Source organism: Anaerocolumna sp., from assembly GCF_032079385.1.
Lineage (GTDB): Bacteria > Bacillota > Clostridia > Lachnospirales > Lachnospiraceae > Anaerocolumna.
In genome coordinates, this window is record NZ_DAMAUC010000006.1 from 1 (window position 1) to 57,671 (window position 57,671).

The window sequence follows — 57,671 nt, forward strand, 5'->3', positions numbered from 1 at the left end:
TGCAAAGCATCTGCGGTAGCAAAATTTATCCTATACACCACGTTATCCTTACAAATCATAAATTAAGTCATTATGAAAGCCCCAGTAACACTTTCTGAGTTCTCTACAACTTCCTCAGGCAAAGCGTACTTCTGCTAAAAAGCTAAATTTTTATATATCCGATTGATTTGAGTTCTTGGTTATGGTAGTATCAATTTGCAAATTAGCAATTTGGTTTTCATGTGAGGAAGGTAATGATATGGAGAATAATATTGCATGGTATAGAGAAAAACAGGTTGAAAGAACAATAAAGAATCTAAATAAGCGTAATATGGAAGGGTATTATATTAAAGATAAGGAACAGTTGTTGATAAAACTGGAAGAATTAATAGGGGAACATACAACTGTGGGGGTAGGTGACTCAATTACCCTTTTTGAAACAGGAGTGATTGAATTCTTAAGGAGTGGAAAATTTGAATTTTTGGACAAATTTGAAGACGGGTTAAGCGGTGAAGATAAAAAAGAAATTTATATTAAAAATTTTTCAGCTAATTCATTTCTGTGCAGTACCAATGCCATTACAGAAGAGGGTGAATTATATAATATAGATGGCAATGGAAGCAGGGTGGCACCCATGTTGTACGGACCTAAGCAGGTTATTATTGTTGCAGGAATTAATAAAATCGTGAAAAATTTAGATGAAGCACAAATAAGAGTAAGACAATATGCCGCACCACTTGATGCAAAAAGGCTAAATAAAGATACTCCTTGTACCAAGATTGGGTATTGTGTGAACTGCAGTAGTCCCAACCGGATATGCAATGACTTTGTCACAATAACAGGGCAGTTTATTAAGGGAAGGATAAAAGTATTAATTGTGGATGGGTGTTTTGGTTATTAAATGAGCCAAAGTCAATTTTAGAATGCTCTAAGAATCAATTCGGTATTATACTGCAAAACTATGTGAATTGATATAGTTGCCTGACCAGATTTTTTGAATAGAGAACTGTCGGATGGAAAAAATGAATATCGTCTAGTAAGAATAAATATCGGCTGTATTTAGAACAAAGCGCCTAAGTACTTTGTTCTAAATCACTGCCACTGGGTAGTTATTACTGTTATTACAAAAGCTGCATGAGACATTAAAATAACACTAAATTAACGACAATTACATTTCTCATCAATAAACTGCATTAATATTTGGTTAAATTTGTCTCGTTCTTCATAGAACAGTGCATGGCCGCTGTTATTAAAGGGAATGAGTTTAGAATTTCTAATTCCTACATTCTGGGCTTCTGCTAATGGAAAATAACAAACTGCATCGTGAATACCATGAAGTATTATTGTTGGTACGTTTATTTCTTTCATATCGAAAAATAATTGTTCCTCATCCAGCCATGCATTGGCAACCGCGGCTGTAGACCAACCGGCGGCTTCTAATCCCAATTGAAAAAACCAGTCTTTTAAAGGGTCGCTGACATTTTGAAAGAAAAAGATATCTCCAAAACCCCGAAGCATTTTTGGGCGGTCATTTAAGGTACCTTTAATAATGTCTTCAATGGCTTCCCTGGTCTGACCATAAGGAAAATAAGGGCGTTGTATTAAACTTGGTGCAGCTGCGGCACATAAGACTAATTTTGATACTCCAAGACCTTTATGCCTTGCCATATAACGTATTGCAATTGCTCCTCCTGTGGAATGTCCAACTAATGTAACATCATCTAAGCACAATTCTTCCAGTACATTTCTAACATCATCGGAAAGCCGGTCATAATTATAACCATTTAAGGGTTTATCTGATTTTCCAAAACCTCTCTGGTCTAATCCTATGCATCGATATCCATTCATAGCCAGTTGATTAAATTGGTATTCAAATAATTTGTGGCTTCCGGGCCATCCGTGTAAGAATACAAAGGTTTTTCTTCCTTTCGGATTCAAATCTTCAACATAGACTTTTACATCTTCTTCTACATTTATATAATAGCCCAAAGTAAACCTCCCGAACTTATCATCAATCTATTTTATTCTGCGTTACTAATTTTGTTAATCAATTAATAGAATAGCATGAAAATTATTTCAAATAGGAATAGGGCAATAAATTTGGGAAACGCTGTAATGAGTGTGCTGGAGGGTAAGACCATTATTGTAAGGCTCACTTCTTTCCATGTAATATGAAATATAACTAAGTAAAAATGGTAGATTTATGGATAAAAATGTATTATACTAACATGGGGTAACAATTTGCAATAGTTTGTTATTGCGTGCTATTGAAGTGAGGTATAATAAAAGGATATTGGTATACATATTATGTAAATAATGCGCATTATACTTGGTATCAAGGGATAATAAAAATAATAAGGAGTGAATAATTAAATGAGGACAAAAATTTTCGCATTACTGGTTGGTGTTGTAGTATTACTCTCTGTTACAGCATGCTCTGGCAATGAAGAAAATACCATAAGCAAGTCAACAAATCGGGAATGTGTATTACAAAATGATAATACAAATGAAGAGCGCAATCTTCTTATGACTGAGGATATTAGGTTTTTCAAGAAAGAGCTTCCCAAACGGCATAAAAATCCATTTAGTATAATTACCGAGAAAGAGTTTAATGATTTGACGGATCAATTGATTGGGAAAATAGACCAGATCGACAATAAGAAAGCTTTTGTTGAACTTAATAAGATTATTGCTTCTATTGGGGATGCGCATACATCAATAAATATCTGGGATGGGTATAATTATCCCCTTCAATTTTGGATATTTGACGGAAAAGTTTATGTTGTAAATGCTGATACAAGCCTTGAAGAGATGGTGTTTTCACAGATACTAAAAATAGATGGTGTTGATATTGATAGTGTGATTGAACAACTTACAACTTTAATATCTCATGAAAATGAAAGTTGGGTATTGGCTATGCTTCCAAACTATCTCCAGGCACCTGTTTATATGTATGGCCTGGGTATCGTTCAAAATGAGAATGAGGCTGTATTTACAGTACAAAAAGATGGGGAAGTGAAGGACTTCACCGTATCTGCACTTGAGTACGGTAATAATCCCAATTTTGTAAACAAAAATACAGAGGATATTTTTGTTGGAAAATATGATAAATACTATGATTATGAATACTTACCAGAACACAAGGCTTTCTGTTTTGAATATAACGTCTGTGCCGATATGGATAATCTAAAATTTGCAGATTTCAATAAGGAAATGTTTGATTCTATTGGGGAAAATGACATAGAAAAAATTATTATTGATTTGAGGAGTAATTCCGGTGGAAATTCCGAAATACTTAACCCGTTTACAAAGCGCCTTAAGAGCTATATTTCGAAAAATCCTAATGTTAAGGTTTACACACTGGTTGGGCGAAATACTTTTTCATCAGGTATGTTTGCAATATACAGAATAAAAGAGTCGGCTCCGGAAGCCATTTCCGTGGGAGAATCCACGGGTGGTGCCCTGGACTGTTACGGAGAAGTTAAAACTATCAATCTGCCTAATTCACAAATTCCAATAAGCTACAGCTCTAAGTATTTTGAATTTAGCAAGAACTTCAGTTATAAAAATGACGGAGTTGGAACATTCCTGCCTGATGTATCCATTCAGCCTACAATAAATAATTATAGGAATGGGGCTGATGTTGTACTTGATTATGTATTGGCGAATTGATTTTGTCAATTTTACTTAAGAATTATAATTCAGTACAGGCTAGTTGGATTTATCTTTAATATAGTACTTTGGAGCGCCCCCTGTTGGAAAGATTTATTATAGGCATTTTAAGAGTTTTTTGTATAATAAGATAAATGTTATTGATTGTGGTATTTTATATATTTTTAATGGAAATTACATGATTGAGGTAAGAGAATGAAGATAAAAAACAAAAAGAAGAAAATAACTTGGCAACAATACATTGTGGTTGTCTTTTCTGTGTTGCTGGGTTTAGTTTTCAGTATTTTAACAGACAACTATTTTGAGTCCTTCACTACAACAAATTTGTTGTTTGATGAATTCCTAATTAAGTTGGGTCTGTTATCAATTGGAATGTGTATTGCATTTTTTGTGCAGATTATAATCCACGAAGCAGGGCACCTTATATTTGGCTTGCTGACCGGTTATAGGTACATATCATTCCGAATCGGCAGTTTTATGTGGGTAAAGGAGAATGACAGGATTCATTTCAAGAGACTATCCCTTGCTGGTACTGGTGGTCAATGTCTGATGAGTCCTCCAGATATGATTGACGGAAAGATTCCGTATATTCTGTACAATCTTGGCGGCTCCTTTATGAATATTATTTTCGGATTAGTTTTCCTTGGTTTATATCAGTTTCTAAAAGATATACCATATTTATCTGTAACTCTTCTAATAGCAAGTATTGTGGGCTTTGCATCTGCGTTATTGAATGGTATACCAATGCGTCTTGGCATTATAGATAATGATGGATATAATGCACTTTCTCTAGGAAAAAGTCCGGAGGCTTTACGCTCATTCTGGATACAGATTAAGGTAAATGAGCAGATGACCAAAGGGGTCCGTTTAAAGGATATGCCGGAGGAATGGTTTATCGTTCCGTCTGAAGATGGAATGAAAAATAGTATGACCGCTGCAAGAGGTGTGTTTACTGCCAATCGTATGATAGATGAGCATGCTTTTGGTGAAGCCCAAGAACTTATGGAGAAACTTTTGAAAATGGACTCTGCAATTGTTGGTTTGCATCGTAACTTAATGCAATGTGATATAGTTTTCTGTGAACTAATCGATAAGAACCGTGAAGAATATTTGGACGCTATATTAGACAAGCAACAGAAGAAGTTCATAAAGCAGATGAAAAATTTTCCTTCCGTAATTCGAACGGAATTTGCCTATGCATTGCTTGCAGAAGATGACGATCTAAAAGCGGGAAAAATCAAAAAACGTTTTGAGAAGTGTGCTCTTTCTTATCCTTACCAAAGTGATATTGAAAGTGAACGAGAGTTAATCCAAATCGCAGAGGAGTGGATAATAGTAAAGGTGAAGCTGGCCCCGTAAGATACGCAATGGTCATAAGAAAGAATTATAATATGAAAGCAAATTATACATACACGGCTTTTAAAAATAAAAAAGGAATTGATTATGCATTTGTAAATGTAACAACGGCGCTTATGAGAGCTGCTGGGCTTCCATGCCATACAATCCTTCCTAAAGATACAAATCAATCATGGGGCACACATTTTCCATCCTATATGAATATTGTGTTTTATGATAACTCATGGCACTTGTTAAACACAGCGGATGGTTGTATAAATTACATAAATGACTTTGGTAAATATACAAGACATAGCCAAAATTTTGATTATTTTAATTATAGCTGGAGGGCCTGGGCTTTACAGGAATATAATATACCTGCTATTATTGATGAAATTATACCTATAAAATCTACAGAAGAATGGTTGTATTCAAGATAGTAATAGATGATCTGACAAATGATAAGAAATAAATGATGTAAATGAAAGAAGTTGTTTTGGTTTAGAAATAAAAAATGATTATCCGTTACTTTAAAATTAATTTAGGGAACGCGGGATAATCATTTTTTATGTTCTGTGATTATGATATTGCAAGTAATATTTGTAACAAATTAATTTGACACCTTATTCATATCCTTAAACAGATGATTAAAGATAACGATGATGAAGGCGGCAAGAAGTGAATTAAGAAAGCCACCCATGCTTATGTCTGTTACGAAATGATCTGCAATCATGATCGTCCAGGCATTTACAATAAAGCTGAATAACCCTAAGGTCAGCAGGCTCAACGGTAATGTAATCAAAAGCAGAATCGGCTTTAAAATAATATTTACTGCTAACAGCACCAAACCCATGATAAGAAGTGCCGGGATACTGTCGATTTCAATTGTGTCCAATACAAATGACAGTAGATATATGGTTAATATGATAGATGCATATTTCATGAACAGTTTCGTCATTTTTACCTCCAATAGATATTTTTTATCTGACCTTAATTAATACCTTGACTTTGTCAGTTGTAACATCCACAAGATCATAAGGCTCACCGTCGGTTAAAGAATCCAACAGTTTCATGACCATAATAACAAGTACTTTTGCTGAATAGATGGTGATCCGGGAGGATGAATCCGGATCAGACACTTTTGGTACAAAAAGACATGCGACGGTCAGTAAGTCCAGAAAACAGTCCAGTAATTCCTGAAAAACATACAAGGGGATTGGAAAGGGAATACGAATGAATCTTTTATCCTCAATCTGGAGTTTGATATACAAGAAACGAAAGCCCTTAATCGACATATACTTTCACCTTTACCATCGCATTATGACTTTCATCCCAAGCCTCCACATCAACAATATTCGGATCATCCAAAGTACCGTTTATGATTTCCTCGATTATTCTTGCAAAATCAATGCTGGAAATATCGATTCCTTTCGATTCCATTTCCCTTCTGGCATCCGCAGGAACCACATTAGTCATTTTGTCAGCAATTTCACCGATGGTGGTCAGCAGACGAATCGGGACATTTACGTTAACATTAACAGAATTGTTATCCGACGTAACGTTAACCTTAAGAAACTTATAGTTGCGTTTTGTGGTTGCTATGGTTTCAACCTCCTGAATTGTTTCTGACCCTTTAGTCACATTCAGAGCCTCCAAAAGCTCCATACCTTCGGCAGCAGTAATCTGCCCTTTTTCAATCATTTCTAATATTTTTTGTTGCTCACTCATTGACTGACCTCCTATTAATTATAGATTTTTAATTCGTTCTGTTGCTTCTTTCGGGGAGATTTCACCCTTTGATAACTGGTCAAGAATTTCATTCTTGGCGGCTGCTTTATCTTCATTTTCCTTAATCAATTCTTTGGATGATACCTCATATCCAAGACCTCTTATGACCGAATCCAGTTTACCGCGAACCGTGGGATAAGAGATGCCCAGTTCTTTCTCAACATCCTTGATATTACCGCGGCATTTTATAAATACCTTGACAAATTCGAGATCATCTTCTGGAAGACGGCAGAATTCACAAGGCTGGAAATCTCCTTCAATGGAGGTGGAGCACTTGGGACAGCCGAGCTTGGTTATAGAAAGTTTTTCACCGCATACGGGGCATTTACCTGGAGCTTTGTATTTCATTGTTTTCACCATCCTGATGTATTATTTGATTATTTGATTACAATATACAACTTTAAATTAAATATGTCAATATTAAAATTAATAATATTAATTTTAATATTAAAATAATTTATTTTGTAATTAAATATATTAAGGGAGTTTGAATTCGTCTTGTGTCTTATTTTGATATCTAAGTTGCGTATGGAAGTGTAGGAGGATTAATGTCATGTTCGATTGTAACTATAGGAATTATATGGTAAAATAAGTGTACGAACTATTGAGATAGGTTGTTACCAGATATATGAAAAAGGTATACAACTTAAAGCTTTACAAAAGGTTTTAGGATATAATACTCTAATTTGGATAATACAAGACTAAGGAGGAAGCTTATGCAATTATACCAAATCAAAAGAAGATTAAATATGGCCATTGATACTTTGCGATTTAATGATAATTATCTCCTCATTAATGATGTTAATGAAAGAAGCATAACTCACAAACTTGCTACATATATGGAACAAACTTTCGGAAAAATTTATGATATTGATTGCGAATATAATCGCGATATTGGAGATTTAAAAAAAATCTCCATCCTTAAGTCTAAATGGTATGAAGTAAATAACAACACAGTGATAGCTGAAGATGAACGATTTAGTGAAATATTAATTGAAAAAACCGTTTTTCCAGATATTATTGTTCATAAAAGAGGAGAACCTGATGAGAATTTACTTATTATTGAGGTTAAGAAGTCAACCAGTTCCGTTACTGCAGATTATGATATTGAAAAGCTTAAATGCTATACAGATCCTGATAATGGTTTAAATTATCAATATGGAGCTTTCATAAAGTTTTATACTTCTGAGAAGAAATACCAATCTCCTGACATAAGATATTTTAGTAAAGGGAAAGAAATTACTGAATGAATTTATTCTAAAAGGTAGAGTCTTGGGGAAAGTCAGGATAAATCGTATGTTGCAATACAAAAAGATATTATACTAATGAAAAATTAGAAATTGTTGTATACACTTGCGAATAACTATTTGGGTGCGGTAAAATAAATAGGGAATAGACAATTGGATTTTAACTATAATGTGAAATTGAAAAAGCGGCTCGTTTTACTTGTAAGTAATTGCCTGCAAATATTGCTATTAGCAAGATTCAAAAAGAAAAAGCAGTTTAGTTAAATAATTATACTGAAGATGTAAGTAAATATCGGGGACGAATGTATTAAATTAGTAACTAAAAGTGATGAAAGGAAGGATTCAAATTATGGCTAAATACGAACGAAGATTGAAAGGGAACTTCAATGAGTTATTGAATTGGATACATGAAGATATTACCAATGGTAGTTCTTCAGTAAGTTATGAGGACGGTAGCGATATTGAGTTGGTGAATTCACGCGTAGCTGTACGGGTTTATGAACGGTATAGTATGAGTGGAGGTAACCGGGTAAGTATGAATGTAACGATAGCGGGAACAGGCGAGGAACTATTTGTAAGTGCGATTACCTCAGGAGGCAGCCAGGCAGTATTCTTTAAATTAAATACTATTGGGGAAGAAACATTTCTGGAATTATGCAGGGAATCAGTGGAGAACTATATTCAAAATTAGTTAGATATATAAAAACTGGTAGCATTTTTGGTGATTTTATCTGGTAGAAAACTTTCCGTTATGTTTAAACTGCTGCTATGATCTCTAATCATAAATGCTAATTGAGAAAGGATGAATGAAGAGAATGGTGAATATGTTGAATAAAGCTATTGAAATTGCCACCAAGGCACACGCTGGTCAGGTTGACAAAGGCGGCGCTCCTTATATCTTGCATCCACTTCGTGTTATGCTGAATTGCGAAAGCGAAGCTGCAAAAGTTTGTGCGGCTCTACACGATGTTATTGAAGATACCAATATCACATTGGACGATTTGAAAGCCGAAGGATTTACTGATGAAATCATAACCGTTCTTGACTGTTTAACCAAACGAACTGGTGAAAGCTATGATGAATTTATCAACCGTGTTTTAACGAATGAAATCGCTTGCCAGGTCAAACTTGCTGATCTTGCAGATAATATGAATTTAACACGAATTCAGAATCCAACCGTAAAAGATGAAGAGTGCATAAAAAAATATAATCAAGCCGCAGACCGCATTTTAGAGGCATTGCCCTACGCTGATGAAATTCCTGATTGCCGCTTAATAGAAATCAATGGCGTGGCAGAAATCCATCCGAATATATCAAGTGATCAGTTCACGGATATGTTTATCAGTTTCATTGAAGCTCATGGCTGGTTTTATGGTGGTGGATTTAAGGATATAACACGGGAAGAAGAGTAATCAGAGGAATGGGCCTCGTGCTGTATCTCAATGCATCAGTATTTAGAGGAACTAAGAAACATATAGTTAAGAAATTTGTAAGAATAATGTTGACTTTAATGAAATTGTTCTAATTTATAATAAAGCCAGCTTAAAAAATATTAATTTGAGCTGTAAATACACCGGTGATTAATAAATGGAAGGAATGGCGTAAAGAATGTAATGGATAAACAGAAAATACTTTTAGTAGATGATAACAAGGAGATAATTTATACATTATCAAAATTATTGGAATTTGAGGGTTATGAGGTTGAAAAAGCTTATGATGGTATGGAAGCGTTGGAAATCATAAAGGATAATTCCATTGATTTGATCCTTCTTGATGTTATGATGCCAAGGATGAATGGTTTAACAGCAATGATGAAAATTCGTGAACATGAAAAAATACCAATTATTATTTTATCAGCAAAGACCGAGGAAAGTGATAAGGTGTCCGGCTTGATTATGGGGGCGGATGATTATATTACAAAACCATTCAATACAGCGGAATTGATGGCAAGAGTACAAGCACAATTACGGCGCTATCTGGTCTGGAATGAAGGAAGACCTCAAAATACTGAGAATAAAATCATCAATGGTGATTTGGTGCTGGATATATCTTCGAAAACGATTATTGTAAATGGAACAGAGGTAAGGCTTACAGCAAAGGAATACCATATTATGGAGCTTCTTATTCGTAATGCAGGAAGAGTATTCTCAGCTGAGGAGATATATGAAAAAGTATGGGATGATAAAAATTGCTTTGCTGTAGAAAATACAGTTATGGTACATATCAGAAGGATTAGAGAGAAAATAGAAGTAAACGCAAGGAGTCCAAGATATTTAAAGGTGGTGTGGGGAATTGGATATAAAATTGAAAAAATCAAAAGTTGAAACAGCAGTTTTGGTAATATGTGGGACAATATTTTTTATAGCATTAACAACATTAATCCAAAAAGCTGTTTATTATAGGTACAATTCTGGAGCCTTTGTATTAATGTTTATTAGTCTTATTGGGATTTTTATTATTGGAGTTAATAAAATCTTTAATAAGTGGAACTCAATACAACAACAAAATAGAACATTAGAAAATGATGATATTTTAAAAAAAAGAATCTGTAAACTCCATATTCCGCTAATTCCTTATTATCTGTTAAGTTTATTAATCTTAAATTTATGTAAGAGGAGTGGAGGTTATACATTTGCGCAGGACCTGATTGCATATAACCATCTTACTTATATTTTATGGTTTATTTATTTGGTAATCCCTGTATGTTATGAAATTATAGTTTGTTATCATATAATAATTTATTATAGTCCTGAAAAACGACAGATTAAAAAGCTTGAAATGATGCTGGAATTAATCGCTGATGGTAATTGGCATATCAGTAATCCATTTAGTGAGAAGGAGGCATTCTTTAACTATGGAGAGAGTCTTGTGAATTTAGGCAGTATCACGTCACAAGCAATGGAAGATCAATTACGGGATGAAAAGATGAAAATAGAGCTTATTACTAATGTCTCACATGATTTAAAAACACCTTTGACATCAATGATTGGATATATTGATCTCATAAAGAAGGAAGATCTCTCTGAAATTATGAAAGATTATGTGACGGGTATCGCAGACAAGGCAGAGAAATTAAACGAAATGATTCAGAGTTTATTCGATTTGGCCAAAACAGCAAGCGGAAACATGGAATTACATATGGAAACGATTAATATGAATCGGTTGGTAATGCAAATTATAGCGGATATGGATCATATAATAAAAAATAATGATAAAATAATAAAGCTTTCCCTGACAGAAGATGCTGCCGATTTCATAGCAGATAGTGCCTCTATGTATCGTGTTTGTCAGAATCTGATTGAAAATGCAATTAAATATTCTCTATCGGGGTCCAGAATTATAATTGCAACGTTTGTTCATGATAGTCATATTAATTTAACAATTAAGAATGTTGCAAATTATGAAATGAATTTCTCGGAAAGTGAGATTGTAGATCGTTTTACAAGAGCAGATAAAGCACGGACAACAAGTGGCAATGGTTTGGGACTAGCCATTGCAAAAACCTATACTGAAGCCTGTAGCGGACATTTTAGCGTAAAAATAGATGATGATGTGTTTGTAGCAAAGGTAGAATTTGAAATAGGTAAAACAAAGTAGCAGCTCTCATAATGCCATTGCCACGGGGGACAAACAACTCACATATAAACAGCAAACAACACACTACGCTATTCCATGTGAGCAAACAGCCTGCCGCGAAAGTGGCAGGCTATTTACTCAAAAGAGAGACTATGCATTTGATGTTTCATGTGGTGCCATCCTGTGTTATATGGTGTTCAAGCTTTTTGACCTTGTTAGCCTCCCGGAAGGGAGTGTAGTAAAATCCAGCTTTCGCTGGATTGATGAATTATGTTACATATAGTGATTTATTTACTTTTGTATTAGTAATCATTGCACTGCTTACCTATTTAAATAATAGGAATAATAAGCATAAAAAATAACTGCCCCTGACTTGGCTGGTCGACTGGGCAGTTAATCTGACAATCGGAGGCTAACCACTTTGTGGGCGATTACTCCTTTTCTTATATTTACTGTAACACGATTCCGGGTAAATGTAAAGTGATAACAGATTAAAATTACGGAATTACGGTTTTGAAAATCGAATATATTGCTTTTTGCAATTGTAAATTCTTAAAGTGATGCATAATAAATAGTATATTAAACTGCAGATTATAGCAATAATGAGAAGCGCAGACAGGTTAAGATAATATTTATAATACGAACTGGGATTATTTAAACTGATACTAATAAAATGAAGCTCAAATGACTCTGATGGAGATGGAAAGATGAAAAAGCTTATACTGATAGGAAACGGATTCGATTTAGCTCATGATTATAAAACTACCTATAAGGACTTTTCAGATGCTTGCACTTCCCCTGCTCTGGAAATGTATAAAAATATGGTGGAAAAATATTGCAAAGCAGAATTGCTAGACGGTATATACTGGTACGATTTTGAATGTATGATCAGTACTATTACATCCCAGTGGTTTCAAGAGTATATGTCAAGCTATACTGACGGAAACGAAGAAGAAAAAGAGTATTTGGATGACATTGCTCAAATCAATTCCGCATTTGCAGAACTAGAAGTTCAACTAAGAGAGTATTTGGGCAAAGTCACGAAAGATCGACAGAGTAATAAACTTGAGTCTATATCAAACGAGATTTCGGATAATGCGAGAGTCGTTTCATTTAACTATACAAATGTCGCTTCGCGTTATACTAAAAACATCTACTACATCCATGGATCACTTAATGAGGAAAGTATTGTGTTAGGTTATCCTCTTAGAGAGGATCCTTGTTTGATGCCGCCAGAAGGAACAATATATGCAAAAGAGCAGCTGCGTGAATATCTTGATTTTAAACGCTTTTTGATGTCTAGAGGTATGGATTTATCAAGCATTGGCGCAAAACAGCTATTGATTGAAATGAGAGGGCAAATTTCTTCTCTTCATAGTAATAGAGGGGAATACGATATCCGAGACGATTTGGTCGAGTTAATTAAAGAATATATGCAGATGAACAATAATAATGCCGCCCAGATTGACATAGGAGTTGCGCTTAATGATATTGAAGAATTGGTGGTTATTGGACACAGCTTGAAATCCGATGAAGACATCATTCATGAATGGCTTCAGAAAATGCCGGAATTGCGAACAGTCAAAATTTTTACCTACTGTGGAGAGACAGCAAAAGATATCGAAGCTAAAAAGGCCTTTTTTAGAAAGTATGATATTATAATTAAAACTATAAAATACTAATTATTAGATGAACCCCTGAAAAACATAGCACTTTTATAGAGTTTAGCGGCTAATTGCTCGTATAAGTATTCTTGCTTTCATGTTATTTCATAATATGTTATCTTATTAAAAAAAGTTGCGTATAAAGTTGTGTACAAACTGTATTTAAGCAATAAATTTTTGATATAAATCAATTATATGAAATTCTTAAAATTCAGCAAATAATCCTGTTTCAGCATATAAGCAAATAGCCCACCACGCCATTGTGATGGGCTATTCACTAAAAAGGGGAGGCTATGCAGGTAAGATGGCATAGCATGGCATCTTGTGGCATAGAGTAGTTTACAAGTAAATATATGGGGCTTTGAAATCCATCCTGCTTTATCTTGTGATATTGAAGTTGCATAAAAAGCTGTAAACAGACTGATAAAGGATAACAAATAAGGAATAAATTTGTTATCTGGCATATCGTACGAAAACAGCTATAAAGACCGTAAAACATGTCCACTGACAAAAGGTAATAAGAGCGTTAATATGTTTATGTAATGTAGGTAAATTAGATTGATACAACATAACATATTGTAAGGAGGCTTTTATTATGAATGCAACGACAAAGAGTAAGGGAATTGATTTGAGTAGAAAAATAACAGTGGATACAGCTGAACTTCAACAAATACTATCAGTTGGAAGAAGTACAGCTGTTCGGATAGGGTGTAATGCAGGAGCAAAAGTGGTTGTTGGAAAAAGAGTACTATGGTACTTAAAGAAGATAGACCAGTATCTTGATAAGGTTGATATTGTTGCGTAGAATTAAGAATTTTAAATATTTGAAAAAGCTGTTACAGATCATTAAATTATGTAACAGCTTTTTTATAGGATAGTTTATAGGATAATCCTATATGCACTTTTGATTTAAAAATTGAGTAGAAAGTTGTAAAATCGTGCCTAGACTAAAATATTTTTTAATTTTGTTGCCATAGCAGTTATAGAAGAGAGATATAAATCTGGAATATTTTGTTCAGCACTCCATGATTTATTGGCATCATTAAATGTACATTCTAGAATTAGTTTCTCTTTTTCGATATTATGTATAGTTAATTTTTGTGTTCCTGTTTCATCTTTAAAAAAGCAAGCAGTGAAAGTAAGATATTCATTATTTTTGGTTGAATCAAAAAGATGCAAAAGTCTAAACTTCCCTATGCATTTATCATCGTCTTCACTCTCATATACATGATTAATGTATGATTCTTTTAACTTCTCATCAGGTGTTAAATTAATATAATCCACAAATTTTCTTGCTAATTCATTGATTGAAATGTTAGAAGCATCCATTCTTTTTTCCATTATAATATCCTCCAAACTTTAATTTATTAATATTAGAACTAGTTTAGTACATATTAAGACATTATTCAACCATTTTATGGTCATGGAGTAAGAGGATCTACTATATAAAATTACGGAATTACGGTTTTGAAATTTGGTTTTTTCAGTATTTTATTAAAATACAGATAATGGAAGTGTATGTGTGATTATTTTGCTGGTATAAAAGATATTCGTATCGATATATATTCCAAATAAATCATATTTGAATGGCTAGATACATAAAGCCATAACTGGGATATACGGCAAAAACTACATCCACAATAATTATAATTGTCTATTGAAAATACTAAATAATATCGAAAAAGGAGAGGGGAGTACTGAATTACTGGTATGCCAAAATGGCAGTAGGAAGAATTAAACTGCTGTATGAATAGCTCTAAGGAGCACTTTAGATATTGGAAATCAACTGATAGAAGTATGGGAAAGATACATAGAATTAGATATAGGAATAGCAGGGAGAATATTCAGATATGCTCCAATGATGAAGACTAAAAACTCAATGATAACCACTATAGGCTTGAATATAGGGGGGATTAGCAGAGAGAGTATATAGATAGGATCAAATGATAAAGACCTTAAACTTCTATGATGAAGACTATAGGCTTATATATTAAGAAGGATCTATTCAGTTGTAAGTTTATCTTGCATAAATAGAACATCGATGGTATCATACCCTCCATTTTAAAACAAAGGAGGGTTTTATTTATGGCAGTATCAGATGATATACAAAACTTAATCATTGAAATGGATGGCATTAATAAAATGTTAGAATTATTGTGGTTAGCATTTCAGCAACCTTTGTCAACAATGGAACATGCAATTGTATCTATGTGTGTACTAAGAAAACAGGTGGATGAAATTGAACAACATTTACAAGAAATATTAGAAGTAGCAGAAAAAGAAGAAACAGATTGTGATTTAGAATATGAGCCATAGAAAATAGCACCCTAACCAATGTGTGTATTGTGTTTATGGGTGCTTTATTGCATCAATCATATTTATAACAGCATCAATTTGTTTTTCAGTAAGATTACTAACATCAATAGTTCTACGTGTTTCTACACCAAGTAAATAATCAGTACTCACACCATACAGATAGGCAAGTTTGATGAGAATATCATACGACGGAGATCTTCCAGATACTTCATACGAACTAATTACAGCTTTAGATAGCCCCAACCTTTCAGCTACTTGGATTTGTGTAAGACCTTTAGCCTTTCGTAAGGCTTTTAACTTATCTCCTAAAATCAACAATACGTCACCTACTTTCTACAATCAGTGTACTAAAAATCAGTCAAACAAAGGACGATAAAATTCTTCGAATTGCGGACTTGGTATTGTATTCCAGTTCCATATTAGGTATAATCATAATTAATTAGCGAAAGAAGGATAATTATGGGAGGAACCAAGGACATGAAGAAAAGATTAGTAACCATTGCAATGATTGTTGTAATGATTGTAAGCGGAGTAGGAATACTGCCATCACAAAGTGTAAAAGCGGCAGACAATAGTAAGCCAATATATTATGCAGAAACGAATGAGGATGAGTTTATTGCAGTACAAAGAGCATTAGCGAATCATGAAGAAAACTTCACGATAAGATATTTAGCAAGTAAAGAAGATGACTTTGATTATATGGCGGCTGATGTAAGCGATATGTCGTATGAATCTGATGGTTTATACTGGAATACTAAATTATATGCAAAAGCATCCTATGGTATAATAAGTTGGATAGGACCAAGATGGGATGATGATTACGTAACAGATAGAGGACAAAAATGGAAAAGCATTGATTATATTTATAAATATAGAAACGTATATAATGAATACCTAGAACTCTATAAAGGAGTAAGAAAGTTAATCATAGATAGCGGTATAGCAACTAAGAGTGACTATGAAAAAGCAGCCTGGGCATACGATTGGATTTGTACTAATATCAAATATGATGAATCGCTCAAAATATTAGATGCATATGGGACATTCATAAATAAAAAGGGTGTATGTAATGGGTATGGCAAGTTATTCGATGTATTTGCAGAAGAGCTAGGATTAAACAGTAGATATGTTACTGGGGCAGCTAGTGGAGGTAACGCATGGTATTTCCACGCTTGGAACTTAGTAGAGTTAGACGGTAAGTGGTATCACTTAGACACAACTTGGGGTACAAGTTGGGGCAAAAAGTACTTCCTTAAGGGAAACAACTCATTCAATACGGATCATGAGCTAGCTGATGCAATACTAGACTCGCAACTTTATAGCAAGATATCTAATTCAGATTGTACAGGTAGCACCCAGAATAGTGGTGTACCAGCCAGATTATACAATATAAATATTGACCCAGTCAATGTAGAGAGACTAAACATTGGTGAAGAATACAATTGGCTAATTAGTAATACTACAGGCATCAAATTAAACTTTGAGAACTCCAATCCAGATGTAGCGAGTTTAACTGATGATGGCAAAGTAAAAGCCTTAAAGGCAGGCAAGACTACTCTAACTGCAACTAATAAAGAGTTAGGTATCAAACAAACTATTGATATTACAGTATCAAAAGAAAAAGCTACAGTAAGTAGTACTAGTAGTGGGTATACTACTATTAAAAGTGCAGATGATATCAGTGTAGTGTATAGTAAAAAAGCACCAATTAAGCTTACATTACAAGACAAGAATGGCAAATTACAGGGTATAAAATATGCATCTAAGGATACAACTATTGCCACTGTAGATAAAAATGGAAATGTGAGTGGTATAAAAGCAGGTACAACTAATATTACAATTACGTGTGATAATGGAAGTAAATTAACAGTGAAAGTTACGGTAAAGCCATTAGTAAATACAAAGAATACAAGTGTTAAGGTAGGAAGTAAGATTAGTTTACGAGATGCAATCGTTGTAAGTAAAAATGGTTACAAGGATTTAAAGTTTACTGTACAAGAGAGCAATGGCACTATAGATATTACTACTGGAAAAGTTAAGAATAGTAAAACAATAGTTACAGTATCTAGTGATGGCTACGTTACAGGAAAATCTAAAGGCACAGCTACAGTAGAGATTTATAATAAGAGCACAAATAAATTATTAGGAACTGTAAGTGTTACTGTAAAATAATAAAGAGATACATATTGTTGTATTATAAATAACGGTTTAGCTGAAAATTTAATATGCTATGATTGATAAGACCTTCAATATATGATTGTGTGGAGGTCTTATTTTTATGCTTAAAATTTATTCGGTTACTTATGTATGCATATAAATTTACTTTATGTCTGCATTGAATTAAACGTCTGATTGATATTGAAGTATTAATAAATAAAAAAGAAACGGAGGTTTATATTGATGGCAGAAGCGAAGGTTTCAAGAGAGTTATATCTATATGCACTTAAAAAAACAAATTTTAATAAGAAAGCAATGGCTCGTTTGCTAGGTGTTCAAAGGTGTACGATTTACTACTGGACTGAAAAGTTAGTTAAGCAAGGGGTCATAGACTATGACGGTAACATTTTACAGAATGGCTAGGTGAGACTTGGTTTATAAAGTGTAAGATAGGATAAGCCATTGATAGCTTATAAAAGAGAGGTGGGAAACATTATGAAGAGAGTAACATCATTAATTATGGCTGTTGTAATACTTTTTGGACTATTAACAGGTTATAGAGTAGTTTATGCAGCTACATCAGATTTAAATGATTATGAGAAAGAAATAATAAATGCGTATTTGTATACAATATATCATAAGTCAAGCAAATGGATTAGACCATATTCATACGAGGGGATTAAGTATGACTTTGTAAATTGTAAAGAGAAAAAGTTTGATTTTAATTATAGAGACCCGGGAGGTTGGGCAGTTAATAAAAGATTTATTTTTCCTTCATATAGGAAAAAGTATGACGCATTAAAGAAAATGGATTACTTGGAGATTTCAGGCATAATGGTTTTGAACGATACCAGTATGAGCGCGGAAATTGAAGAAAGGTATGATTGGATTCGAGCAAATTTAGTTTTATATAGAATAACATTGGGAATTTACATAAAAGAAATTGATGGTACATTGTATGCATATGGAGAGAAATATAAATACAAAGATATATCAGAAAAAGACATAGTCACTCCATATGAATTAACAGAAGAGGAGTACATAAACTTTGCTACATGGGTAAGTTGGGAATATCCGCAAAGCTATACTATGTATGATATGTATGGACTAAATGATCCACTTCTTAAAATTTGGAAACAATTAGATGGATTTTTTATTCCACTGGTAAAAATGGGTGGATTGCAGTACAGTGGGTGCCAGAGATACTTACCAGCAGGTTGGTTAGAAGGGGTATGGCATGCGTATAGTGTTAATGCATACCCAGCAGGACCTGAAGATCCAGACAGGTCAGGTAATGGTTTAATACATGAAATATTAAAGTATTAGTTTAATAGGATGGGATGTACATCAATAGCATAGAATTATATAGCGTATCTTTATAAATAGTGTCACCATAATTATATAGTAATATTAGAGAACGATAAATTAAATGGACTGTCTTCTAAAGGCAGTCTATTTTAATGTTTAAAATTGAATAGCTGAAGAACGAGGAGGATAAAAGGAATATAAGTTTATTTGAAATGAAATGTATTACTGGTATTGCATTTAAGAAATTATATCAAACATATAAAATATCATTAATGAGCCTAATTACCGTAACAGTTAGTGAATTAGTATTTGCAGAGGAGATCATTTTCAACAATAATTAAAATCTAATTCTTTCATGAGTATTTAATAGAGCTAAGTGATTGAATAAATATACTAATGAACGGAGGGGTACTTCGTAGTAAATTCTTTCGGGGTAACTAGTTGAAAAAATCAATATACATGATGTAAGAATTTGGATGTGTTCTGAAGGATAGATTTTGATAGGAATGAAATAGAGGGTTAGGATTTATTAAGATAAATGGGTTTAGTGGGGGGATATATAGAAAAATATGATTTAATATATGCCTGATATCCTACGTATCTAAAAGAATTAATAAAGTGCATTTCAGTAGATATTATGAATAGATAAATGCACTTTAGATTGGAGGTACGGTTATGGAGAATGAAATCATTGATTATGCTACATCTGCAAAATATCTGAAGACAATATATAAACTGATAAACCAAGATTACTTCAATAACGAGTTGGAAGATGTAACGATAACGATACAAAGTAAGACGGGTTCATTCGGACATTTCTCGCTGGATAAAGTATGGAAGCGTGAGGATGGGCAGATAGTAGACAGGCAGCATGAGATCAATATTTCTGCGGTATATATGGCACGTCCTATTGAAAATATAGTTGCTACCTTAATGCATGAGTCTGTTCATCTGTACAACTTTAGCAGAAATATTAAAGATGTCAGCAGTAATGGGGTCTATCATAACAAGATATTTAAGGAAGAAGCAGAGAAGAGGGATTTGATAATTAATAAGCACCCTCAATATGGCTGGACGTTGACAACGCCCTCTTCTATGTTGATAAACTGGGTAAAAAAGAATGGTTTAGTGGATATCCCAATCTACAGAGAAGAATATATGATACAGGTTGGTGGAAACGGAGATACAGATGGTAATAAAGTAGGTGGCATGGATGGTATAGATAAACCAGTAAAAAAGAAATGCTCTACTAGAAAGTACATATGCCCCTCATGTAATTTGTCGGTAAGGGCAACAAAAGAAGTATTTATTATCTGCGGTAAATGTATGAAAACAATGGAAGTGCATGAATAAAAAAGATAGAAGTTTTACTGAAAAAGGTAAGGCTTTTATTAGTGGTTTATAGTAAAAAAATTTATATTTTGGATTTTATAATATACTTTGGTTTATTAGATGCATGTGAGCGTATTGTAATGCAAAATTGAAAATTATGTAGCAGGTTTATATGATTTCTATCCCTAAAATTAAGCATTAATATATAGATGGGTATGGTTGAAGAAAATATATATTTTGGAATGAAGGAGGAACTAATATGATATTTGAACAAACGGTTAGTAAGATAAAAGAAAGCAGTATTAGAAGACAGATAAAACATGAGGATTTCCGTAGATTGTCATTGGCATTAGGTCACAACAGATTAGATTTCGATATGGATACTGTAAGATTTGTGTATGAGTTACTTATACAACTGGAAGAAACAAATAAAATGAATGTGGAACTTCAAGGAAGATTAAGGGGAACGAATGAAAAAGTCATAAACATAGCAATGCATTATAACGATATGAAAAAGAAACCGATAGCTAGAAAAGAATATATAACAAAAGAAGAAGTAATAGAAACATTAAAAAAGTGTAATGGTGATAAGGGTTTAACTGCTGCTGTAATGGGATGTAGCAAGCAGACGATATATAATAGACTGAAGGAGAAATAGTTTAAATTTATAGCCATATACCAAATACCAAAATAACAATAAAGTAGCTTATGAGTTAGGGGGTAACACATATGACGATTAGAAGGAGACTTAAAGAAGCTGGTTTATAATAAATAAAGATTAAATAGGAAATGAAAGATGGCATTTTGGATAAATATGTTGTACAATAACATTAAGTTATATGACAAAATAAAAGTGATTAAGCTGTTAGTTATATTAAGGATACAATCAGTGATTATAAAAAGAAAATAATTATAGATATATGAAAGGAGTATTATTATGAATGCTGTAGAAGCTATAGAACTTGGGAAAGAAAAGGTAAGAAAAGGTTATGTAAGTAGTCATATTAATGACTTGAATGATAAAGTATTTGAGATACTAGGATATACAGAGGCTGATTACTATGGTACTGAAGAAATTGATAGTTTAAAAAGTAAATTCGATAATGATAATGATTTATATGAGGTAAAGTTTTATCAGTATATTGACAATGAATTAGTTGAATGTAGTTTTGAAAAAGCTATTAGTACATTGGAATATGAAGAAGATAACATATTCATATTTAGTCAGAGAGAGGATGATAAAAGGCAACATTATGTTACAATAATTATTAATAACGATTAGTTTATCAATCCATACAATCCTAAGCTGATATATTACAATTTGTTGAACATATGAAGATAATGATATACTATTTTAGTAATATACTGACGAAATAAAAAAGTAACAATTATCCAATCTAATACATATTGAAAGCTACTTAACCTAACAAGCTTAAGTAGCTTTTTTATTATGTAAATTTAATTCCAGCACTTTGTACATTTCATGATAAAAACTCTGGATAAATCGTCCACAGGCAGGGGCAAACAGAAGCGTTATGATGTTGATGTAATCAAGTTAATTGAAAATATTAGAACGTGAAAGGGAGATTAATTATGGCTAAGAAAAGAAATAAAGCAGAGGAAACAGCAGTGGTATTACCAGAGGAAGTTGTTGTAGCAGATGTTGTAAATGAGGAAGAGTCGGTGGATGTAGTGGTGGCAGTTGAAGAGAATGGTTTACTGGAAGGGGAGTCTGTTGTTGAGGAAATTCAGCAGGAAGAAATTCCTGTAGAAACAGCAGAATGTGATAGTGCAGACCCTGTGGATGTAGAGGGAAACATGGAAGATGTAGGCAATGGTGCAGAGGAAGAATTACAGGATTCCAATGAGAGTTTATCAGATAATAGTGAGGATAAGGAAGTTGTTCATACTGTTACTCCTGTATCATTTAAAAGTGACAGTGAAGAAGCCAGATATCATATTCTTGAGTTCTTAAGAGATGGAGAAAGCCATAAGAAAAGTGAGATTGTAGCTTATATTACAGAGCGATCTGGTAAGACTTTTACGGAGGCTACGGTGATTAATGTCCTTCGTGGTATGGTTAATAGTGGGAGCATTATTTCGTTGGAAAGAGGTTCTTACAGCATAGGATTAGGAACTGGAATTACCAGTCGATTAATTCAGTTTATCGGTGTTACTAGAAGCAATCTGGAAAAGGTTGCAACTATTAGTGTTTCTGATATACATGAGGAAGACTATAAGGCAATCAGTGAATTGAAGCAGTTAAAAGAAAACTTAAATGCAATGTATGAGCGATTGGCAAGTAACTAAATATTAATACCTATTAATAGGAGTCATTATCGTTAAGATGATGGCTCCCAACTTTTTTGTAAGAGAGGATAAGAAAATGATAGAGATGTTGACTTTAGAAGAATTCGGAGAAGCGGTTGAAACAGTTATCAGTGAGGAGTTGGGTATTCTATACGACGTTAAGTTAATGAAGGTAATTAAAAATAATAACAGGTGTTTACTGGGTTTATGTATTCGTTGCGTTGGCAGTAATATAGCACCAACGATTTATCTCAATGACTACTATAGGGAGTATGAGGAGGAAGAAGATTTTACAGGCATTGTTAAAGATATCTTACAGGTTTACAGAAATTCTAACAAAGGATTGCCAGTAGTGAAAGATGATTTTACTTGGGAGGGTATCAAGAAGAATGTAATCCTTAGGCTGATTAATTACGATAAGAACGAAGAGTTATTACAGGGAGTACCTCATAAAAGGGTTTACGAGGACTTAGCAATCACATTTCATGTGTTAGTAGGCAGTGATAAAGAGGGGGTACAGACCTATCGGATCAATAATGAATTATTTTGCAGTTTTAATATAGAGATAGATGTACTGTACGACACTGCCCTACATAATTCTATGACGTACTTTCCTACATCTCTTAGAAATATAAATGAAATGATAGTTAGTATGATAGCACCAGAAGGAGTGGACAACGAGGAGTATGCAGAGTTATTTGATACTACTGTTCCAGAAGAGGGCAGGGGTATCATGTATGTGTTAAGTAATTCGATTGGGGTTTATGGTGCCACAGCCATGTTATACCCTGATATGATAAAGGAATTCGCTGATACCATGGGTGCAGACCTTTATATTTTACCGTCTAGTTTGCATGAAGTTATATTAGTATTAGATTATGGATGTAGCTATCGTGGTTTTGAGTTACAGAGGATGGTAGTGGATGTGAATAGGACAGTGCTACAGAGTGAGGACATTCTAAGTGACAATGTTTATAAGTATTACAGAGCAACAAATAAAATTGAAAAACTCTAGGAGCAATTAGGCTCAACATAATTTTCCCTTTTCATTCAGGTGGTACTGCTACAGTGCCACCTGTTTTTAGGTTTATGAGGATGGAAAGAAGCAGTGTGTTACCACTGTTACCACTAAATGAAGCATTTTTATGGTGGCATACAGTTTAGGTGCTCCAAAGGGTATCCTCTGTGGTGGTATGTGTTTTAACTGTGTATCACTGCTATAAAAACTGGTATTCAAGATATTTAAGTATAGTCATAAGGATTCGACCTATTTCGGGACATTTAATTGATAGATGGGTATCAAAATTAAAAGAAAGGGTGGATTTATTATGGCATATTATGCATATCACAGAACATCAACAGAAGAACAGAAATTGGACAGGGGCATTAATGAAATAAGGCAATTCTGCAAGGATAGGAGGATTCAGCTATTTAAGGACAAGGTTTATACAGACCAGTTTACAGGGAAGTCGTTTAATAGACCTACATATTCCATGCTTCGTGAAATGCTTGACAGTGGGGATACTTTGATTATAAGTGAATTGGACAGGTTAGGTAGGATAAAGGACGATATTCTTAAGGAACTACAGTATTATAAAGGCCTTGGTGTAAGAGTGATGATATTAGAAATACCGACTACATTAGTTGATTTTTCGGATATGGAGAACAGCATGAGTGCAATGTTATTAGCAACAATAAATACTGTAATCATTGAGGTTTATGCAGCTATGGCGCAGGCTGAACTAGAGAAATTAAAGAAGCGTCAAAGAGAAGGGTATGAAGCATTGCGTGCATCTGGTAAATGGGAAGAGGTAATGGGCAGACCTAGAGCCTTAGCAAAAGATACATTTGAAAAAGATTATAAACTGGTATTAGAAGGTAAGCTTAGACCAGTGGATCTTATGAGAAAGCATAATTTGAGCAGGGCTACCTACTATAGGTATCGTGATGACTATAAAAAGGAAAATAATGACGGCAAAGAAGTGAAGTTAGAGGTCAATATGGACTTTGATGATGTAGAGATAGTCTTCTAAGAATTAGGTGGGTTTATAGGATGATTTTACAGGGCATAAGACAAAGGAGTATATGTCCTGTAAAACAGCATTAAAGTAATAAGAAGATATAAATTATATGAATTATAGGTATAAATTATATGAATTATATGTATAAAAAGGAGGAAATAAGCATGGATGGGTTTATGGATAAGGATGTATGTAAGGTTATGGATAGTATTAATAGCGGAGCTAGTGAGGATGGTTTCTTCTATGATGATTTTGATGACTTAGAATTTGAGGAGCAGGACAGCATGGAAATGGGTGGTAACAAAGTAGACTTTGAACAGGTATTCAATAATAGTGATAATGATAGTTTATCAGTTTCAGAGTTACAAGATATTATCAGAGAAACAGTGGAAGAAGTCATTAGTCAGATTGATGTTAACAAAATTAATTATCTGGTGGACGTATTAGAAGGAAACATTAGAATTGTGAAACATCATGAAGAAATAAAAAAAGGAAAAACAGCACCTGCTAAAAAGAGAGTTCCAGACATTGAACTTGAAATGGATTACATGGATGGAAAGAGTTGTAGGCAATTAGCTATTAAGTATGGCTTTACGGAAGATGGAATACGCAAAAGGCTTAAGAAAATTGGTGTTTATAAGGGTGATGGCAGGAATACAGATGGTTGACAAAAGTTAAAAGAATGTTGACAAATAAAGGTATTTGCGTTACCTTTAAAGAAAGGAAGGGTGATTGTATGAAGAAGAATATTAAACTTGGTATCGTAATAGTTTCTGTTCTTGTGATTGGTATAACAGGAGTAGGTTTTTATGTATCCAATATAAATAGAGATAAAGCAGCTACGAATCCTCTTTCTGTAACAGAGGAAAATAGAGTTAAAGTGGATGAAGAAAGAGTGGATACAGTTGTTGATAATGAAGATGATTTAGCAGTTTCTGATACTGTAGAAACAAAGGATTCAGCATTTGTCATAAATACAGAAATAGAAAAGGTAATTGAAAGTGATAAAGAAATAGGTTCTGAAACAATTGTAAATACAGATGGTGACGTAGTAATTATAAATGATATAGCTTTAGTAGAAGCAGAAAGCAATAGTAAAGCGGATGATATACTTGCAGATGTTCTGGCTGACGTTATAGTAGAGGATAGTAATTCAAAGGATAAGGTTTATAAGGCAGAAGTTAAGGTTGATACTAAGGATGTGAAAAGTGAGAAAGAGTTAAAGAAAGATTATAATTCTGAAACTGCTTCAAATAAGAAAAATAACGATGTAGAAATTGATGATGTAACCAATGCATTATTTGAAGAAATGGGATGGGATTTAACTGTAGACCATAGCAAAGGCAATGTTATTCCAGAAGGTGTTAGCCTAGATGAAATAGAAGGTAGAGTAGTGCCTTATGAGGGTAAAGGTAATCCTTTTCGTACACCGTAAACAACAGAATAAGTAATTATTAATAACATGAGGAATCTGTATTTTATGCAGGTTCCTTAAGTACATTTAAGGGAGGAATTTATATGGTAAAGAAAGCAATCGTTATAGTAATGTTATTAGCAGTTAGTGTAGTTTTGGTAAAAGGTTACAGTACTAGAGATGTAGAAGTTAGTTCTTCATTGCGGTGGGGAGAAGTTAAGGAAGGGTATCGAATGACTGTAGTGGATAATCAAGGATATGTAGTAAATTTAGATGGTGCATATTTAGAAACAGAATAATGTAGGCATTTAATTATTAAGGAGTCCATGTGTGGGCTCCTTAATTGCATATAGGAGGGAAAAGTTATGAGAAGGAAAGTAATAATTATAATGTTATTAACAGCAATTATAATCAATAGTTTAACTGGTAGTGTAGCAATGGCAAGTGGTATTGATGATAACGCTACTGGAGGAGGTTCTTCCTCTGGTTTGAATAGTGGTAACGGAACGCTGAATTGGAGTCAGACGAAGAGCGGATATAGGTTTACGGTCATTGACAAGGCAGGAAATGTTATGAGCCTTGGAGAAAATGGAAAAGCTGGCTCTGTGGATGTATTCTTTATGAATTATAAAGATATTCAGAACAATCTATATTACTTCACAAATGCAAAGACACAGTCACTTAGCAATAATCAGCTTAATAAAAATTTAACCATTGAAGAGTTAAATAAGGTAGCAAAGTTTAATAGTCTTCCACCTTATCCCATTAGCACTGATGGCAATGGGAATGCAAAGGGAGAAGGACAGGCTTTGAAGCAATGGTTGATGGCGGGGAAAAAATGGATTGGGAAGCGTACTTCAAGCAATACAGTCAATTCTAGTAGTACAGGGAACTCAAGTAATACAGGTGGTTCAAACGGTACAGGGACTTCTAATAGCACAGGAAATTCCAATAATACAGGTAATTCTAAGCCGTCTACTCCTAAGTATGATGTAGTAAAAGCAAAAGCAGATATTATTAGCAGTGCTAAAAAGTTGAAAAAAGAATTAGATGAGGATCTGAAAATTGATATTAATACGAAAAGGCAGACCTATTACTCTTGGATGAGTCAATTAGCTAACTACTATAGAGGTTTATACACTGATAAAAGGATTACAAAAGAAGAATATGATGAAATAATTCTTGGTACAGCTATGGATATGCTACAGTATATGTTAAATGCCAACTTTATGAGAATGTTAATCATATCCTTTCCAAGTGATGTTATATTTAGTGGTGTAAAATCAGCCATTGATAAAAACTTAGATGCTTATATTAAAAACATTGATAAGCTTAACACATTTAATACGAACGATAAAAGAAGATTGCTTAATTATTATGTGGAGGGTGAGAAAGAGTATTTTAAGTGGTTATATGATGCTGGTGTATTATCTAAATCTGCTTATTCTTATGCCAATAGATATATTGAGGAAGTAACCAAAAATAAGTATAAATCTTATACATTCTCAAGTAATACAAATGTTGGAAAAGTAGTAACAATGAATATGAGTAATACGGATAGTATTAAAGTTGATAACAAAGGGAGTATGGTTCAGACTTTAAGTTATACAAGGACAGAGCCTGTTTATTTATCTGCTGCTCCTACTCCTACGACTACAAAGAATAAAGAGGAAGTAACGGTAGTTAGTTTAAGTACAACAGGTAATAGTTCAAGCAGTACGACAGAGGTTGAGGACAAAGGGGAAATAATTAAATTACTTAATGCAGAATTTAAAGGCAAGCCTTTATTTGAATTGACAGAACATAATTTACCAGAATACGCTGCAAAGAGTACAGTAGATATTATGGTAGCGAAAGGGTATTCATTATTGGTGGAAAATTTGAATTATATACAGCCTGCCACATGGGATAGTGCGAAAGGAGGGGCGGGTACATATTTTAAATATCATATCTTTGGTACAATTACAAATTATGCTGAATGCTTGACGTTATTAAAATCCAAGGGGTACTGGTCGGATATGAGTGGTGGAGCATATTCCACACCGACTTCTAAATTAGGGTGGTCAGCTCTGATGACAGAATCGGACTGGAAAGGGGATGGTATAACCATAAAAGCACCAACCAAAACGGAAGGTACGAGAAGAGCCATGGATGAATTGGCAAGTGCCAGCAATTTGTCAAAGGGTACAATAGAAGGTTATGGTATGCAGTTGTATATGACTAATCCAGAGGAAAGTGAGGAAATAACAGAGGAGGAAGTAACCCCAACTCCTGTTATTACTAAAGACGATAGCGGTATTATACTTTATGAAAATGAGATAACCAAGGTATCCAGTTTATTGGATTCGTATGAAGGGGTTAGCAGTAAGCTAAAGATACAGAGCAGTATTTCAGAGGTAGCAGGTAAAAATCATACAATATACTTACATGATAATCATGGAAAAGACGAGGAGGGCAATGAAATTCCTTGTTCTGGACATCTTTGTAAGGTAGCTATGAAAGATAATAAATATAACCACATTTATGGAATTAGTAAGTTGGTAGATAATAATAAGATAATAGCAGAAACAGAATCCTTTGCATCTAAATTACTGGATAACAGCACAGGGGTAAGTACTATTGGTTTAAGTGGAAACGATGATATAAAAGTATATCCGAATTATAGCTTTAATCTATTCAGATCTAGTGATGTGCCAACACTGGCAGATTATAAAAACAGTAGTGATGTAGTGAAAGACCTGAAAGAGTTAGGTTTAATGGTTAGTAGTGGAGGTGCAGATTATCAATCTGACAGAGTAGATACTGGAAGTAACTCCTATTCATTTGATATTAGTCTAGCAAAGGATAATAAGAGTGATACGGTAACAACATATAATCATAGCTTAGAATCAAAGGAAGGAAGTCAGACCCATACATTAGGAGAAATAAGTCATTCTGTAGGTGTTACGGTAAAAACCTATACAGGAGATTTAAATATCGGAATTGAAAGTAGCGATATTCTGGCAGATAAGTTTGATATCAAGGGTCATACCTTTATTAATCCTAGTAGGTATATCATTGAACCAGAAGATAATATAGTATTCTATCCTTACATAAAAATGAATTATACCATAGGGAATACTACAAAAGATGCCTATGTATTAAGTAAGGACATGAGTGTATTAAAGAATTCAGAGTTTATCGAGATTGGGTATTCCAAGACAGGAAAGAGCAGCTTTAATTTACTTATGGAATCCAATCTATGGAACAGTCATAGAAGGACAAGTCAGTTTATTAGTGAGAATGGAATCAAGGATAGAAGGTCGGTATTGCCTGGGGGTGCAGTCTATAGCTTACAAGAACAACCAAAGAATACAACTTATGTAGGGGTAAGGACATGGCAGACAGTTATTCCAGACAGTGAATTAAATCATGTTGCTAATGGTGCAGACTATTATAGCAGTGAAAAAGCATACCAAAGAAGGAATAGCTTAGTAGAGGATATCAATAAAAATATAGAGCAATATAAGCTAACCCAGTATATACAGCAGGGGATTGAAAAAGAGCAAAAGAAGATAATTGGGGATGGCACTGCTTTAAATAAAATTGCATCTGGTATCAGTCAGAAGGTATTCGAGAATCAGCTTAGTAAGGATGCCAAGTATTACTTAAGGTCAAATGTATCTACAAAAGAAGCGAATAGTAATGCGATATTTACAGCAGGGGATAGCAACAGCCAGTTAGTAAGAACAGTAGAATATAAGATTAACTCCAATACAGAAGGAAATGTTTATCTATACAAGATGGTTAATAACGGAGCAAAAGAAATGATAGGACAGATTAGTAAAATACAGACGGCAGAGGATATGATACAACAATCAGAAGAAATAAAAGAACTGGATGATAAGACTAAACTGGTTACTAATTATGTATCTTCCATTGATAGAAACCAAGGAACTGATAAAAATAACAATCCTTGGTATAATGAAGCCTTTGATGGGATATCGGTCATTCTTAGTGAATACATGATTCAAGTGGGATTTACTGATGGTAACAGTACTGGAGCGAGTAGTCGTACTTCTGCATTGGATCCTAAGCTTTGTGGTTTAATTGAGAGTAAATCCGATATATTCAATTATAGTAGTGATACTGCCAAAGACAAGATAAGAAGCAGTTGTTTTGCTATCTATCCTACACTTTCCTCTAAACCAAAAGGATATGTAGCAGAATGTAACTGGGGCGATACAGTAGTTCCAATTCAGATACGGAATATAGAATATTTATTCTTATCGAAAGTCTTTTATATACCAAATGGAACGGTAATGGACATTGGAAGATAAACTAAATATAGGTAAGAATTTGAGAAAGCTCTTCAAGTATGAGGGGCTTTTTCTTATGTGAAAATTTAATGGGGTGGAAAGCGTTCATACTGTATATGAGTAAAATAGGTGGTTACATGAGTAGTTTTTAAGGGTAGCGAGGAATAAAAATTGAAAGGTACATTGTGGGGTTGCAGGATGATATTTTGGAGGGCAGAGAGGTTGATTTTCAACAGTTATGAAAAAGCTGTAAATGAGATTAGTAGTTTGTGGTATCATATGAGGATTTTATTTTACTGAAGAAGGAAATGATATTGCTTAGATGAAAAACTGAGAGTAGCAGTATGAAGTTTTAGGGTATGCAGTCGAGGTACTAAAAAAGAAGGGAAATGGATAGGAACAAGTGTTTGTAATTGTATTGGATGGGGAATGTAGATATATGGAATTTGGGTGTATGGATATAAAAGATAGGTGGGGTAGTGATATCCATAATAGGGTGTGACTGCAAAGGCTTTCTTTTCAGCATTAGGGGCAAGAAAGAATAAAAAGACAGGAAGGGGGCAGTTGTTTATATGGGTATCAGTATTTATGAGATTGGTGCAAACAGAGATAAATTACTAAACTTAGGATTTCGTATGGAGGAACTGGAGGTATTAAAAGATGTACTTATAAATTATGGAAAAGTGAATTCTTCGGTACTTTCCTCTCTTGGATTTTCTTATAAGGATGTAAAGAGACTTCAATATTTACATGATATGATAACAGGAAAAGCAACAATAGACACTGGGGATGCGGAGGCTGTTTCTAAGCATTTTAAAAGAATGTATGGGGAAAACAATCGAATTGGAATAGGGCATCTTCCTTTATCAAAATTTAACAAAGTGCCAAGACTGGCAGTGATTGCAGGCATACCAGACGGCAGTTATAGCATTTACAATAGCAGCAATGACAAGGAAGGTATTCGGATGTATCCTGTGATAGGTTTAAGTGACAAAAAGGTTATGATTCAAACAAGGAGAAAGCCAATATTGACTTATGGCTCAGAGAAGAAACTTTACTATATAAAGAATAAAACAAATGAAAAAATCTATTATACCGAAGACAGTAAGAAAATCAACAGAGAGTTAAACGAGAGTTCTAGAGCTGAAATAGGAACAGTATTAGAGATTAAAAAGTTGACAGAGGATAAGAAGGTGGTAGTCGCTGTTGATAAACGGTATACAAGGATGGTAAACAGATACATGATTATAGCATCTTTTCGAGAGCCTCAATTTCATTTGGGTCTATATAAGTTCGTAGCTTTCGAGGGAACAATGATTTATCTTTATGTGGAGGTCATGAAAGAAAGTGAAAACGTACAATACAATAGAAGTACGCAGAGAGTTTATGATTTCGGATTTGATAAAGGACAGATACAGGCAAAGTTAGAAAAGACGGCAAAAGAATTATATACTTATCTAAAAGGTGTTTATTGTGAATTCATACCTGCCACAATGGAATATGAACCTTATTATAAGAAGGAAAGCAATCCAATGAAAGAAATAGCAAAGAAAAAGGTTGAGTTTTAGAGATTTCTACTTGAAATTATAGAATATAGCGAGTGATAAAGGCTGGAGCATAGAAATGTGTATCCGGCTTTTTTCATGGAAAAAAAGCGTGCAAGGTGTATGCTTTTTGGTTCTGTTTTAAAAGATAGAACTTAGATTTTCAATATAAGGTGTCAGCTTTTTAAGTATGTTGTTATGGCTTTAAAATACAGCATTTTAAAGTATAGATGGGTTTTGAGTAATGTGCTTCAAAAGGATGGGAGCATTTATAGTATATGGTTTTAAGATATATCAAAAAGTGGGTCTGATTTTGAGAATGTTAGCAGTCGGATAACAAGTTGAGAAAATGGGTATACAGCCTGAAGGTATGGGAAAGAAAGAATCTTAATGGTGATACCTATGGTTAGGGTAGAGTAAGAAAGGCTGTTCAAACTATGCAGGAAAAGTAGAAAAGGAGTTTTGCTTTAGGGCATTCAGAGAGATTAGAACAGAAGGGGTATTTACATAAGCATTTCAGAGAAATCAAAGAAAGGTATTTTATGATATACAGGAAAAGTAGGAAAGGATGTTTCGGATAAGGCAGTAAAGGATAATAAAAACAAATGGTATTTAGCTAATATTTTAGGGCAGATAGTAAGCTAGTGAACCCAGAATGTCAACTTAGGATGATTTTGATAGGCAGTAAAAAAATAATAAGGACAAAAGAAAATGTAGGGATGCTTTGAGGTATCAGCAGTATGGTATTATTCTACAAAGATTTTGGACAAAACACAAGCTAGTGAAAACAGAATATCTTCTTAATATAACTGGAGGTAGGCAGTCTAAAAACAGGAGGACATACAGTAAAATGCAGATGCTTTGTGGTGTTCGGAGTCTGGTGGTATTGTGGGTAAATTTCAGACAGAACATAAGCTAGTGAATCCAAGATTTCATCGTTATAATTTGAGTGTGTAATATGGAGATTGATAATCCTAATGTAGGATAGGGAGTATAAGGGTTTATGGGTAACAGCGTAGGTAGACAGGAGAAAGAAAGGGTAAGGGAAAAGAGAAGAAAGGTTTATCAGCTTTCAGAAATTATGGGGATAAGCGTGGAGTGGTGGGAAGTGAGACAAGTTGTAAGATACATTGGAATGTAAAATACTAGGAGACCAAATCGTAAAGGTTTATATTTTTTGTTATAAAAACTTCTTTAAAAATTTTTAAGTGTGATTGGGATTTTTTCGGTGGAAAAGTAGTGAAATAGGGGGGTTTTCAGAAAAACAAAAGGGTAGGAGTATGAGGAAATTGAGAAAGTTGTAAATAGGAGGGGTAGTTATTTAAAACTTACAATTTATGTAAAATCCCAAATGGTGTGACGTGGCAATATGGAGAGAATCCGTATATTATGATACATAAAATTTACTGGCTGTGATACAGGGAGTATTTATAATTCTTATAGGTAGCAATTTATTTTTATGTTGAAAAGTGTTACAATTAGGACACTAGTGAAAAATATTTGTCGGCAGGGATAACAGTATGTAATATTGAAATAGGAAGAGAAGCATTATATTGGGAATATACCAAATACCAAAATTGTGAAGAAGGTTTTATTCCTAGATTATTCTGTTGATGTATTTTCTATACAATAGGAAATAAATGATATACGCTGTAAGGAGGATATATGGCTATAAAATTTAGTAAAGAGGAATTATTCAATCTGAAGATAAACTTAGTAATAATCAAGGCAATGTATGGAAACATAAAAAAGCATGATAGCTTTGAGGGGGATATACATGATGTAATGAAGTTTCAGAAGCCACGTTATTATAGGGTATTAAATGGTTATGGCTTTAGGTTTAAGGATGAGGATGTCAATCAGTGGTCAGAACAACTTGGTATTCAAAGTGATTATTTTACAGGTAAGAAAAGAATTAGACTTATTGACGTAGATGACAAGATGTGGAAGGCATATTTCAAGAACTATAATGATGAAGACCTCCTGCCAGATGAAAAAAGAGCATTAGAAAAATTATTAAAAGCACTGGATGAAACTACTCAAAGAGATTTTATTTATCACTATAATATAAATGATGCGGTATATCGAATACATTATTATTTTAGTCATGGAGATAAATATCCTGAAGATAACTGGCAAGTTAAACTGGATGGACTGATGGATAGCTTAAATGAAGTAAAACTAGCTGATTGGGAGAAATTGGACAAGGATAAGATTGAAAAGTACATTAGTATCATTACGAAGCAAAACAGATATGCACAAGCAACGTTAATTTATAAAACAGCAGAATAAACTTACAATTCATTATTTAGGAGCCGAAAGGCTCCTTTTTTTAATTTCAATGTAACTCATCAAAATGGTAACGCATATATGTATACGAGTAACTAAAAATGTGATAGGTGTAACTTTATGGAGTGAGAATTATCATACGAGTAACTGAAAATGCTATATATAGTTACGAATAAAGTTATAAATGGAATATAGAGTAAAGCTTGTACCTGTGGGATTATATTATCGTAAGGAATAGGTACTTAGAACTTACTTAACTAACCTAGGAGTAAGAAAAATATTACAAAATTTAGCAAACATGCCAATACGTAACTGGTATGCGTACATTGATAAATAAATACTAGACGTTAGCACCTATTTTGAGGGTGTTTGCATCTGCGTGAGTTTCACATGACGTTAGCGTGGAGAGTTTAGGATGGAAATTCCAATATATGGAGTATTCATAAGTTTCATAAGCAAAACACATACAAATAATCTTTTTAGTTAATTTGATACAGTAAAAACAATGGAATAAACAGGAGGAATTATGATGAACAATAAAAATATGAAAAAATACATAGAAATGCAGAAGAAAATTTTAACAATAGCAGATGGTGTTTATGTAGTGGCAAGCAAGGTTGAGAATAAGAAGCAGGATCAAACCATTCGATTACATATTTTAGAAGGGGATAAGATAACGTATCCATTCGAGTTTCCAATGTCTAAGTTAGAATCTAACATAAAGAAATTAAAAGACTACGGATACAGCTTAAATGGTGTGCAAATTACAGAAGCAATAAGTACACTTGATAAGGAATATCATAATTTGCCTATGACCCAACGTATTCACAATTTGGGATGGCAGTACAGAAATGATGAGATTATCGGATATCTGGGAGAAGTCATGATTGATATGGACGGCAAGGAAGTAGTTTCTGACCCATTCGATAAATTACCTACCAGTAAGGGAGATATCGATGTAGATTTGTTATCGGGTTGGTTAGCTGGCAACGTGAAGCGTCAGATTACATTTATTAGTCAACTTTCAGGTGTTATAGCTTGTATCCTTAATAAAAATATTGTGATAAGCCTTTGTGGAAAAAGTTCTACTGGAAAAACAACAGTGGCTAAGTTATCAGAAAGTGCCTTTGCATCAGAAAACTATGAAAAAATCAATTTGACATTTAATGGAACAGAAAATGCTTTGTTAAAGCAAATGGATGGTATGAGGGGGATAGGGGTATTGATAGATGATACATCCTTAAGTAATCTCAAAGATTTTACTGGCTTTATATATAAACTGGCAATGGGTTCTGATAAGGCAAGGTATAATTCTAGGGACTTCCAAGTGGTAGAAACGGAGAAGTGGTCTACAAGCATACTGCTTACAGCAGAATCTTCTATATTAGGGAGATGCAATCCAGATTTGGAGGGTGCTTTTGGCAGAATGATAGAAATAACGGTAAAAGATAATGAATTATTCAATAGTGCGGAAGAATGTAACAGTATACAGCATTATTATAGAAATAACTATGGTTTACTGGCTCCACTTTTTGTAAAGCATATCATTCAAAAGGAAGGTGTAGAAAATATTCAGACTCTGTACACGGAGGAACTTACCAGAATACAAGGAAATGCAAGCAAAGGGGGAGTTGTTCAACGGTTGTGTGAAAACTTTGCAATCTTAACTCTAACAGCTAAGCTCTTTGAAAAAATTTCAAACATTAGATTTAATACAGATGCAATGGAGAAGTTTCTTATAGAAGGTGCTGAAGAGCAGATAGAAATTGCCAGAGGTCAGCAGACAGCAACTATTATAAAAAAAGAGGTATACGAAGAGATTAGGGAACGGATTATTCGAAAAGAGAAACTGGAAACAAAAGAAGAGAAAATAGTTATAGAGGAACAAGAAATAGAAGAAGAGATACTAGACGGAAAGCGTGGAAACGTGGTCATGTTAATAAAATCCGCCCTATTTCGTAAGATGGTTAAAGAGATGGCATCTAAGTATGATATTTCAGTAAAAGAAATTTATCGAATATTTAAGGAGGAAGGCTACCTTAAAAAATTAGACAAATCTGAATATACCAAAAATCATGGTGGTACACGTGTAGTTGGTCTTATTAAGCTTGAAGAGGATAACAAGGATAACAAGGAGGACAAGGAGGACAAGGAGGACAAGGAGGACAAGGAGGACAAGGATAACAAGGAGAACAAGGAGAACAAAAATAATGAGGATGAAGTAAAGGAGGTTGCATAATGAGATTATATCCAACCATTTCACCTTATGTCGGTGCTAAGGCTCTGCTAGCGGCAGAGCTGGCACGGCTCTTTTACTACCAAGATGTGAAGGAATATTATTCATTATTTACTGGTATGGCAAACGATATTATTCAAGCACCTTTACATGGAATGAAAATTCATGCAAACGATTTGGATAAAGGAGTGTACTGTTTACTGAAGGTTCTTTGCGACCCAGAAAAATCTAAGGTTTTGTATCGTAGTATGTTTGAGTTGCAGTACACTGAAAAAACTTTTTTAGAAGCAAAGGGAAAAATTGCCGACAGAGAACAACTCATGCAGATACCAGATGAAATAGAAAGGGCAAGATATATGTGGACTGCCTTACTTATGAGTATGAATGGACAGATGAAAAAATTCAAAGGCATAAAAAATGGTCTGGAGCAGGAGAGATTTACCACTATGCTAATAAATAAGTGGAATTTATCAGATTATCTTTCCAATGTGAATGTTACGAATGACAATGCAATTGATATTGTGAAGCGATTAAAAGAAACTGGGCGAACAGATATCTTTTGTTATGCCGACCCACCTTATTATGGGGAAAACTGTAGTGTAAAAGATCATTATAAAATTGATTTGAATACATATGATGGGCAGAAGCTGTTACTGGATACCATTAAGGATGTTCCTTTTAAAATGATGATAAGTAACTATGACAATACTTTATATAATGAAGTACTTGTAGATAAATACAAGTGGAAAAGATATAAATTTGCTGAAGTGTACAGAACCATGCGAATCGGTGGAGAGGGTATGCAAAAGTCAAAGGTTTCAGAAATGATTTGGACAAACTATGACATAAAGGAACTTACAAATTCAGATAAATAGGGAGGTACGAATATGGGTCTTGGAGTTAAATATATAGGCAATAATATTTATGAAGTTGCTTTAGCGGTAGAGAGAAAGAGTGGAAAAACTCAAGGTTATTGTATGATGTTTCAAGCTAATAACAAAAATGAAGTTTAGCAAATGGAGTAATTACTTTGTTGAATATGCGAGAAGAATTAATGAAGATCCTAAATATGAGGAGGATGACATTATAATGTTCAAGGCTACCTTGATTAAATATGAATATTGGAGGAAGTACAATGAATAAAACTACGAAAAACTACAATGAAATAGATTTGACACGCAAATTGGCAGTAGATACGGAGGAATTACAGCAGATACTTTCTCTTGGCAGGAAGTCTGCGGTTGAGGTAGGAAAAGCAGCCAATGCCCAAATTACAGTAGGCAAGAGGATTATTTGGAATTTGCAGAGGGTACAAGAATATTTATACAATGTAGCCGCATAATTGCCTTGCTTTTATGAGGTATGAGCGTTATACTCATACCTCAAATTTTAGAATAATTATCAAATAAAAGTAAAATACTAAGGAGGCATTAATATGGCATTAGACAAATATGGGAAAAAATTACCAAAAGGAATTTACTATGATAAGACTGGCGATTTTTACTTAGGCAGATTTCAACATCAGCTAGAAAAATATTTTGTTACAGATAAAAATCTGACAACATGTATACAAATGCTTGATGATTTGAGGTACGAAGTTAGACATGGACTAGCGGCAAAGAAAGTTAGTTTAACTGTGGATGCTTGGTTTCCAATTTGGATTAGGGATTATAAGGAAGTTACGGTCAAAAAAGGCACAATAGAAGTATACACTAGAGCATATAAGTTATATATCAAGCCATACATAGGAAAAATGAAGCTAAAAGATGTTAAGGGTATACATATACAGAGGATATATAACGACTTGAAGAGGGAAGAATTTTCCAGAGGAACAATTGAGGTAGCGGCTACAGTAGTATCGGGTATGTTTAAGCAGGCATATAAAAATGAGTATATTGTAAAGAATCCTGTTCCATTGGCAACTCTTCCGAAGATGGAGGACGAGGATGAAATTATTCGAGTAATGACATTAGAGGAGCAGAACTTATTTACTGAATATGCAAAAGATAGTTGGATATATCCGTTTGTTATTACAGCTTTGTTTACTGGAATGCGTTCAGGAGAGTTAAGAGGACTTAAATGGAAAGACGTAGATTTTAAGAAAAAAGAAATACGAGTTAGAAAAACACTGGTATATTTAAACAAAGAGTACAGCTTAGAACCTCCTAAAACAAAGTCAAGTAAGCGTGAGATCCCAATGCTTGATAATATTTATAAGTTACTGAGAGAGCATAAGAAGCAGCAGTTTGAAAGGAGACTTCTTCTGGGGGAACAGTGGAAAACGAAGGAAGGTATGGAGGACTTAGTGTTTCCATCGGACTCGGGCTACCCTATGAACCGTGACCGTCTAAAAGTACAAGTAAATAAAATTGTTGATGCGATTAATGCAGACGGAAACGAATTTCAGCACATCACACCACATTACTGGAGGCATTCCTTTGCTACGAGATGTATTGAACAAGGTATGCAACCAAAAGTATTGCAGAAGATACTTGGGCATAGTAAGCTATCACAAACAATGGATTTATACGCTCATGTAATGCCTAATACAAAAGAGCAGGAGATGCAAAAATTAGCAAATATAATATAAAAAATGACAGCCACCTCATGATTTGGGGTGGTTTTTCATTATTCTGTATGGTATAATCAGAGTTGCGAAAATTGCAAAAAAGTTGCAAGTGAAAAGATTTTTATCGTTCTTTAATAGATAATACTTATGCAGAAAAGGTCTGGAAGCCTTGAAAACAGGGTGTTTCAGATGAAGAATGAAACCCCCATGACACCATTGCCACGGGGGTTTCATCAAAAAGGGGAGGATAAGTATTTAACTTTTCTTTGGTGTTGGTTGCGCAATCGTTTAACAAAGTTTTCTTTTGCTTAAACGATCATAATTGGAGGGGGGATCCAATTATTGAATAAGATTACGCATCTTGTGTAATCTAATTTTATTTGAATTAGATTAACTATAGTATGATACGGGTATCATATTTTTATACATCGATTATAATGAAAATTGTAATTTATTCAAATAAATATATTTTTACAGCGAAATAAGTTTTTGCAGCTTAAATTTTAAAAAATAATGAACTACTTGACATAGCTTTCAAGCCATGTTAAGTTATTAAAATGTGAAACATTATATCCGATGAAAATTAAAGATTTAGCGGATAGAACATATCTGCTTTGACGAAAGAGATAAACAGAAAGGATGAACCAAAATGAGCTTATTACAAGAGTGGAGAGCAGTTGCTTACGAACAGGAAAAGACACCAAGAGAAGACCAACTATTTTGGGCTAGTTATTTTAACATTGAGAAAGGCATCTATGAACAACTTTTAGAAGAACCTAATACTGTAGTAGAAGGAACTGTAGAAGAATTAGCTGCAAAATATAACACAGATCTATCAATTATGGTAGGTTTTCTTGATGGTATTAACGATAGCTTAAAAAATCCAAATCCAATTGAGGAAATGGAAGCTTCTACAAAAGTTAACTTAGGCTTTGATCTTGAAAAATTATATTTTAATATGGTAGGAGCAAAAGCAGACTGGTTATATGAAATACCGGCCTGGGACAACCTTTTGCCTGAAGAAAAAAGAAAAGAATTATTCCGTAATTCAAAACTATCCGGTACTGTAATTAAAGAAAAGAAAATCGGAAGAAATGATCCATGTCCATGTGGCAGCGGTAAAAAATATAAAAAATGTTGCGGTGCAAACCAATAAGAATGTGATAACAGGCAGTGCAAAACTGGCTTTTGAACATAAATACAGCTATGTTGAACTATAAAGGAAGAATTTTATTATAAGATAGAGTTATTCTGGCATGGAATTTGACATAGCTGTTTTTTACTTTCAGAATTACGGATTTTATCTCAAGCATTTATCTCTCTATTATTACTAATAATCTGTGAATTCTGTATTCCCCATTGTGCGTAATGTCTAATTAAAGTAGAACTCAGTATGAAATTATGTTATACTAAGTACCATCATAAAATATCCTTAATTTATTTATAAGAATTATCAAAAATAATTGAAGATTAAAATTTATTGAATGATTATTTTTTAATTAACCATAATATTTACATATCCTATTTTATTTACATAATAAACACTCGTGAAGAAAACAATTTGTAATAGGAGATGACACAAAAGGAATAGCAAATAGGAGACGAGAATGAGAAAAAAAGATATGTATCTGAATTATAATAATCCCTATAGTGGAAAAAACAAAAGAAGAGGAAGGCGAGGATATGGAAGAAGGGGCAGAAGGCCAAATTTTCTATACATTCTTTTAATTTTGATAATTGCAATCGGCCTCGGTTTTTTGGCTTTCTATATAACGAATAAAGTATCGTCTGATTCCTATCAGGATTTGTTTGGAAAAAAGAATAAAAAATCAGAAATAAACAAAGATATAGATGAAAATAAAACGGAAGATGGAAAAACTCAGGAAGATATTGCCGGTTCTAAAGAAGCTGCGCAAAACAGCAGCCAGTCAGTGAATCCTGCTGATAATACTCAGAATAGTCCTGTCGGTAATAACAATACAAATGAGAATGATCCCTTAACGGAAGAGGAAGAAGCGGAAGACACCATGGCATCTGCCGGCAAGAAGAAAGATGCAATACAGGAAGAGCCTTTCATGCCAAACTTTGTGGATAACAGAATTCCTGTAAAAGTAAAGGGAATCTATGTTACCGGGCCAAGAGCAGGCAATGAAACTTATATGAAAGAATTAATAAAATTAGTTGATACTACAGAACTAAATGCCATGGTAATTGATATTAAAAATGACAGCGGTGAAATTACTTATAACATGGATTTAGATATTGTTCAGGAGATTGGCGCTCCAGTTAAATATATCAGGGATATGGAAGAACTGATTAAGGAGTTAAAGGAAAAGGATATTTATTTAATAGCCAGAATTGTTGCCTTTAAAGATCCTATCCTTGCAAAAGGCAAACCAGAACTTAGTTTAAAAAAGAAAGATGGATCCGTCTTTAAAGATAAAGATGGACTTAGCTGGGTAAATCCTTACAAGAAAGAAGTTTGGGATTATCTGATAGCCGTGGCAGGAGAAGCGGTTAAATTAGGATTTGATGAGATTCAATTTGACTATATTCGTTTTTCAACAGACTCAGGTATGAAACAAGTGGATTTTGGTGAAGAAGCTAAAGATAAAACGAAAATTGATGCAATTAATGAATTTACAAAATATGCTTCCGAACAGTTAAAGCCTCAGGGGGTTTATGTTTCCGCCGATGTTTATGGTGCTATTATAGATAGCGAAGTAGATGCTAATATAGTTGGACAAGATTATATACAGATGTCTAAATACTTGGACTATATTTGTCCTATGATTTACCCTTCACACTATGCGGATGGTGCATATGGAATTGCACATCCGGATTTAGAGCCTTATAATCTGATATTACAGGCACTGCAAAAGTCGGAGGAGCAATTGAGCCAGATCAAAGAAGGAAATCAGAAAGCAGTTGTCCGTTCATGGCTTCAGGATTTTACTGCCGTTTGGTTAAAACATCATAAATCCTATGGACCGGAGGAAATCAAAGAACAGATTAAAGCAGTAAATGATGCCGGATACGAAGAATGGATTTTATGGAACGGAAATAATAATTATACAAAAGGCGGTCTGGCAAAGAATTAGCATGAGACATGAAATAAATTAGTATAAGAAAATAGATAATAGATAGGTAATAGATAGATAATGGATAGATAATGGATAGATAATAGATAGGTAATAGATAGATAATGGATAGATAATAGATAGATAATGGATAAATGATAGATAGACAGATAATAGATAGATAATGGATAAACGGATAGATAAGTAGATAATAGATAAATAGATAGATAATGGATAAATGGATAGATAAGTAGATAATAGACAAATAATAGATATAAGAAATAAAATATATAGTTAATAGATATAAGAAATAGTAAAAGTAATATTAACAAACCAAAAGGTTGTTACAAAACTGTCATTCTAATTACAATTCAGTACAGCCGAATTCCAAGTGAAGAATCTCGTTAAAAAAGTGAGATAGGACCCTGGAATTCTGCCATGCTGAATTCGCTTGAGAGTGATAAATTTGTGACAGCCTTTTACTTATTTTACCTTTATTCTGCTGTTGTCATGACATATGAAGTCTTGATATTCACTTAGAAAACCATAAAAAGATATTGACTTGAAGCCATACATAAGTACATAATAGTAAAAATGAGAATGGAAAAATTTAAAAAAACTACCACAAATTATATATTTAAATTATTACAATATAGCTATAAAATCAGTAGAATAAAATATACTTTGAATTTCAAATTAATTTTTAAAAGTTTTTTGCAAGAAAGTCTAAATTTACGTGTATAAGTAATTGAGTGTTTAGGAAGGAGGCTTAAACTTGAAGGATGAGGCCATTATAGACTTAATTTATGATAAGAATGAATTAGGTTTATCTAAACTAGCTGACAAGTATGAAAAGCTGTTGATACATATAGCAAAGAGCATACTTGGTAGTCGTTCAAGAGATATAGAGGAATGTGTTAATGATACCTATTTAAAAGTTTGGAATCATATAGAACGATATGATATGGAAAAGGCTTCATTAAAAACATACTTGAAAGTAATCTTACGTAATACAGCTATTAATAAGCTTCGTGATCTAAGCAGACGAGAAGAAAGTGAGTTTCCAGATGATATTTCTGATATTGCGAAATATTATATTGATAATAGTCAAAGTGTTGAGGGGAAGGTATTTAGTAAGGAAAATGTGAAACAATTGAGCAGCGTGATCAGTGGTTTAAAAGAAACAGATAAAGAGCTGGTGATACGTAAATATTTTTATCTGCAATCTTCAAAAGATATTGCAAAAGGCACGAAAATGACGGTTACTGCAGTAGATAGCAGATTATCAAGATTAAGAACAAAGATGAAAAAAGAATTCGATAAAGAGAAATATTAGAGTGCTTTAATAAGGCGTTAAAGCGCCGGAATGGAGGTTAATATGAATGAAATATTATTAATTAATATGATTGGGCAATTAGATCCTGAATTATTAGAAGATAATTACATGGAAAAAGATCTGAAAAAAGATTTGAAAAAAGGCATTCTTTCCTTTCTTGGTAAAATATTAAAAAAGATAGCAAAACAACAGTATGGCAGTTCTTTCCTTCAAGCTCTTTCCATCAAAAATGAGTGTGAAAAGCAAATAGAACAGGACAAAATGGAATCAGATAATAATGACTTTGAAACAGAAGACAGTAACATAGTGGAACCTGGTAATAAGATCATAATGGATGGGGAAGTAAGCCATATGGATTATTACAATGCAGATGTTGATAGCATACAAAAAGAGGATAAGGCACCGGATAATCTAGATACTCGTGGATTAAATATTGGTATATTTAAAAAGAATATCCGGAATTTAACAAAGGTTATTTCAGGGATTGCAGCCACATTTGTAGTAATTTTAAGCATAATAATCATACTAATAAAGCGCCATAAAAGCGGAATAAAGTTATTGAAAAAGAGTATACAAGTAATCTATTAAAAGAATGTAAAGGAGAAAAAAGAAAAATGTTAGAAAAAATTAAATCAATTATTGCAGAACAATTAAACGTGGAGGAAAGCGCAGTTACACTTGCAGCTTCTTTTAAAGAGGATTTAGGGGCGGATTCTTTAGACTTATTTGAGTTAGTAATGGCACTGGAGGAAGAATATGATATTGAAATTCCATCTGAAGATCTGGCCTCTATTAATACGGTGGAAGAAGTAGTTAATTACTTAAAAGAAAAAGGAATCGAGTAATTATACTGTTATTCTGAACTTCAATAACAGAGGTATTAATCTTATTGTCGTTCTGAGCCTAAAAAGGCAGAATCTTACTAAGCTATATTAGGAATTGTTATATGAATCAGATAAGGAATAGAGGATGTAGAATGAAGACACGTATTAGTGAATTATTAAATATTGAATACCCAATTATCCAAGGGGGTATGGCATGGGTTGCTGAACATCATTTAGCTGCCGGTGTATCCAATGCAGGAGGGTTAGGAATTATTGCAGCCGGAAATGCACCTGTGGAAGCGGTAAGAGAAGAAATTAGAAAAGCAAAAGCATTAACGGATAAGCCTTTTGGTGTAAATATTATGCTTCTTAGCCCTTATGCTTCTGAAATCGCTAACTTAGTGGTAGAAGAAAAAGTAGCCGTAGTTACAACCGGTGCAGGAAATCCTGAAAAATACATTCCTATGTGGAAAGAAGCAGGAATAAAAGTAATTCCTGTGATAGCTTCCGTTGCCTTAGCAAAAAGAATGGAGAAGCATGGAGCAGACGCTGTAGTAGCAGAAGGTTGTGAAGCAGGAGGTCATATTGGAGAATTAACCACTATGGCTTTAATCCCTCAAATCGTGGATGCAGTGAGCATTCCGGTTATTGCAGCCGGCGGAATTGGTGATGGAAGGGGTCTTGCAGCCGTATTTATGTTAGGTGCGGAGGCAGGGCAAATCGGGACCAGATTTGTAGTTTCCCATGAATCCATTGTTCATTCTAATTATAAAAAACGTCTTATCCAGTCCAAAGATATCGATTCAACGGTAACTGGCAGATCTACAGGTCATCCGGTACGTTCCATAAGGAACCAGATGACAAGACAATATACTAAGTTAGAACAAGAGGGAAAAAGCTTTGAAGAATTAGAGCTTTTAACTCTTGGTTCTTTAAGAAAAGCGGTTATGGAAGGCGATATTAATAACGGCTCCGTTATGGCAGGGCAAATTGCCGGACTGATATCCAAAGAACAGTCCTGTAAAGAAATTATTAGTGAAATAATAGAAGAGGCAGATAAACTCTTAAAAATAAATTAGTCAATGAGACTGGGCAGAATCATTAAATTCTTTTTATAATATTATTCTAAACATCTTTATAAAAGTTGGATGTGAAAGAATAAGATAATTATCAAATAATCTGTTCTAGTTGAAGTTAACTCAACATCGTCTGGAATGACATAAATATGAAAACAACTTAAGGGAGAATATAAGTATGGGAAAAATCGCTTTTATCTTTCCAGGCCAAGGGGCGCAATATGTTGGTATGGGAAAAGATTTTTACGATAGTTTTGAAGATTCCAAGGGAATATATGAAAAAGCCTCTAGCATATTAGGAATGGATATAGCAGCCCTTTGCTTTGAGGAAAATGAAAATATTAACATAACGGAATATACACAGATTGCTATGGTCACCACTTGTATGGCAATGTTGCTGCAAGTAAATAAATCAGGTATTAAACCGGATGTTTGTGCAGGGTTAAGCCTTGGTGAATATCCTGCCATGATGGCAAGCAGTGCTATAACTTTTGAAGAAGGAATTAAAGTAGTCCGCCAAAGAGGAAAGTTAATGCAGGATGCTGTAAAACCTGGAATTGGCGGCATGGCAGCCGTTCTTGGCTTAGATAATGAGACCATTGAAAAGGTATGTGAAGAGACAGAAGGAACTGTAATCGTTGCAAATTATAATTGCCCTGGTCAGACGGTAATTTCTGGTGAGAAAGAGGCAGTAGAAAAAGCAAGTCAGGCATTAAAGGAAAAGGGAGCCAAACGAGTACTCCCTCTTAATGTAAGCGGACCTTTTCATTCTCCTATGCTAAAGAGAGCAGGAGAACAGTTATATGAAGTATTAAGTGAAGTTACCATCCATAATCCCATTATACCTTATGTTGCAAATGTAAATGCAGAATATATAAAGGATAATCAAAACATAAAGAAACTTTTAGGAAAACAGGTTTATTCATCTGTAAAATGGCAGCAAAGCGTTGAAAATATGATTGCGGATGGAGTAGATACCTTTATAGAAATTGGTCCAGGAAAAACCCTGTCCGGCTTTGTAAGAAAAATAGATAAAACATGTAAAGTAATTAATATTGAAAAAACAAGTGATTTGGAGAAGTTACAGGAGGTACCATCATGTTAAAGAATAAAGTGGCTTTGGTAACCGGTGCCAGCAGAGGAATCGGAAAGGCGATTGCTCTCACCCTTGCAGGATATGGTGCCATTGTGGTTGTAAATTACTGCGGCTCAAAGGAGAAAGCAGATGAAATAGTAAATCAAATCAAAGAAAATGGAGGCACTGCGGTGGCATATCAGGCAGATGTTGCTGACTTTGATATGGTAAAAACAATGTTTGCAGACATTACAAAGGAGTTTGGAAGAATTGATATCTTAGTAAATAATGCAGGAATTACAAGGGATAATCTGATTTTGAAAATGTCAGAGGAAGAATTTGATGCGGTCATTAATACTAATTTAAAAGGTGTATTCAATTGTTTAAAACAGGCCTCCCGTATTATGTTAAAACAAAAAGAAGGCAGAATTATTAATATATCTTCTATATCCGGTGTAGTTGGTAATCCCGGTCAGGCAAATTACTGCGCTGCAAAAGCAGGGGTTATCGGTATAACCAAATCCTTAGCTAAGGAGTTAGGCTCCAGAGGAATTACTGTTAACGCAGTGGCTCCCGGCTATATTAATACTGATATGACAGCAGTATTAAAGGATGAATTAAAAGAAAAGATAACCGGATTGATACCATTAAGAAGATTAGGAGAAGTAGAGGATATCGCTGAAACCATTGCGTTTTTAGCTTCAGACAAAGCATCTTATATAACCGGTCAGATTATTCAGGTAGATGGCGGTCTTGGAATGTAGGGCAGTGGGTTCTACATATGAAGGAAAGCAATAGTGAGAAAAGCAGCTCCATAGATAGAGGGCTATACCTTTCCAAGGACATTTTCCTCCATAATGAGATGTTTAAGCGGATTATATTTGGTGGGTTGAAGGAAAATAAAAATAAGAAAATGCCACAAAAAGATTTTTTCAGCTTATTTTTGGTGGCAGTATCACATCTGTAAAATAGTATTGTACTGCAGCAGATGTAACAGGAAGAGGGTAAAAGTATGAAAAGAGTAGTAATCACAGGTATGGGAATTATTTCTCCCATTGGTAATGATATTGATACATTTTGGAATAACATTAAAGCAGAAAAGGTAGCTATTAAGCCATTAACTTATTTTGATACAACAGAATATAAAGTAAAATTAGCCGCTCAGGTGGAGGATTTTGACCCTACACAATACATGGATCCCAAAGCAGCAAAGAGAATGGAAAAATTCTCACAGTTTGCTGTAGCAGCTGCCGGCCAGGCCATTGCAGCTGCGAAATTAGATTTAGAAAAAGAAGACACCACAAGAATCGGTGTATCTGTAGGTTCCGGCATCGGAAGTCTTCAGGCGATTGAAAAAGACCATGAAAAATTATTGGAAAAAGGCCCTAGGAGAGTTTCTACACTTTTAGTACCTATGATGATTTCTAATATGGCTGCCGGAAATGTTGCTATAACATATGGTTTAAGAGGAAAATGCACCAACATTGTAACTGCTTGTGCAACAGGAACTCATTCTATAGGAGATGCATACCGCTATATTCAATGTAATGAAGCGGATGTAATGATTGCAGGCGGTACGGAAGCTGCCATCACTCCCCTTGGAATAGCAGGATTTAGTTCTTTAACTGCCCTTACTTCGGCAACAGATCCAACCAGAGCTTCCATTCCTTTTGACAAAGAACGAAGCGGATTTGTTATGGGTGAAGGCGCCGGCGTAGTGGTATTGGAATCTTATGAACATGCGGTAGCAAGAGGTGCTGACATTCTAGCAGAACTTGTGGGCTATGGCGCAACTTGCGATGCTTATCATATTACATCTCCATCTGATGACGGAGACGGTGCAGCAAGAGCAATGCTATTTGCAATTAATGAAGCAGGTATTAAACCGGAAGATGTTAATTATATAAATGCTCATGGAACAAGTACGCATCATAACGATTTATTTGAAACAAGAGCAATCAAGAAAGCCTTTGGTGATCATGCCTATAAATTAAATGTGAATTCGACCAAATCCATGACAGGACATTTATTAGGTGCCGCAGGTGCTGTAGAATTCATTACCTGTATCAAATCTGTTATGGAAAATTATATCCATGCTACCGTTGGATACCAGATTCCTGATGAAGAACTGGATTTGAATTATACGAAAGAACCGGAAACTGGAAAAGAAGTGAATTATGCCATCAGCAACTCTTTAGGTTTTGGCGGGCATAACGGAAGCTTATTAGTTAAGAAGTATGTTGGTTAGGAGGAAATTAACTATGGAAATGGAGAATATAATCAAGTTAATAAAAACGGTATCCGAATCAAATCTGACTTCTTTTGAATATGAAGAAGAGGGCAGCAGATTATCTTTGCAGATTAATCACAACGAAGTAAATCGTGATACTCCGGAAAATATATCGGTACAAAATAACCTCGAGGTAAAACAACCGGAAAGCTCATGCAAAGCCAATAACCTGGTGATATCTTCCCCTATGGTAGGCAGCTTCTATACAGCAAAATCAGAAGGAAGTGAACCTTATATAGCTGTGGGCGATGTAATAAAAAAAGGTCAGATTATTGGTATTGTGGAAGCTATGAAATTAATGAATGAAATTGAATCGGAGTATGATGGCGTAGTGGAAGAAATCTTAGTAAAGAATAAAGATATGATTGAATATGGCCAACCTTTAGTCAGCTTAAAACCGCTGTAGATTGGAGAAAAATATATGTTAAATGTAATGGATATACAAAAAATAATCCCACAAAGAAGTCCGTTTTTGCTGATTGACCGAATTGATGAATTAGAGCCTGGTAAACGAGCCGTAGGCAGAAAATGTGTTACTTACAATGAACCATTTTTTACAGGCCATTTCCCTGATGAACCGGTTATGCCGGGTGTACTTATTATTGAAGCATTATCTCAGGTAGGAGCCGTTATTTGTTTATCTGTGGAAGCCAATAAAGGCAAAAATGCTTACTTTGGGGGAATTAATAAAGCAAAATTCAAGAATAAAATTGTACCGGGAGACGTATTAACTCTAGAGGTAGAACTGATTAAGCAAAAAGGGAATATAGGGGTTGCAAGTGCTAAGGCTTATGACGAAAATAAGATATTTGCTGAAGCAGAATTAGTCTTTGCTATAGCGTAATTGGTATTAAAAGGCGCTAATGCGCAGGAATCGAGGATAGTATATGATTAAGAAAGTATTAATAGCCAACCGAGGGGAAATAGCGGTTCGTATCATTCGTGCCTGCAGAGAAATGGGTATCGGCACTGTAGCTATTTGCTCGGAGGCGGATAAAGATGCCCTTCATGCTCAGTTAGCAGATGAAACCGTGTGTGTTGGAGCAACTCCTGCCAAAGATAGTTATTTAAGAATGGACCGTATTCTAAGTGCAGCCTATGCAACCGGTGCAGATGCCATTCATCCCGGTTTCGGTTTTCTATCTGAAAATAGTAAATTCGCAGATTTGTGCCAAAAATGCAACATTACCTTCATTGGTCCCACCGGTGAAGTCATCGATAAGATGGGCAACAAATCGGAAGCAAGAAAAACCATGATGGAAGCAGGTGTACCAGTGGTGCCAGGCACCAAGGAAGCTGTTTATTCTCCTAAAGATGGTAAAGAGATTGCAGACAAAATGGGATATCCAGTTATGATCAAAGCTTCTGCCGGCGGCGGTGGTAAAGGCATGCGAATCGTTACATCAGAAGAAGAATTTGTTCATCATTTTGAAACAGCAAAGCAGGAAGCTAAAAATGCTTTTGGTGATGACACTATGTATATTGAAAAATATATTGCAAAGGCAAGACATATAGAATTTCAAATAGTAGCAGATAATTATGGAAATGTAATACATTTGGGGGAAAGAGATTGTTCCTTACAGAGAAGACATCAAAAAATGATTGAAGAATCTCCTTCTCCTGCAATTGATGACAGACTTAGAAAAGAGATGGGTGAAACTGCTGTAAAAGCTGCTAAAGCCGCTAATTACTGTAATGCAGGTACCATTGAATTTTTATTGGATGATAATAATCATTATTACTTTATTGAGATGAATACAAGAATCCAGGTTGAACACGGTGTTACAGAGCTGGTTACCGGAATTGATTTAATAAAAGAACAAATTAAGATTGCCGATGGCGAAAAACTTTCTTATAAGCAAGAAGATATTAAAATACAAGGCCATGCAATTGAATGCAGAATCAATGCAGAAAATCCCTATAAGAATTTCACACCTTCACCGGGGTTAGTTACTGGATTTCATATGCCTGGCGGTAAAGGCGTTCGTATTGATACTGCCTTATATACCGGATATAACATTCCAGCAACCTATGATTCGCTAATTGCTAAAGTCATGGTTCATGATTCCAATCGGGAAGAGGCCATAGCTAAGATGCGTGGTGTATTAGGAGAACTGGTTATGGAGGGAATCGATACAAACATAGATTTTCAGTATCAGTTAATTAATAATAAGGACTTTAGAGAAGGAAACATAGATACCGGATTTATTGAAAGATTATTGAAAAAGTAATGCATTAAAATGAAGGGTTATTCCCAGTGTTTAAGGAAATGAATGAAATCCTAAACCGAAGTAAAATGTAATTAGGCAGTAAATAAAACATGAGTAGAATGGAGTGAAATCATGTTAAAAGATATGTTTAAAAAGACATCTTCCCAGTCAAAAAAGATGCTTGATTCAGCCCAAATACCGGATGGTTTATTTCAAAAATGTGTAAAATGTAACGAAATTCTGTATGCAGAAGATGTTGTCTCCAACTATTATATATGTCCAAACTGCGGGAGCTACTTTAGAATAACGCCCAGAGAAAGATTAAGTATGGTATTGGATAAAGGAAGTTTTATAGAATGGAATGTGGAATTGCCAATCAGTGATCCTTTAAACTTCCCGGGATATAAACAGAAGTTAGAACATGTAAAAACGGTAACGAATCTGGACGAAGCAGTCATAACCGGCATTGGAGCTATTAATGGAACAGATGTAGCCATAGGTGTTATGTCCTCTGATTTCTTAATGGGAAGTATGGGGAAAGTAGTTGGAGAGAAGATAACCGGTTTAATTGAAGGAGCTACCGAAAAGAAACTTCCCTTAATTCTATTCTGTTGTTCCGGTGGAGCCAGAATGCAAGAAGGAATCGTATCTCTTATGCAAATGGCCAAAACTTCCCAAGCTCTTAAAAAACACGATGAAGCAGGACTTTTATATGTACCCGTATTAACCGATCCTACAACAGGAGGCGTTATGGCAAGTTTTGCAATGCTGGGGGATATTATCCTGGCTGAACCGGGAGCGCTTATTGGCTTTGCAGGACCTAGAGTGATTGAACAAACCATAGGGCAAAAACTTCCGGAAGGGTTTCAAAGAGCGGAATTCTTATTAGAGCATGGATTTATTGATAAAATTGTAAAGAGAAGTAAATTAAAACAGACCTTGTCAATTCTAATTAAAAGCTAAAAAGCGTTAAAGCACTGGAAGCGAAGGTATGTAAAAACAAAGTTTTTCAACCAACAATTTGTGTTATACACAAATCACAGTTATTATTAATGGCGCTGAAGCGCCGGAATAGAGGTTATTATGGCAAATGAGTTAACAGCATGGGACCGTGTTCAAATAGCCAGAGGACAAGAACGCCCAACCAGTCTTGACTATATCGGTGCCATATTTAATAAATTTATGGAGTTACATGGAGATCGTTTATGCCGTGACGATGGTGCGGTTGTGGGCGGGCTTGCAGCCATAGAGGATATTTCATTTACTGTAATCGGACAGCAAAAAGGACGCAATCTGAAAGAAAATAAGAAAAGAAATTATGGAATGCCATGTCCCGAGGGATACCGTAAAGCCCTTCGTTTAATGAAGCAGGCAGAAAAATTCAATCGTCCTGTTATATGCTTTATTGATACACCGGGTGCCTTTTGCGGCATAGAAGCAGAAGAAAGAGGACAGGGAGAGGCTATTGCAAGAAATCTCTTTGAAATGTCCGGATTAAAAGTACCTATTTTAGCTATTGTAATTGGTGAAGGGGGTAGTGGCGGCGCCCTTGCTTTAGGAGTAGCTGATGAAGTCTGGATGCTTGAGAATTCTACCTATTCCATTCTCTCACCGGAAGGTTTTGCCTCTATACTATGGAAGGACAGTAAAAGAGCCGATGAAGCAGCAGAAGTAATGAAAATTACTGCAGATGACTTAAAGAATATGGATATTATTGAACATGTAATTCCGGAGATAGAACCCTTATGTGTTGATAATATTCACACGGTTGCGGAAACTATGAGAGAAAAAATAATCGAATTTGTAAAACGATATAATGAAAAAACAAAGGAAGAAATTATAGCGGAACGCTATGAAAGATTTCGAAATATGTAATACAGAGAGTTGCTGCAAAAGTGTCATTCTAAAGCTGAGATTCGGGCATAGAATTAGACTTTAATGAATTATCTTTCAGTAGGATAATTTATATTTTACAGCAACTCTTTTTTATTTAGGTAGAGGGTGATTCTTCTCGTTTTGTGGCATTTCAAAATAATGAAGGCTATTACAATGAAGTTTCAGTGGGTTTTATTCTCTAATCTTTCCGGTGTGAAGATATTTTTCATCTCATTATACCCAGAATGTATCATTATCTTTAACTGATATATTTTTGCACCGATTGTCTTTCAACAATCTCCACATCTAAAGTAGCTGATTTAATATGTTCTCCTTCACTTTTCATGGAATCCATAAGCAGCTCCACCGCAGTTTCACCTTTTAATAAAATATTCTGAGAGATGGTAGTTAATTTTGGAGAAACGTAGAGGCTGGGCATTAAATTATCATAACCAATGATAGATAAGTCATTTGGAATGATCAGACCATTTAGTTTGCAGCTTTCCATAATACCAATTGCCATAATATCTGCTGCAGAGAATACGGCGGTAACATCATAGTGATGGTTGCTGATATCTCTCCCTGCCTTAAGACCACCTTCGTAGTTGGCATTTGCACAGATGATTCTTTGTTCATCAAAGGGGATGCCGGCTTCCTCTAAAGCCTTTTTATATCCCCCAAGCCTTTGGAGCATAATGGTATTATCCGGATAACAGGAACCGGCATAGGCAATTTTCTTATGACCATTGGCTATCAAATATTTAGTTGCAATATACCCACCTTTAAAATCATTTAAGGTTACTTTCATAATAGATTTATTTGTAGAATAACTGTCTATGAAAACCATTGGAGTTCGGCTTTCTTTCTGAATTTTATCAACTATTTTATCATAATGGGGCATCAAAAATATAGCACCATCCACGTTCCAGTTCTTCAGGGCAGTTGTAATATCATTGGCGGTTTTTACGGACAAAACCATGGTGTAGTACTGCTCTTTTCTTACGGCATGTTCTATGACTCCGAATAATTCACTAATGTAAGGATTGGTAAATATATTATTTTCTGTATCAAAAGTAGGTATGATGACTCCAATAATTTTGGAGGACTTGGCTGAAAGGCTCCTTGCTGAAAGATTGGGAACATAGTGATATTTTTCAATAAGCTCATTGATTTTTCTTCTGTTTTCTTCTGAAACTTTAGCTGTTTTACCATTAATTACATTTGATACTGTCATAATGCTTACACCAGCTTCCGCAGCTATGTCTTTTAGTGTGACCATAGGTACCTCCAAGTTTAACGTTAATCTAAATATATATGAGCGAACTATAATAAATTACATAGATTATATTTATAATAATTTTTACAAAAATTCAATGAAGGCATACATTTTACTGTAGTAGTCTGTTTTGCAAATTATCTTGTATTCTATTATAAGGAGTAATTAGAGGAATATCAAGAGGATATTGACAATACATTATTGCAGTGATATGATATTGTTAGTTTAACGATAAACCAAAAACATTCGATACAATTCATTAGAATATATAATTTTTATAAAATTATGGAGGAAAAACATGCAGGATTTATATAAAATACAAACATCACCAATCTGTAATCCCAAAAGTATCATTCAAGGGGAAAATTATCGTTTTTGTGTATTGACACCTCATATGATACGGATGGAATACAGTGAGAGCGGGGAATTTGAAGACAAGGCATCTCAGACAGTACTAAACCGTGAATTTGAACTATATCCATTCCAGGTGATTGAGAAAGAGGATTCTTTAGAGATTCTTACAGATTATGTTCATGTAATTTATGATAAAAAGCCATTTTCATCCTATGGTTTATGTGTTCACAGCAGGAGTAACGTAACCAATTGGGGTAATGTGTGGCACTATGGTGATGATTTATCGCAAAGAAAAGAAATGCTTGGGGGAACGGCACGTACATTGGACGAAGCGGATGGAGCCATACCCTTAGAAAGCGGATTAATGTCAACAGCTGGATACTCCATTTATGATGACAGCCATTCCCTGCTTCTAACCGAAGACGGATGGTTGGAGCCAAGAAAGAAAGGAAATATTGACCTTTATTACTTGGGTTATGGAAAAGATTATTTACTATGCTTGAAAGAATTCTATCAATTATGTGGAATGACACCGCTTTTGCCAAGGTTCGCACTGGGGAATTGGTGGAGCAGGTATTATGAATATACAGAAGACAGTTATAAAGAATTAATGGAGAGATTTAGGGAGGAAGGAATTCCTTTATCTGTAGCAGTTATTGATATGGATTGGCATTTAGTTAATATAGAAGAAAAATATGGGAGCGGATGGACGGGTTATACCTGGAATAAAGAGTTATTTCCGAACCCGGAGAGATTTATGGATTGGCTTCATAATAGGGGAATGAAGGTGACTCTGAATGTGCATCCGGCAGAAGGTGTTCGTGCTTTTGAAGATGGATATGAAGCTATAGCAAAAGAAATGGGCGTAAACATAGAAAAAGAAGAGAAAGTTAATTTTGATGGGGCAGACCCTAAATTTATAGAGGCCTATTTAAAACATATCCATCACCCTAATGAAGATATGGGAGTGGACTTTTGGTGGATTGATTGGCAGCAGGGGTTAAGTACAAAAATAGAAGGATTGGATCCTTTATGGGTATTAAATCATTATCATTATTTAGATAATGGGAGAAAAGGAAAACGTCCTTTGATTCTTTCCAGATATGCAGGGGTAGGAAGTCACAGGTATCCCATTGGGTTTTCCGGTGACACGGTTATTAGCTGGGAATCCCTTGATTTTCAGCCTTATTTTACAGCAAATGCGTCCAATGTAGGTTATGGTTGGTGGAGCCATGATATTGGCGGTCATATGAATGGGAAAAAAGACGATGAGTTAGAAACCAGATGGTTCCAGTTTGGAGTATTTTCACCTATTATGAGGCTTCATAGTTCTAAAAATGAATTTAACAGTAAAGAGCCTTGGAGATTTCATCCTGTATCCCACCAAATCATGAGCAGGTATTTACGTTTACGTCATCAATTGATTCCGTATCTGTATGCCATGAACTATTTATCACATAAAGAGGGGTTACCCTTAGTACAGCCTATGTACTACCAGAATCCTAATGATTGGAATGCCTATCAAGTACCCAATGAATATTATTTTGGAACGGAATTAATTGTTGTTCCTATAACAACACCCATTATTAAAGAAGTTGGTGAGGGAAAAGCTTGTGGATGGCTGCCAAAGGGAATTTATTTTGATTTCTTTGAGGGCACTATTTATGAAGGAAACCGTAAGTTTACTTTTTATCGCGACCTGGAGAATATTCCTGTTTTAGCAAAAGCAGGTGCCATCGTTCCCATGGCAGAATTGGAAGAGGCGAAATCCAATCATACAGGTAATCCGGCTAATTTGGATATCAGGGTATTTGTCGGGGCTGATGGCAGATTTGAATTATATGAAGATGACGGAGAGACTTTTGGATACAAAGAGAAAGAATTTGCAACCACTTTAATGGAATTAGACTGGAAGGAAAACTGTACATTTACCATACATGGGGCAAAAGGGTGTACAAGCCTTTTACCGGCAGAGAGAAAGTATACTTTAAGATTTACAGGGATCAAAGATACGAATGATATTCAGGTATGTTTGAATGGATATCCAGTAGAACATACAAAAACATATGAGTTTGATAAAAATACACTAACCATAATATTACCGGCTTGTAAAGTAGAATCCGAAGTAAAAGTTGAATTTAAACAAGGTGGAATATTGGCTGAAAATCCAATAGAAGATAGAACTTTTTCTTTATTAGATAAGATGCAGATTGAATTTAACCTTAAAGCTGATATATATCATATTGTTACTTCAAAAGAATCGGTTGCTTATAAATTAGGTGATTTACAGGCATTGGGATTGTCTCCTGATTTATTAGGTGTAATAAGCGAAATTTTATTGGCCTATGGTCATTGATTATTGCAAAACCTTTCAAAGTGTTACGAAGATTATCCTTTTATAACGATAATATGGCTCAATTTTTCTTTTATTGATCTATTCTTATGTAGAAATGAAAATCTTCGATTAAAATTTGGTATGACTAAATTTAATCGAAGATTTTTAACAGTAGCATTTCATTATCACTTCTTATAATTGTTTTGTAATCTACAGATTAACCTTACTATTATCTATCTGTTATAGGCACATATTCTCTTGGGGCTGCCACACTCTTATAAGCAGGTCTAATAATCTTTCCTGCATTAATAAGTTCTTCAACACGATGGGCGCTCCAGCCGGATATACGAGCAATGGCGAAGATTGGGGTATACAGTTCAATAGGAAGATCCAGCATACTGTATACGAAGCCGCTGTAAAAGTCTATATTAGCGCTGACGCCTTTATATATTTGACGTTCTCTTGCAATTGTTTCAGCTGCAAGTCTTTCCACTTTGCTATATAAATCATATTCTTTTTCTTTACCTTTTTCTTTTGCTAGTTTTTCAACAAATGATTTTAAAACATTTGCTCTTGGGTCAGATATGGAATAAACTGCATGGCCCATACCATAGATTAACCCTGCTTTATCAAAAGCTTCTTTATGGAGTAAAGCGGTTAAGTAATTGGATATTTCGTCATCGTCTGTCCAATCGCTTACTTTTTCCTTCATATCTTCGAACATCTTTACTACTTTTATATTAGCACCGCCATGTTTAGGACCTTTCAAGGAACCTAAAGAAGCTGCAACAGAAGAATAGGTATCCGTGCCTGTAGATGTAACCACGTGTGTTGTAAAAGTTGAGTTATTACCGCCGCCATGTTCTGCATGCAGCACTAAAGCTA

At 34.4% G+C, this 57,671-nt stretch carries 55 protein-coding genes and 1 pseudogene (1 of these 56 running past the window's edge); 47 read left to right on the forward strand and 9 right to left on the reverse strand.

Annotated features, from left to right (window positions below; all coding sequences use genetic code 11):
• Positions 1-238 precede the first annotated feature (238 nt).
• A complete protein-coding gene (locus RT261_RS06555; protein ID WP_313130908.1) occupies positions 239-880 on the forward strand; it encodes a lactate utilization protein in 642 nt (213 codons plus the stop codon).
• A 257-nt stretch (positions 881-1,137) separates the two neighbouring features.
• Here the strand turns inward: RT261_RS06555 and RT261_RS06560 are convergent, their stop codons facing one another.
• A complete protein-coding gene (locus tag RT261_RS06560) occupies positions 1,138-1,968 on the reverse strand; it encodes an alpha/beta fold hydrolase (RefSeq protein WP_313130910.1) in 831 nt (276 codons plus the stop codon).
• A 384-nt stretch (positions 1,969-2,352) separates the two neighbouring features.
• On the opposite strand from RT261_RS06560, the gene RT261_RS06565 reads away from it, so the two are divergent.
• The 3 genes from RT261_RS06565 (at position 2,353) to RT261_RS06575 (ending at position 5,426) form a co-directional block, all read left to right on the forward strand.
• The gene (locus RT261_RS06565; protein WP_313130912.1) at positions 2,353-3,651 is read left to right on the forward strand and encodes a hypothetical protein; all 1,299 of its coding nucleotides are present in this window, start codon (positions 2,353-2,355) and stop codon (positions 3,649-3,651) included.
• A 195-nt stretch (positions 3,652-3,846) separates the two neighbouring features.
• Positions 3,847-5,010, forward strand: a complete 1,164-nt coding sequence (locus tag RT261_RS06570; RefSeq protein ID WP_313130913.1) for a M50 family metallopeptidase — start codon at positions 3,847-3,849, stop codon at positions 5,008-5,010.
• Between the two features lie 8 nt (positions 5,011-5,018).
• A complete protein-coding gene (locus RT261_RS06575) occupies positions 5,019-5,426 on the forward strand; it encodes a transglutaminase domain-containing protein (protein ID WP_313130915.1) in 408 nt (135 codons plus the stop codon).
• A gap of 170 nt (positions 5,427-5,596) precedes the next feature.
• Here the strand turns inward: RT261_RS06575 and RT261_RS06580 are convergent, their stop codons facing one another.
• Genes RT261_RS06580 through RT261_RS06595 form a run of 4 tightly spaced genes read right to left on the reverse strand, consistent with a single transcriptional unit; the run spans position 5,597 to position 7,122 of the window.
• Positions 5,597-5,944: a phage holin family protein gene (locus RT261_RS06580; RefSeq protein ID WP_313130917.1), complete on the reverse strand. Its 348-nt coding sequence runs from the start codon at positions 5,942-5,944 to the stop codon at positions 5,597-5,599.
• A gap of 22 nt (positions 5,945-5,966) precedes the next feature.
• Positions 5,967-6,281, reverse strand: a complete 315-nt coding sequence (locus RT261_RS06585; RefSeq protein WP_313130919.1) for a hypothetical protein — start codon at positions 6,279-6,281, stop codon at positions 5,967-5,969.
• Positions 6,271-6,714 (reverse strand): SHOCT-like domain-containing protein, encoded by a 444-nt coding sequence (locus tag RT261_RS06590; RefSeq protein WP_313130921.1) that lies wholly within the window; start codon positions 6,712-6,714, stop codon positions 6,271-6,273. The genes RT261_RS06585 and RT261_RS06590 overlap by 11 nt, the downstream gene beginning before the upstream one ends.
• An 18-nt stretch (positions 6,715-6,732) precedes the next feature.
• Positions 6,733-7,122 (reverse strand): DUF2089 domain-containing protein, encoded by a 390-nt coding sequence (locus RT261_RS06595; RefSeq protein ID WP_313130923.1) that lies wholly within the window; start codon positions 7,120-7,122, stop codon positions 6,733-6,735.
• Between the two features lie 368 nt (positions 7,123-7,490).
• On the opposite strand from RT261_RS06595, the gene RT261_RS06600 reads away from it, so the two are divergent.
• From RT261_RS06600 to RT261_RS06630, 7 genes are all read left to right on the forward strand, one after another.
• Positions 7,491-8,024: a hypothetical protein gene (locus tag RT261_RS06600; protein WP_313130925.1), complete on the forward strand. Its 534-nt coding sequence runs from the start codon at positions 7,491-7,493 to the stop codon at positions 8,022-8,024.
• Positions 8,025-8,370: 346 nt separating this feature from the next.
• On the forward strand, positions 8,371-8,712 hold the full coding sequence (locus RT261_RS06605; RefSeq protein ID WP_313130927.1) for a DUF6054 family protein: 342 nt from the start codon (positions 8,371-8,373) through the stop codon (positions 8,710-8,712).
• Positions 8,713-8,836: 124 nt separating this feature from the next.
• The gene (locus RT261_RS06610) at positions 8,837-9,433 is read left to right on the forward strand and encodes a hypothetical protein (RefSeq protein ID WP_331665420.1); all 597 of its coding nucleotides are present in this window, start codon (positions 8,837-8,839) and stop codon (positions 9,431-9,433) included.
• Between the two features lie 201 nt (positions 9,434-9,634).
• Positions 9,635-10,345 carry a response regulator transcription factor gene (locus RT261_RS06615; protein ID WP_313130930.1) on the forward strand — a complete coding sequence of 237 codons (711 nt, stop codon included), beginning with the start codon at positions 9,635-9,637 and terminating at the stop codon, positions 10,343-10,345.
• Positions 10,314-11,618: a sensor histidine kinase gene (locus RT261_RS06620; RefSeq protein WP_313130932.1), complete on the forward strand. Its 1,305-nt coding sequence runs from the start codon at positions 10,314-10,316 to the stop codon at positions 11,616-11,618. Before RT261_RS06615 ends, RT261_RS06620 begins: the two co-directional genes overlap by 32 nt.
• Positions 11,619-12,304: 686 nt before the next feature.
• A complete protein-coding gene (locus tag RT261_RS06625; RefSeq protein WP_313130935.1) occupies positions 12,305-13,279 on the forward strand; it encodes an AbiH family protein in 975 nt (324 codons plus the stop codon).
• 577 nt (positions 13,280-13,856) lie between these two features.
• Positions 13,857-14,066, forward strand: coding sequence for a hypothetical protein (locus tag RT261_RS06630; RefSeq protein ID WP_313130937.1), 210 nt, complete (start codon positions 13,857-13,859; stop codon positions 14,064-14,066).
• A 137-nt stretch (positions 14,067-14,203) separates the two neighbouring features.
• Here RT261_RS06630 and RT261_RS06635 read toward each other — a convergent pair whose 3' ends face one another.
• On the reverse strand, positions 14,204-14,602 hold the full coding sequence (locus RT261_RS06635) for a hypothetical protein (protein ID WP_313130940.1): 399 nt from the start codon (positions 14,600-14,602) through the stop codon (positions 14,204-14,206).
• Positions 14,603-15,346: 744 nt separating this feature from the next.
• Between RT261_RS06635 and RT261_RS06640 the strand changes: the two genes are divergently transcribed.
• The gene (locus tag RT261_RS06640; protein WP_313130942.1) at positions 15,347-15,577 is read left to right on the forward strand and encodes a hypothetical protein; all 231 of its coding nucleotides are present in this window, start codon (positions 15,347-15,349) and stop codon (positions 15,575-15,577) included.
• A 33-nt stretch (positions 15,578-15,610) separates the two neighbouring features.
• On the opposite strand, the gene RT261_RS06645 is transcribed toward RT261_RS06640, so the two are convergent.
• The gene (locus RT261_RS06645) at positions 15,611-15,895 is read right to left on the reverse strand and encodes a helix-turn-helix domain-containing protein (RefSeq protein WP_313130946.1); all 285 of its coding nucleotides are present in this window, start codon (positions 15,893-15,895) and stop codon (positions 15,611-15,613) included.
• 159 nt (positions 15,896-16,054) lie between these two features.
• Between RT261_RS06645 and RT261_RS06650 the strand changes: the two genes are divergently transcribed.
• The 34 genes and pseudogenes from RT261_RS06650 (at position 16,055) to RT261_RS20995 (ending at position 52,821) form a co-directional block, all read left to right on the forward strand.
• Positions 16,055-17,749 carry a transglutaminase domain-containing protein gene (locus RT261_RS06650; RefSeq protein ID WP_313130948.1) on the forward strand — a complete coding sequence of 565 codons (1,695 nt, stop codon included), beginning with the start codon at positions 16,055-16,057 and terminating at the stop codon, positions 17,747-17,749.
• Between the two features lie 228 nt (positions 17,750-17,977).
• On the forward strand, positions 17,978-18,157 hold the full coding sequence (locus tag RT261_RS06655; protein WP_313130950.1) for a helix-turn-helix domain-containing protein: 180 nt from the start codon (positions 17,978-17,980) through the stop codon (positions 18,155-18,157).
• Between the two features lie 72 nt (positions 18,158-18,229).
• Positions 18,230-19,060 carry a hypothetical protein gene (locus RT261_RS06660; RefSeq protein ID WP_313130952.1) on the forward strand — a complete coding sequence of 277 codons (831 nt, stop codon included), beginning with the start codon at positions 18,230-18,232 and terminating at the stop codon, positions 19,058-19,060.
• A 657-nt stretch (positions 19,061-19,717) separates the two neighbouring features.
• Positions 19,718-20,395, forward strand: a complete 678-nt coding sequence (locus RT261_RS06665) for a SprT-like domain-containing protein (RefSeq protein WP_313130954.1) — start codon at positions 19,718-19,720, stop codon at positions 20,393-20,395.
• Between the two features lie 238 nt (positions 20,396-20,633).
• Positions 20,634-21,032 carry a hypothetical protein gene (locus tag RT261_RS06670; protein ID WP_313130956.1) on the forward strand — a complete coding sequence of 133 codons (399 nt, stop codon included), beginning with the start codon at positions 20,634-20,636 and terminating at the stop codon, positions 21,030-21,032.
• Between the two features lie 279 nt (positions 21,033-21,311).
• A complete protein-coding gene (locus RT261_RS06675) occupies positions 21,312-21,656 on the forward strand; it encodes a hypothetical protein (protein WP_313130959.1) in 345 nt (114 codons plus the stop codon).
• A gap of 311 nt (positions 21,657-21,967) precedes the next feature.
• Positions 21,968-22,684, forward strand: a complete 717-nt coding sequence (locus RT261_RS06680) for a hypothetical protein (RefSeq protein ID WP_313130961.1) — start codon at positions 21,968-21,970, stop codon at positions 22,682-22,684.
• Between the two features lie 76 nt (positions 22,685-22,760).
• Positions 22,761-23,699: a DUF5688 family protein gene (locus RT261_RS06685; RefSeq protein ID WP_313130964.1), complete on the forward strand. Its 939-nt coding sequence runs from the start codon at positions 22,761-22,763 to the stop codon at positions 23,697-23,699.
• Between the two features lie 313 nt (positions 23,700-24,012).
• A complete protein-coding gene (locus RT261_RS06690) occupies positions 24,013-24,717 on the forward strand; it encodes a recombinase family protein (protein WP_313130966.1) in 705 nt (234 codons plus the stop codon).
• Positions 24,718-24,869: 152 nt separating this feature from the next.
• Positions 24,870-25,373 (forward strand): hypothetical protein, encoded by a 504-nt coding sequence (locus tag RT261_RS06695; protein WP_313130968.1) that lies wholly within the window; start codon positions 24,870-24,872, stop codon positions 25,371-25,373.
• Positions 25,374-25,441: 68 nt separating this feature from the next.
• Positions 25,442-26,140, forward strand: coding sequence for a hypothetical protein (locus RT261_RS06700; RefSeq protein ID WP_313130970.1), 699 nt, complete (start codon positions 25,442-25,444; stop codon positions 26,138-26,140).
• A gap of 83 nt (positions 26,141-26,223) precedes the next feature.
• Positions 26,224-26,418: a hypothetical protein gene (locus RT261_RS06705; protein ID WP_313130973.1), complete on the forward strand. Its 195-nt coding sequence runs from the start codon at positions 26,224-26,226 to the stop codon at positions 26,416-26,418.
• Between the two features lie 66 nt (positions 26,419-26,484).
• Positions 26,485-30,438 carry a hypothetical protein gene (locus tag RT261_RS06710; protein WP_313130975.1) on the forward strand — a complete coding sequence of 1,318 codons (3,954 nt, stop codon included), beginning with the start codon at positions 26,485-26,487 and terminating at the stop codon, positions 30,436-30,438.
• A 551-nt stretch (positions 30,439-30,989) separates the two neighbouring features.
• The gene (locus RT261_RS06715) at positions 30,990-31,985 is read left to right on the forward strand and encodes a hypothetical protein (protein ID WP_313130978.1); all 996 of its coding nucleotides are present in this window, start codon (positions 30,990-30,992) and stop codon (positions 31,983-31,985) included.
• Between the two features lie 979 nt (positions 31,986-32,964).
• The gene (locus RT261_RS06720; protein ID WP_313130982.1) at positions 32,965-33,102 is read left to right on the forward strand and encodes a hypothetical protein; all 138 of its coding nucleotides are present in this window, start codon (positions 32,965-32,967) and stop codon (positions 33,100-33,102) included.
• A gap of 524 nt (positions 33,103-33,626) precedes the next feature.
• Positions 33,627-34,253: a hypothetical protein gene (locus RT261_RS06725; RefSeq protein WP_313130984.1), complete on the forward strand. Its 627-nt coding sequence runs from the start codon at positions 33,627-33,629 to the stop codon at positions 34,251-34,253.
• A 523-nt stretch (positions 34,254-34,776) separates the two neighbouring features.
• Positions 34,777-36,489, forward strand: a complete 1,713-nt coding sequence (locus RT261_RS06730; protein WP_313130985.1) for a DUF927 domain-containing protein — start codon at positions 34,777-34,779, stop codon at positions 36,487-36,489.
• The gene (locus RT261_RS06735) at positions 36,489-37,361 is read left to right on the forward strand and encodes a DNA adenine methylase (protein ID WP_313130987.1); all 873 of its coding nucleotides are present in this window, start codon (positions 36,489-36,491) and stop codon (positions 37,359-37,361) included. Before RT261_RS06730 ends, RT261_RS06735 begins: the two co-directional genes overlap by 1 nt.
• Before the next feature lie 12 nt (positions 37,362-37,373).
• Positions 37,374-37,499, forward strand: a complete 126-nt coding sequence (locus tag RT261_RS06740) for a hypothetical protein (RefSeq protein ID WP_313130989.1) — start codon at positions 37,374-37,376, stop codon at positions 37,497-37,499.
• 122 nt (positions 37,500-37,621) lie between these two features.
• The gene (locus RT261_RS06745; RefSeq protein WP_313130991.1) at positions 37,622-37,828 is read left to right on the forward strand and encodes a hypothetical protein; all 207 of its coding nucleotides are present in this window, start codon (positions 37,622-37,624) and stop codon (positions 37,826-37,828) included.
• Between the two features lie 93 nt (positions 37,829-37,921).
• A complete protein-coding gene (locus RT261_RS06750; RefSeq protein WP_313130993.1) occupies positions 37,922-39,076 on the forward strand; it encodes a tyrosine-type recombinase/integrase in 1,155 nt (384 codons plus the stop codon).
• Positions 39,077-39,704: 628 nt separating this feature from the next.
• Positions 39,705-40,211, forward strand: coding sequence for an SEC-C metal-binding domain-containing protein (locus RT261_RS06755; RefSeq protein WP_313130996.1), 507 nt, complete (start codon positions 39,705-39,707; stop codon positions 40,209-40,211).
• A 451-nt stretch (positions 40,212-40,662) separates the two neighbouring features.
• Entirely contained in the window at positions 40,663-42,156 is a 1,494-nt protein-coding gene (locus RT261_RS06760; RefSeq protein WP_313130998.1) for a putative glycoside hydrolase, read from the forward strand.
• Between the two features lie 754 nt (positions 42,157-42,910).
• On the forward strand, positions 42,911-43,471 hold the full coding sequence (locus RT261_RS06765) for an RNA polymerase sigma factor (protein WP_313131000.1): 561 nt from the start codon (positions 42,911-42,913) through the stop codon (positions 43,469-43,471).
• Positions 43,472-43,513: 42 nt separating this feature from the next.
• Entirely contained in the window at positions 43,514-44,059 is a 546-nt protein-coding gene (locus RT261_RS06770) for a hypothetical protein (RefSeq protein ID WP_313131002.1), read from the forward strand.
• A 26-nt stretch (positions 44,060-44,085) separates the two neighbouring features.
• Positions 44,086-44,316, forward strand: a complete 231-nt coding sequence (gene acpP / locus RT261_RS06775) for an acyl carrier protein (protein ID WP_313131004.1) — start codon at positions 44,086-44,088, stop codon at positions 44,314-44,316.
• Positions 44,317-44,417: 101 nt separating this feature from the next.
• Complete coding sequence (gene fabK / locus RT261_RS06780) at positions 44,418-45,374, forward strand: enoyl-[acyl-carrier-protein] reductase FabK (protein WP_313131006.1); 957 nt, start codon at positions 44,418-44,420, stop codon at positions 45,372-45,374.
• Between the two features lie 175 nt (positions 45,375-45,549).
• Positions 45,550-46,476 (forward strand): ACP S-malonyltransferase, encoded by a 927-nt coding sequence (gene fabD / locus RT261_RS06785; RefSeq protein ID WP_313131007.1) that lies wholly within the window; start codon positions 45,550-45,552, stop codon positions 46,474-46,476.
• Positions 46,470-47,210, forward strand: coding sequence for a 3-oxoacyl-[acyl-carrier-protein] reductase (fabG, locus tag RT261_RS06790; protein ID WP_313131009.1), 741 nt, complete (start codon positions 46,470-46,472; stop codon positions 47,208-47,210). The genes fabD and fabG overlap by 7 nt, the downstream gene beginning before the upstream one ends.
• A gap of 248 nt (positions 47,211-47,458) precedes the next feature.
• Positions 47,459-48,694 carry a beta-ketoacyl-ACP synthase II gene (fabF, locus tag RT261_RS06795; protein WP_313131011.1) on the forward strand — a complete coding sequence of 412 codons (1,236 nt, stop codon included), beginning with the start codon at positions 47,459-47,461 and terminating at the stop codon, positions 48,692-48,694.
• 13 nt (positions 48,695-48,707) lie between these two features.
• Positions 48,708-49,142, forward strand: coding sequence for an acetyl-CoA carboxylase biotin carboxyl carrier protein (gene accB, locus RT261_RS06800; protein ID WP_313131013.1), 435 nt, complete (start codon positions 48,708-48,710; stop codon positions 49,140-49,142).
• Between the two features lie 15 nt (positions 49,143-49,157).
• A complete protein-coding gene (gene fabZ / locus RT261_RS06805; RefSeq protein WP_313131015.1) occupies positions 49,158-49,580 on the forward strand; it encodes a 3-hydroxyacyl-ACP dehydratase FabZ in 423 nt (140 codons plus the stop codon).
• Between the two features lie 43 nt (positions 49,581-49,623).
• On the forward strand, positions 49,624-50,967 hold the full coding sequence (locus RT261_RS06810) for an acetyl-CoA carboxylase biotin carboxylase subunit (RefSeq protein WP_313131017.1): 1,344 nt from the start codon (positions 49,624-49,626) through the stop codon (positions 50,965-50,967).
• Between the two features lie 111 nt (positions 50,968-51,078).
• Positions 51,079-52,821 (forward strand): annotated as a pseudogene (locus RT261_RS20995) (acetyl-CoA carboxylase carboxyltransferase subunit alpha).
• 259 nt (positions 52,822-53,080) lie between these two features.
• On the opposite strand, the gene RT261_RS06820 reads toward RT261_RS20995, so the two are convergent.
• A complete protein-coding gene (locus tag RT261_RS06820) occupies positions 53,081-54,100 on the reverse strand; it encodes a LacI family DNA-binding transcriptional regulator (RefSeq protein WP_313131019.1) in 1,020 nt (339 codons plus the stop codon).
• Positions 54,101-54,395: 295 nt separating this feature from the next.
• Between RT261_RS06820 and RT261_RS06825 the strand changes: the two genes are divergently transcribed.
• Positions 54,396-56,807, forward strand: coding sequence for a glycoside hydrolase family 31 protein (locus RT261_RS06825; RefSeq protein ID WP_313131020.1), 2,412 nt, complete (start codon positions 54,396-54,398; stop codon positions 56,805-56,807).
• Positions 56,808-57,015: 208 nt separating this feature from the next.
• Here the strand turns inward: RT261_RS06825 and RT261_RS06830 are convergent, their stop codons facing one another.
• Positions 57,016-57,671, reverse strand: the end of a protein-coding gene (locus RT261_RS06830) for a citrate/2-methylcitrate synthase (RefSeq protein ID WP_313131021.1). It continues 709 nt past the right edge of the window; 656 of the gene's 1,365 nt are visible here — the last part of the coding sequence; its start codon lies beyond the right edge, outside the window; the stop codon is at positions 57,016-57,018.

Coding starts and splice junctions, on each gene's coding strand:
- RT261_RS06555 (WP_313130908.1), top strand. CDS start 239: ATGGAGAATAATATTGCATGGTATAGAGAAAAACAGGTTGAAAGAACA.
- RT261_RS06565 (WP_313130912.1), top strand. CDS start 2,353: ATGAGGACAAAAATTTTCGCATTACTGGTTGGTGTTGTAGTATTACTC.
- RT261_RS06570 (WP_313130913.1), top strand. CDS start 3,847: ATGAAGATAAAAAACAAAAAGAAGAAAATAACTTGGCAACAATACATT.
- RT261_RS06575 (WP_313130915.1), top strand. CDS start 5,019: ATGGTCATAAGAAAGAATTATAATATGAAAGCAAATTATACATACACG.
- RT261_RS06580 (WP_313130917.1), bottom strand. CDS start 5,944: ATGACGAAACTGTTCATGAAATATGCATCTATCATATTAACCATATAT.
- RT261_RS06585 (WP_313130919.1), bottom strand. CDS start 6,281: ATGTCGATTAAGGGCTTTCGTTTCTTGTATATCAAACTCCAGATTGAG.
- RT261_RS06590 (WP_313130921.1), bottom strand. CDS start 6,714: ATGAGTGAGCAACAAAAAATATTAGAAATGATTGAAAAAGGGCAGATT.
- RT261_RS06595 (WP_313130923.1), bottom strand. CDS start 7,122: ATGAAATACAAAGCTCCAGGTAAATGCCCCGTATGCGGTGAAAAACTT.
- RT261_RS06600 (WP_313130925.1), top strand. CDS start 7,491: ATGCAATTATACCAAATCAAAAGAAGATTAAATATGGCCATTGATACT.
- RT261_RS06605 (WP_313130927.1), top strand. CDS start 8,371: ATGGCTAAATACGAACGAAGATTGAAAGGGAACTTCAATGAGTTATTG.
- RT261_RS06610 (WP_331665420.1), top strand. CDS start 8,837: ATGGTGAATATGTTGAATAAAGCTATTGAAATTGCCACCAAGGCACAC.
- RT261_RS06615 (WP_313130930.1), top strand. CDS start 9,635: ATGGATAAACAGAAAATACTTTTAGTAGATGATAACAAGGAGATAATT.
- RT261_RS06625 (WP_313130935.1), top strand. CDS start 12,305: ATGAAAAAGCTTATACTGATAGGAAACGGATTCGATTTAGCTCATGAT.
- RT261_RS06630 (WP_313130937.1), top strand. CDS start 13,857: ATGAATGCAACGACAAAGAGTAAGGGAATTGATTTGAGTAGAAAAATA.
- RT261_RS06635 (WP_313130940.1), bottom strand. CDS start 14,602: ATGGAAAAAAGAATGGATGCTTCTAACATTTCAATCAATGAATTAGCA.
- RT261_RS06640 (WP_313130942.1), top strand. CDS start 15,347: ATGGCAGTATCAGATGATATACAAAACTTAATCATTGAAATGGATGGC.
- RT261_RS06650 (WP_313130948.1), top strand. CDS start 16,055: ATGAAGAAAAGATTAGTAACCATTGCAATGATTGTTGTAATGATTGTA.
- RT261_RS06655 (WP_313130950.1), top strand. CDS start 17,978: ATGGCAGAAGCGAAGGTTTCAAGAGAGTTATATCTATATGCACTTAAA.
- RT261_RS06660 (WP_313130952.1), top strand. CDS start 18,230: ATGAAGAGAGTAACATCATTAATTATGGCTGTTGTAATACTTTTTGGA.
- RT261_RS06665 (WP_313130954.1), top strand. CDS start 19,718: ATGGAGAATGAAATCATTGATTATGCTACATCTGCAAAATATCTGAAG.
- RT261_RS06670 (WP_313130956.1), top strand. CDS start 20,634: ATGATATTTGAACAAACGGTTAGTAAGATAAAAGAAAGCAGTATTAGA.
- RT261_RS06675 (WP_313130959.1), top strand. CDS start 21,312: ATGAATGCTGTAGAAGCTATAGAACTTGGGAAAGAAAAGGTAAGAAAA.
- RT261_RS06680 (WP_313130961.1), top strand. CDS start 21,968: ATGGCTAAGAAAAGAAATAAAGCAGAGGAAACAGCAGTGGTATTACCA.
- RT261_RS06685 (WP_313130964.1), top strand. CDS start 22,761: ATGATAGAGATGTTGACTTTAGAAGAATTCGGAGAAGCGGTTGAAACA.
- RT261_RS06690 (WP_313130966.1), top strand. CDS start 24,013: ATGGCATATTATGCATATCACAGAACATCAACAGAAGAACAGAAATTG.
- RT261_RS06695 (WP_313130968.1), top strand. CDS start 24,870: ATGGATGGGTTTATGGATAAGGATGTATGTAAGGTTATGGATAGTATT.
- RT261_RS06700 (WP_313130970.1), top strand. CDS start 25,442: ATGAAGAAGAATATTAAACTTGGTATCGTAATAGTTTCTGTTCTTGTG.
- RT261_RS06705 (WP_313130973.1), top strand. CDS start 26,224: ATGGTAAAGAAAGCAATCGTTATAGTAATGTTATTAGCAGTTAGTGTA.
- RT261_RS06710 (WP_313130975.1), top strand. CDS start 26,485: ATGAGAAGGAAAGTAATAATTATAATGTTATTAACAGCAATTATAATC.
- RT261_RS06715 (WP_313130978.1), top strand. CDS start 30,990: ATGGGTATCAGTATTTATGAGATTGGTGCAAACAGAGATAAATTACTA.
- RT261_RS06720 (WP_313130982.1), top strand. CDS start 32,965: ATGGGTAACAGCGTAGGTAGACAGGAGAAAGAAAGGGTAAGGGAAAAG.
- RT261_RS06725 (WP_313130984.1), top strand. CDS start 33,627: ATGGCTATAAAATTTAGTAAAGAGGAATTATTCAATCTGAAGATAAAC.
- RT261_RS06730 (WP_313130985.1), top strand. CDS start 34,777: ATGATGAACAATAAAAATATGAAAAAATACATAGAAATGCAGAAGAAA.
- RT261_RS06735 (WP_313130987.1), top strand. CDS start 36,489: ATGAGATTATATCCAACCATTTCACCTTATGTCGGTGCTAAGGCTCTG.
- RT261_RS06740 (WP_313130989.1), top strand. CDS start 37,374: ATGGGTCTTGGAGTTAAATATATAGGCAATAATATTTATGAAGTTGCT.
- RT261_RS06745 (WP_313130991.1), top strand. CDS start 37,622: ATGAATAAAACTACGAAAAACTACAATGAAATAGATTTGACACGCAAA.
- RT261_RS06750 (WP_313130993.1), top strand. CDS start 37,922: ATGGCATTAGACAAATATGGGAAAAAATTACCAAAAGGAATTTACTAT.
- RT261_RS06755 (WP_313130996.1), top strand. CDS start 39,705: ATGAGCTTATTACAAGAGTGGAGAGCAGTTGCTTACGAACAGGAAAAG.
- RT261_RS06760 (WP_313130998.1), top strand. CDS start 40,663: ATGAGAAAAAAAGATATGTATCTGAATTATAATAATCCCTATAGTGGA.
- RT261_RS06770 (WP_313131002.1), top strand. CDS start 43,514: ATGAATGAAATATTATTAATTAATATGATTGGGCAATTAGATCCTGAA.
- acpP (WP_313131004.1), top strand. CDS start 44,086: ATGTTAGAAAAAATTAAATCAATTATTGCAGAACAATTAAACGTGGAG.
- fabK (WP_313131006.1), top strand. CDS start 44,418: ATGAATCAGATAAGGAATAGAGGATGTAGAATGAAGACACGTATTAGT.
- fabD (WP_313131007.1), top strand. CDS start 45,550: ATGGGAAAAATCGCTTTTATCTTTCCAGGCCAAGGGGCGCAATATGTT.
- fabG (WP_313131009.1), top strand. CDS start 46,470: ATGTTAAAGAATAAAGTGGCTTTGGTAACCGGTGCCAGCAGAGGAATC.
- fabF (WP_313131011.1), top strand. CDS start 47,459: ATGAAAAGAGTAGTAATCACAGGTATGGGAATTATTTCTCCCATTGGT.
- accB (WP_313131013.1), top strand. CDS start 48,708: ATGGAAATGGAGAATATAATCAAGTTAATAAAAACGGTATCCGAATCA.
- fabZ (WP_313131015.1), top strand. CDS start 49,158: ATGTTAAATGTAATGGATATACAAAAAATAATCCCACAAAGAAGTCCG.
- RT261_RS06810 (WP_313131017.1), top strand. CDS start 49,624: ATGATTAAGAAAGTATTAATAGCCAACCGAGGGGAAATAGCGGTTCGT.
- RT261_RS06820 (WP_313131019.1), bottom strand. CDS start 54,100: ATGGTCACACTAAAAGACATAGCTGCGGAAGCTGGTGTAAGCATTATG.
- RT261_RS06825 (WP_313131020.1), top strand. CDS start 54,396: ATGCAGGATTTATATAAAATACAAACATCACCAATCTGTAATCCCAAA.